Here is a 57671-nt window from a genome sequence, read left to right on the forward strand (position 1 = left end):
CAAGACGTAATACCACCAGTTGTTCAATACGCCGTCAGTCTCACCGGCCACTCTGGGCAGATGGTCGAGCCACCAGAGATGGTGTAGCCGCATATCGCCAGCGCCCCATTCGGTACAGTGCATCAGACGCGGTGGTGCACTCAGGTCGGGAAAGGCGTACCAGGCATCGGCCCGTGACCAGACACGGCGTGGGTTCCCCCAATCGTAGTCGCGAGCGCTTGACGGCGCAAAATGCACATTTCCGCACTCGTCAAGCCGCGTGAATCGTGCCCAAAGATTCCGTTCTGGTGGATGATGCCGGTAAACATGCGCCATAATTGATTCGACCCGATGACCAAAATTCTCTAGCATACAACCAACGTCACGTTCGACGTTAAAACCCATCACGATATAGCGACGGGCCGTCGGTAGGAACAATGGTGGTGCATTGCACCAGAACGCATCAATCCCAACCATCCGACTCTCGTAGTAACCGGCGTAGGGAAAGCCAAATAGCCAGATTTCGTCAATCTCGCCCTGTTCAATCGCTTCAGTAAGACCGATTTCGGCCAGCAATCGCTCGTAATCGGCTTCATCGGGCTGATGAAACGGTTGTCGTCGTTCCCATGCCGCCAGGTAAGTTGCACTATTGTAGCGAAAACCATCGATTTTGACCGGAAACTCATCAAACACCCGCCGCAATACAATCCGGTAATCGGCGATTCCTCCCGAACACGCCCGCAAATCAGTAATGTACTGCTGAGCCAGCATTTCGGCATCGTTCCAGCCCATCACCCGACTCAACGGTAAACCGCCCCGCTCAGGGATCGACGGGTCGTGCACGATCATAGCTACTCGGAGAGCGATTGGCGATCCGGGTCGATCACCACGCACAATCGGCGACCGATCAGGTGGTTCATTTCGCTCTCCCCTATTGAACAGCCAATCAAGCATCAGTAGTTCCTCTCTCGACAACGCTGTGGCTCTGTGTATGGTACCACGGTGCAGTGGACTATATCCACTCATCAAAGCAGCCAGGTTGTGATAAGATGCTAGTATGATCCGACTATTGCTGTTTCTCATTGTAACACTCAGTAGCCTCTCACTACTCGCGCCGGTTGGTATCTTTCACACTGATCCACCATCGGCTAGCACGACATTTGATCCCTTTATCGCGAAACAAACTGCCGCGATGCGGTCAGACTATGTTGATGCTGTGCTGTATGAAGCATGGGATCGTTATACGCTTCATCTCTCCCTTGATCCCGCAGGGCCACAGCTTCGTGGCGAACTGAGCGTGTACCTGACCAACCACAGCGACGTTGCGTTTGATACCATCTGGTTTCATCTCTACCCAAACCACCCTGACTTCGGTGGACGGCTTGATGTCACTTCGGCTCACATTGATGGTATTCCTGTACCGTCACGCACACTTCATGGCGATACGCTGATCGGGCTAATCCTGCCGCAAGCACTGCGGCCCGGTCACAGCGTAACAGCCTCAATGACCTTCATCGCCCGTACCCCGCGCAATGCCAGTCAGCGCAGCTTTGGCGCCTACAATATGGAAGTCGGAGTCTGGTCAATTGCCTCTAGTTACCCTTTGCTCGCCCGCTACATTCCAGGCATCGGCTGGGATACGCGCCCGATTGAAGCACGTGGCGACTTCACGGTGAGCGCAATTGCGCTCTACGATGTCGTTGTAGACGCACCGACTGACTGGCATCTGGTAAGTAGCGGCACGCGCATCGAACATCACCAAACATCCGAACAACGTCAGATTGCGCGCTTCGTCAGCGGCCCTCAGCGAGAGTTCTACTTGGCTGCGCTGCAAGGACTGGAGCAAATGTACACCGAAGTTGATGGTATTCGCGTGGTGAGCTATGTCCAACCAGGTGATAAAGCAGCCGGCGCTCAGAGCCTGGAAATCGCCGCCAGAGCATTACGCGCTTTCAACCAACGTTTCGGCGCATACCCCTACAACGAATTCGAGATCATTCAGGCCGCGTTAACGCAGTTCTACGGCATGGAATATCCGGGTGTGGTGCTGATCGAGCAGCGCCTCTACCGTCGTGATGATCAGTTGTTAGAGACAACCATCGTGCACGAAATCAGTCATCAATGGTGGTACGGATTGGTGGGGAACGATGCCCAAGGCGAGGCATGGCTTGATGAAGGCCTGGCGAGCTACAGTCAGATTCTCTACTACCAGATGACTGACAGACCAGCACAGGCTCAGGCCGAACTCGATGCCTTTCGCGCCACGTACCGTCGTCTGCGTGAACGTGGCGGTGATGCACCGCTAGCGACACCACCGGCAGCGCTACATAATGGTCGTTACGTACCGGTTGTGTATGCGAAAGGGGCACTCTTTTTCCATGCGTTACGCCAACGCATCGGCGAAACAGCGTTTGATCGCTTTTTACAGGAATATGTGACGACCAACAGCTTCCGCGAAATAGCAGGACCTGATTTGCTACGTGCCGCCGAGCAGGCGTGTGCATGTGAGCTAGACGATCTGTTTCACGACTGGGTGATAACGGCGGCGGAAGTGCCTATGCCGTAGAGGATGGTGAATTTTCTTTTCACAGTAGTTCTGAGATTTTCTCACGATTAAAAAACTGGATCATTAGATCAGGCGCTGAGAGCGCGTCTGAAGCAAGATTCTCTTGCTCTATGATTGCGAACCTCAGCCCGTCTCTTAACAGTGCAAGAGGTAGACCAATTTCTCTTTTCCTGTATAAGCGGAGAGGTCTTGATGGTTCTGATCCTCCTCGAACGTATCCATTCCTAGACCGGGAAAAGAATGAGGCTGATGGCTCATAACGACCACCAGCCGCTCTTTTTCTGATAAGCGAGAATTTTCACTCGTTTTTGACAATCGGTAGGAAGGAGCGCCACTGGAGCTGAGCCTGATAGATGCTCACTGTGCCACTAACCTCGTTTGCTACGAAGAGCAGTGGCAGACCGTTCGGGCTACTATTGGCCGGAACGAACAGCACAATTTCTGGCCCGCTATCAGGACCAACGCTTGTTTGGTTGAAATTCCGGTTGTTGATATACTGCACAAAAGTCGGTGCCGTCGGGACACTTATGTCAAAAATCATGACACCGCCTTGTCGCTCAAGACCAATGAAGGCGTAAGGTCGATTATTAATGAACCCAATTGCCACTCCCTCTGGCTCAGGCCCCTTATTGTCACTCCTTGTATCGCGGGTGTTTGCGTTATTATCACTATTGAAAAATTCAGGGTAGGTTTCTGCGACGATCCTTTCAATCCGATCACCGCTATCGAAAATCAACTGCCCCTCGCTGCTCCAAATTGAGAACGAGCGCGTACCAAAGACATGAATCTGATCAAAATCACCATCACCATCGAGATCACCACTCGCAGCACTGACGGTCAATCGACCAAGGGCAGTATTGTTCTTTAGCGCCGTAGCATTAGGAAAAATCGTTGGATCGAGTTGATACTGACTAGCACCTACTCGTCGCTCCTCACTATAACCGGTGTAATCACGTGCATCCCCCTCATTAGCAGTGACAAGATAGAGCTGGTCGTTCACCATGTAGGAAGCGATCGCATCTGGTTGGTACATGCCGAAGACCGGCCAGTTGGTAATATTAATGGTATCATCTCGATCACTGGCATCAAGGCCGTTACCCGGCAGAGAGTGATCCTTTAAGCCGAGCGATCGCACCCACTCAACTGTGTTCGATTGCAGATTGATCTTTGCGATTGCATTATTTTCCTGTTAAGGTGACAAACGCAAACTGATTGTCGCTCGTCACGGTGATATACTCCGGCTCCAAATTCTTCTGCACTGCATCAGAATCACTTGCCGTTGGCCCAAAGATGCGAGTGGCAGTATCAAATTGAGTGCGTCTGGCGCCACCAACTTCAAAGTCGCTGAATCCAACACTGATTACATCTGCATCACTCAAATCTGCGATATTACCGCTTACCGGAATGATGCTGATCGTTCCGTATGGATCGATAGTGTAATCGTCATTTGGCTCACCTTCATTCGCTACTAGTAGTCGCTGGCCGTCTGGTGTAAACGTCAGCATATCCGGTAATGCACCTACTCGGACTCGATTGAGATACTGACCTTGTGCGTTAAAAAAGACGACCGAACCAGGATCAGTCTTTGGATTTGCTTCAACAGCTACTGCAACGAGATCGTCACGCACTGCAACACTGTTGGGGCTAGCGCCATAGGGTGAAAGATCGATTCGTGTGATTCGTGTCGGATTCGTTATCGTACTCAGATCAACGATGTCGAGTGAATTGTTATTGCTATTTGTAACATACATTCGATTGCCGCTAACAGCAACGGTTTCACCAGAAAGATTGCCTAAACCGGTTGTGTAGGTAGCGAGAAGAGTGAATACAGGAGTGGATGACGGGCCAGTAGCATTTGCCAGATGGCTCGACGAACCAACCAATAATAAACCAGCGACGAATATGGTCAGTATCCGAAAGTACATCATAACACCTCACGGCATCAGCATAAGCGGCTAGCGAGTAGATAATAAAAGAGATTTGTTAAGAAAAAGGGGTGTTTAGATTAATTGATAGTTATCAAATAGTACATGTTGTTTTAATAGTACAGAATCATCGCGTACCAGTGATCCTTAATTACACACACGAGAGATTCAGCTAGATGTAGTTGGTGTCTTGCAAGGTCTCGGAATTATACTATCACCGTGAATGATGTTAACGATAAGATAAGTGAATATTGTGTAAAAAGCCTACAATATTCATCGGCCATAGATTAGATCAGTCGAAATGTTTCATTTGGTATGAGGAATTATCATAAAGGGTTAGGATAAGAAGCCGGTTTCATCGTCAAAAGTATGAAGTAGGCCGTTATGGACAACGACACACTTGACTTTATCGCATACAGTACCGTACAACCCTCCATTTGCACCAGTGGACTATTCCGCGCATTGGTCAACCGCTACACAAGTATCGGATATACCTTGACTCGTGGGATTCCGTATCCCATCTCGGCACCGACCAATATCCTGTACACCGAAACGGAGATCGATGCAGCAATCCGGCACGCCTGTGATTTTTCGCGCCGTCGTCGCATTCTCAATCTGTGGCGGGCATCGTTTTCCTTCGCGTTGCACCTCGCGCAACCCACACCGGACGTTATCACTTGGACGCTGTTTGTATGGAGGGATATCTTTTTTCATGCCGACCCTGACCGCACGGAACAGCACGCACGCGAATTGCTCAATGCCGTTACCATCGCTGTTGAGATGCTCCCGACGCACTACGGGTGTCTGGCGACGCTCCACTATCCACCGACGGTTGAGCAGGTCTTGAACGGCAATATCTCAAGGTTATATCCGATAAATTACTTCGGCGATCAGTTGCTCGCCCAGATCGGGCGCGCACGGTTGGAACAGGCACCAGCCTGGCTCAATGTAGACGTTGGGCTAGGGCGCCTCATCGTTCCTGACCTGAATGCTATTTACCAGGGTGATACTACAACCGTGCAGGCAGCCAATCGCTATCTCTTCGGGGATACTCTTCCATTGACCACAGATGGAAATGGTGAAATCAATTGACAGTGCCGCCGTATTGGTGAAGTAAGGGCAGTATGAATATGTTCACTCCTCCGGAATGCGAAGATTTCACGTATTTCAGGACAGTTCTGGAAAATGTGTTTTGGCTTGAAACACTGCTGGTTCTAGAAAAACAAAAATTTATAAAATCCACAACCGACAATAAAGAGAAACTCGCCCTTAGTGAAGGACGAGAAATCAAGGGCAACTTTTCACCAAATGAAAAGAGTGGTACGGGCTTGCCGGTCATGCGTGTAGGCATGACTGTAAAACCATACGATGGTACTCCAATACAGAACGTTCAGAGGTCGTGAAGTATAACACTCGTTACGTATCTAAACGTTATACGAGATGCCGTAGAGAACTTCCTACTAGGTCAGAAGGTGCGTCAACAGCAACATCAGTACATTTTGACAACCGGTAGGAGAATGATGGTAGGAACATTGAGCGACTACAGCTCGTTGCTCGAACGATTTCTAGCAAGAGCTATCTGTAGAGAAATTACAGCACCCCTATCGCACCCTGTTCAAAAGCAAAATTCTGCGGTAGAGATCGCTTGTCTCTCTCACGCTTTCGAGAGCGCGTGGGAGTCGAACCCACCGGCGCAGTTCGTCACTCCGCCCAACGGTTTTGAAGACCGTGACAGCCACCGGGCCATATGCGCTCTCAATCGAGATTGTAGAGAGAGCCGTACAGATTGTCAACTCTGGTACCTGAGACGGCGGATGGGTCATACCAACAAGTTCACAGCCGCAGGCAATACTTCAACGTCAACGCGCTGGGCAGCAGTCGCGATGACCTCACCATCGGTCGCAACTGGGATCGGGGTCGAGCAGGTGACTTCAATTCGGCGTGCACGTGTCATCATAACCTCCGGTTCATTGGTATGTACACCGCGCATCAGGAGGGGTATCTTACGTAACGCACGGGAGATTGGCATTGTATCGACCATACAGAGATCGAGTAAACCATCATCAAGTTGTGCATCGGGGGTTATCCAAAACCCTCCTCCCTGACAACGACCATTACCGACACTGGCAAAGAAGAGTTGGCGACTGATCTGCCGACCATCAAAACGCACCGTCATTGGACCAGGACGATACGTTGCCAGTGCACGAAGTGATGCGATCAGGTAGACGGCAAAGCCGCGTAAGAGGGGAATTTTAAGGCTCTCGACGGCAACTGCCGCGTCGAGACCCATACCGAGACCGTTTATAAAGTAGCGAGTCAGGGTCAAGCGTCCGGCTCTGACACGAATCCGCCCAACATCAATCGACCGCGTCTGGTTAGCAACAATGCGTTGCACAGCGCCCACGATGTCGTTCTGTTTAAAGCTGGGGAACGATTTGATAAAATCACTCCCTGTGCCAAGTGGGACGATGCCCAAGGTCACCGGCACCCGCTTACCCGCCTGGAGAATACCGTTGACAACCTCATTGATCGTGCCATCGCCCCCTACGGCTATGATTCGGGTGTTTCCCCGATTGATTGCCTGGATCGCCAGCTCGGTAGCACCACCACGGGCGTGAGTTGTAAACAGTTCGTACTCGAGATTGTGTTTACGCAGTTCGGCTTCAATGATACGCCGCCGCCGACCGGCCAAACCACGTCCCGCTGCCGGATTAAGAATGACTGTTGTCATACGCGCCGCCCCGCGCATATTCAAAAGAAACGATTGCGAAATATTGAGATGGATTCAGAGCGGAATGCTCTCTGATAAACTACTACCCATCCACCGTCGTTCAGGTGCATGTGCAACACGATGCTGGGCAAGGAGCGCTATATAGGAGTTCCTGACGATCATATGTCATCGCACCAGGCGGGGCAATTACTGACCCGCCCACGATAAGAGCCTGCTGATCGTATACAAAAACAACCACCGACTACCAGGCGAGGCAGAAATGCTTGCCCACCGTGTAACATGTTGCAGCAACTACAACTGGCGCTCCTTACCCACTTACCCGATCCGAACAGGGTCACCCAGCACCGACGTTAGATTGAAACCCCTAATAGATCGGCGACGGTGAAAATGTCTTTATCGCCTCGTCCAGAGAGATTGACCAGAATGATCTGGTCAGGTCGCATTGTTGGCGCCAGACGCACCGCTTCAGCAACCGCGTGAGCACTTTCCAGCGCCGGAATAATACCTTCAAGCCGGGCCAACAACTGAAACGCTGCTAGTGCTTCATCATCACTGGCCGCTGTGTACGTTGCACGTCCACTGTCGTGTAGCCAGGCATGTTCAGGACCAATACTGGCGTAGTCGAGACCTGCGCTGACCGAATGGGTCAGTGCAATTTGACCAGCTTCGTCTTGCAAGACATACGAGTAGGTACCCTGCAAAACACCGGGTGTTGCTGCGCGAAAGCGGGCGGCATGCTCACCGAGGCGATCACCTTTGCCACCGGCTTCCACACCACGCAGGGCTACGCTATGGTCTTCGAGGAATGGGTGAAAGATGCCAATCGCATTCGAGCCGCCACCAACACAGGCCACCACGACATCTGGTAAGCGCCCGGTAGCGGCCAGGATCTGCTCGCGTGCTTCCAGACCAATAATCCGCTGAAAGTCGCGCACCATCGTCGGGTAGGGGTGCGGGCCGAGCGCTGAACCGAGGAGATAGTAGCTATCGGGATTAGTAACCCAGTCGCGCATAGCTTCGTTAATCGCATCTTTGAGCGTGCGTGAACCGCTACTGACGCCTCGTACTTCTGCACCTAGCAGACGCATACGAAAGACATTTGGTCGTTGGCGGGCCATGTCGTCTACACCCATATAGACGACACACTCAAGCCCTAGCAGAGCACAGACGGTCGCAGTGGCAACGCCATGCTGACCGGCCCCGGTCTCGGCGATGACGCGCCGTTTTCCCATCCGTTTCGCCAATAACCCCTGACCGAGGGCATTATTGATCTTGTGGGCGCCGGTATGGGCCAGGTCTTCGCGTTTGAGATAAATCTGTGCACCACCGCAATGCGCAGTCAGGCGAGCGGCAAAGCTTAGTGGTGTTGGACGACCGGTGTACGTGCGGTGCAGATTCGTCAATTCGGCCCAAAAGTTTAGATCGGCCTTTGCCTCTTCATACGCCGCTTCAAGCGCACTAACTGCCGGCATCAGTGTTTCAGGAACGTACCGCCCACCGTAAGGGCCAAAACGCCCCGGTCGTGAAGCAACCTCGTGCATGGTTCAACTTTCTAGCCAGGGCGCGTTGAAAACGCACCCCCTTACACTCCCACCCAATGCGTATCTCAACCTGTCAGTATCTCGTCGAGCCGGGCTTACTTCTGGATCAGACTCTCGTCTTTGTTCTTCTCACCCTCTTCAAGCAGCATGATCGGGATGCCATCTTCAATCGGATAGCGATACCCATTCCGCCGGTTGACCAACCACTCCTTGCCGTTGGCATCAACCATCAACTCGACTGGCCCCTTATCACCAGGATCGGCCAGCATACTGAGTAGCTCTGGGCTAATGCTGCCACGTTGCCCACTGGTATTGGTATTGCTGTTAGTGGCCGGTGTGAGGTCGAAAACACTATCTTCCTGATACTGACGAACAGCTCGGAAGATGGCAATTGCTAACCCGATCACTGCTGCAATGCCGAGGATGCGCAGCACCTTTTTCATAGCTTGTTCCTCCTTTTGCTAACCTTTTTCGCGACGATGGTAGAACGCTTGCACACTTGCCCTTATTGTACACGACTTTGTTTACGTTGCCGCGAAGGTTCTTCTTCAACCCACACTCGTGGTGGTTGGTCAGGCCCATACCAGACCAGCAATTGACCATGCGGGATACCGTCGGCGTCGTTGATAATTTCCAGGAACGGATAGCGTTGGGTTGGACGACGCATTGTTTCGACATCGAAAACAATATCAGTCCAGGTACCGGTATTAATATATACACGGTTGTGATCGAGCTTAATAACGCGCGCCAGATGCGTATGCCCACAGACAAAAAGTCGATCGGCACGGTACGATGGTTGCTGGGCCAGCAGAGCCATCTCCCGTGCTATTTCATCGTTGAATGCTGACACTTCACGACTGGCCTGGCGACGTGCTTCATCGCGTACCTGGTCAACAACTTCTGGTAGATTATCGACGGCTTCAGCCACAGCACCAAATTGACGGGCAATTGCCTGATGTCGGGCAACACGCTGGCGACGAAACGTTGCAATCGGTTGCCAAAGTACCTTCAGTGGTGAGTTCCTGAGCCATTCATCTGGTTCACTGGAGAGATGATGAGGTGGCGCCCACGCAGTTACTTGCAAGAAGCCCACAATGCCACGGGTAACAAAACGACGTGCATCCGGATCACGCAATCGTTGTAAGCTCATCAAGTACCAAAAGAAAGCCGAAGACGGCTTAATGTTGTCGATCAGCGGCGCTAGTGGAAAGCGATCCTCTTCGAGTTCGTTGATCACCTCTTTGACAAGCTGCGTCCCACGCACCACTTCAAACGGCTCACTGATACTGGCAAAGTTGATGAAGCGATTCCACCGATCAAATTGGTTGCCATGGACGATATACACGCCGCCACCGTGATAGCTGATGCCAAAACGCAAGCGATGATCGTCAGTTGCAAGATTAAGTGCCTCACGTAAGACCGCTTTCGCCGTTGGATAGTGCAGTTCAAAATCGTGATTGCCGATCAGGATGGTTAATTGGTTACCTTCCTGCTGCACAAAGCGGCGTAATGCGTCGATTACGCCAGCATGAGCGGCGATGATAGCCTGTAAGCGACGCGCTGCTGCACGCGGTGTCCATTCATCATCGGCGACATCGGGCAAACTGACCTGCAAAAATTCAAAGGTGTCACCGGCTAGGATTAATTCGGTCGGTTCACGACTGACATAGTGATCGAGAAACGCGATCAACGCTTCATCGTCGCAAAAATCGTCTTTACGATCGCCAGCACCCAGATGCAAATCGCTGATAACAATGCGACGTCGACGGACATCGATTGACTCAGGACCTATCGGAGGGGTCGTATATGGCGTGGGTCGAATTTGTACGCGACGGATGCGCAAGACAATCCAGCGCAGTAGAAGTAACAAGGTGATCGCGACCGCCAATCGCAATAGCAAACGCAGGATCCAACTGACAACCTTCATAAGAATGTTGACACTAGCGTTAAATCGTTGCTTCGATTGGCGAACGTTGGAACGACGAAGCATGAATAGGTCCTGTTTCGTGTAGTCAAGGAGTTGTGTTCCGTCACATTTCCTGATTTTTCTGACCAACAACCAGTAGCATCGAGCGTGTTGGCGGAATAGCCATCGTCAAGGCAAAAAAGAGTGCTTTTGCTAACACCCGATGAGGTGTCCGCAACAGCCGACCTGCTTCAAGACCCACTCGTTCCCATGGCGCCTCGAATCGTTTGGTCAGGATCCGAAACCCTGCCCGTTCGATCAGCCAGGTCAATTCGGCCATTGTATAGGTACGACTGTGGGTTGTGTAGCGCGCCTCGCCTTCTAGCAACATCTGGTGACGAAACTCTTCAGGTGTACTCAGGCTCTGCCAGAGCAGCATTCGGAGAATGGCACGCGCTCGACTTTTCAAATAGAGTTCATTCGGTGTGGTCACGAGCAACCGACCGCCTGGACGCAACACACGATAAAACTCGCGCAAGATCGGCAATGGTGAATAGACCATGTGCTCGATCACCTCTGAGAAGACGACCCAATCAAAGCTAGCATCGGGGTAAGGCAGTGGCTCACGTTCGAGATGTACCTGGCGTACCTCTACCCCCAATCGATCCCAGAGGGCTTTGCGGGTGAATGGATCAAGATCAGCTCCGCTGACCTGAAAACCGGCGCCGACGAGGAGTTCGGTAAATTGACCCGGCGTGACGCCAACTTCAAGGACGCGAGCACCATTGGCTGGCCCCATCGCTTGCAGCATTGCCGCGAAACGGTAGCGGTGTAATCGAAAATAGGCTTCTTTCCCATCTGCCCGCGCACTCTGTTCAACGCGGGCAAATAATGCGCTCTGGTCAACTTTTGTCATTGTTTGTTCGTCAATCATAGTGACAGTCGCTCGCTCAAGCGATCCCGCGTCGTATAGTATCATACTCACCAAAGAAGAGCGAGTCGTCGGGGTATCCGCGGTCATGTTTAAGGAGTAGTCAATGTCTTCAACTCCTTCACCTTCAACTCGAGTACGGCACGAGCTTAGCCGTCTGTTCTTACGCTGGCTAATCTACTCACTCGCAATCTTTGCTGCGGTCTGGATTGTGCCGGGCATAGAGTTCAGCGGGCCGGGGTGGCAAATTGGGATCGTTGCTCTCCTCTTTGGCTTTCTCAATGCCTTGTTGCGCCCATTACTCTACCTGCTCACCTGTCCGCTGGTCATCTTGACACTCGGTCTGTTTGGGCTGATTATCAATGCCCTGCTACTGGGCTTGACTTCTGCGCTGGCCGATCAATTGGGGATTGCGTTCGTGGTGAATGGGTTCTGGCCGGCTTTCTTCGGTGGACTGGTCATCTCGCTAGTCAGCACAACGCTGCAATACCTTGCCGGTGATGTTCAGGTCCGGATTGTCGTTGAACGTCGGCCACGCGAATAAATGCTGGCCCGGATGGCAGCTCCGTCGTGGTGGGCAAAGGTGAAACCCGCTCCCAATGCGGTAGGTCAGAGCAGACCGAACGGCGAAGTGTGCATTGAAACGCGAAAGAACACATCCTTACTCAAACATTCCCTTTCGCCCCTCAACCCAAAGTAAGAGGGAAGAGGGGCAAATGGTACGGTACAAACGTAGCCGTCGCTATCAGATTCGCTCGCGGGCACGATGTAGACGGATCGTGCGCGTTAGCAAGGTTGCGCCAAGCAGCAGCACACCAAGGAATGGAATTCCGGCACTCGTGTTTGGTAACGGTGCTGTTCCACCGGTCTGACCACCTACCACCACCACAGTTGCTGATGGCGTAGCAGTAGCGGTCGCTGAAGAACCACTACCCAACACCACAGAGGACGTTGCCGTAGCAGTAGCAACAGGTGAAAGAGTCAGTGTAGCCGTGACAGGCACAGCCGTCGTCGTGAAGGTTGGACTGACGACCGGTGCAAGGGTTGCGGTCGCAGTCGCTGGCTGCTGATCTCCCACCACCAGCACCGTACTGATGTTCGAGAAAACCGGTCGATTCAGCTCACGATAGGTCGCCTGGGCCTGCACCACCAGCAAGGTACCGGTTGCCACATTCGGACGGATGCGGGTCGCAATATTGATTTCAATCCGCTCACCAGGCGCCAGATCGGGCGCGACGTAGGTAACCGTCTGGCCATTGATGGTCGGATCGGAACCACGACTCGCACTTGCACTCAGAATGCGCAGGTTAGAAGGCATCACACTACGTACATTCACGGCACTTACTGTCTGAGCCGGATGAGTATTTCCCAGCACGATGGTAAAGACAATGTCTTGATCGGCATAGGCGCTCCCCCAATCACTTGTCAGCCGCAAGAGCAGATCACTCTCCCCGAAGACAGCCGGTGCTGGTGGCTCGGTTGGAGTCGGCGAAGCCTCCGGCGTCGGAGTTCTAGTCGGTGACGCTGGAGGTCGAGGTCGTGGTGTCGCTGTTGGCCGAGGCGCAACTGTCACCACCAGCGTTGGCGGCGGTGGCTCCGTTGGTAAGATGACCGGTGATTCGGTTGGAGCTGGTGGCGGCTCAGTCGGAGGCGGTGGCGGTTCAGGTGGGCGCGGTTGAGGCGGCGATGTTGGTCGTGGTGTAGGTGGTACGGGTGAAGTCACCGGTGTATTAGTTACAACTGGCGTAACGGTCGTTATAGGTGTTACTGTCACTACTATTGGTGTGACCGGGGTTGGAGTATCAGTTTCAACCTGGGTCGGCGTATTCGTAATCGGTGCAGTAGGAGTAGAACCCCCCAAAACCCGCACTACAACCACATTGGAGACTCCAACTTGCTGGCTCCCCTGTTCCAGCACAGCCTGATTAGGAATATTGGATCCTTCGCTAGCAGACGGTCGTACCCGCACTTGCAGAGTTACCGAAGCGGGATTAAACCTGCTTACAGTTAGCGTACAGACAACTGTTTGACCGGTAGAACAGCTACCACCAAACGCCGAAGCACTCAAAAGCTCCAGATTAGAATCCAGTACATCGCGCAAGGTGAGGGTGATTGGAGTATCACTCTGGGTTGTAACCGACAGACTATAGCTGAATTCTTGACCAATACTCACCGTTGTGAGTGAGGCAACTTTCGTAACCCGAGTCGCGCCCGGTGTCGGTGAGGGAGTAAACGTTGGAATCGGCGTTGTTGTAACCGGTGTAGGGGTGACAGCCGTCGGTGTGACCGGTGTCGGTGTAACTGGCGTCGGCGTATCAGCCGTCGGTGTGACCGGCGTCGGCGTATCAGCCGTCGGTGTGACCGGTGTCGGCGTAACTGGGGTCGCTGTCCCAGATGTCGGCGTATTTGTCGGTGCCGGTGTAAATGTGGGCGGACGCTGTTCTAGCTCAATCGTTGGCCCAGTAGCTTCCATCAACCCCTGCGCAGGCGCAATTGGCGGTTGAATCCAGTTCAGTCCTTCTACAACGAGTGGAACAACAATCATCAAAATACTTACTGCAATCGCCATCAGCTCCCAGATCGTCCAGGGTGCTGGCCCACGGCCTCGACCGGAAGGAAACTGAGCTGAAGGTGAAGATTTTGGCGGCATACAGACCCCTCGCCTCAACTGCGCGGACGCGAATCGATCAGATCGGCGATGACGATCAGGCGCTGCGTATCCCAGTTGGTACAGGTAATCAGCGTAAGCACAGGCGTTGGTGTCGGATCCATCACTTCAACCTGTGTAGGCCAGACATTGCGCATGTCGCGCACACGATAGCGATATGACCAGCCACCCGTCTCTAGAAATATCTCATCACCGATCTTGAGTGCTGGAAGATCTCGAAACACTGCGCCACGTAATCCGGCATGACCGGACAATACGGTATTGCCTGTATTCCCCGGAAGAGCCGTGCCGTGATGATAGCCAGCAGCATATTCCGCAACCTGCCAAGCACCATCCACAACAAAAACCTCATACACCGGCGTATCGAGCTGAATAGCCGGAATACGTAACCGTTGCGGTCGCGGATCTGTTTTGGGGAGAGGTTGAATATGCGTTTGCGGCGCAAGATAATCGGCTGGCTCAACCACCAATTCGGGTGCGGTAAAGGGCAATGCCGGGAGATGCGGAGCTGCTGCTGGCGGTGAAACCGGTGTCGGTATAACGACCGGTGTGGTGACAACCATACCCGATGGTGAGGCAGACCCCCACCATGCCCGCCACCAATCACGTCCGTAGCCATCGATCAGCCAGTAGGCAAAAACGATGATCATTGCGCCGAAGAGGGTTAGCTCGGCGATGAACAAGACGCGATCAACCCAGGTACGCACTAGAAAACCTTGCAGCGCATCGCGGCGATACACAGCATGTGACCGCAATTGTATCGGACGGAGCGGATCACGCCGGGCAGGGAGATCGTGTAAGAGTAATTGTTGCAGCAATTCGTGATCGCCGGTAGGTGGTACCGGTGTCGGTGACGACCGTCGACTGGTAGAACGGTGCTGCGGAAAAGTGGTCATTGCTTTGCTGTTTCTGAAGCATGTACCGGCAAGCCGATTGCAAGAATTATACACGACGATACAACCCTCTGCAATAGTCTGACCAATAGAATGAGCTACAAACAATGTTCTACTACTGCCAGGTGTAAAATGAAGTGGGATAGTAAAAAAGACAACACTAATGCGCTTGTCGTGACATGAACAACTCTAAATCAGTGCCGCATAGAGACGTTCGACACCGACGGCAAAGGTTGTCGGTTCAGTCAGTGCCGATAGCATAATATGACAACCGGGAACCTCGCCATAGAAGTAGCCTGGATGCACAAACACGCCCCGTTCGAGGAGATAGAGCACCAGTCGCTCTTCATCAGCCCACCCATCAATAGCCGGAAAGAGATAATACCCACCGGCGGGTGGTCGAGCATGAATGCGTGGATGATCGGCAAATCGTTGCAGAGCCAGGGTCAGATTGGCCCGTACTCGATCAACCATCATACGCACAAAGGTTTCACCCTGCGCAAACAAGGTTGGTAAGAGATGCTGACTTAAGGCATTAGCGCCTAACAAAGTATCGTTCAACAATTCAAGACGTGGGGCAAAGACTCGTGCCGGTCGGTTGAGAACGATCCAGCCCAATTTGAGATCAGGTAAAGCAAAGAGTTTTGAGATACCGTTCAAGGTAAACAGCGGCAGATCAGGATGCAGAGCAGCCAACGGCGGTGTGTCCGATACCGCATACGTAAACGGGGCAAACACCTCATCACAGATGACCGGTATACCCAATAAATCAAGGGTTGCCAGTGGAGCATCTACAATTGCTCCGGTAGGATTATGCGGCGAGACAATGATAATCGCCCGTGTGCGTTCATCGACTGCACGGCGTAGCGACCGGGCATTAATCCGCCAGTTTCGTTCTTCATCAAGCTGGTAAAAACGTAGTTCAAGGTTACGCAGTGCTGCGAGGTATTCAAAGAGCGGGTAGGTAACGTTTGGCACGAGCAGATTATCACCGGGGTCGGCCAGCAGAGCGAAAAGCAAACTATAAGCTTCACTCGTACTGGCCGTCAGAAATACGTCGTCAGGCTGAAGCACGAGCGGCGGCGAACGACGTGCGTAGTATTCAACCACTGCCGTGCGTGCTGCTAGATCACCGTGCGGATCCGGATGATAGCGGCGCGCAGACCAATAGGACGTGGCGGCAGCAGCCAGAATTTCGGCAGGAAAGATCAAACCTTGCGTTGTCGGATTACTGCTGGTCAGATCGATCAAATCACCCTGTGCCGCCCGTGCATCTCGCGCTAACGTCAACCGGTTTGGCGTCAAGTCAAGCTGTGAGAAGACACCAGGCATCGCTTACCGACCATTAAGCGAAGTAGTGAGATGACGCCAGAACGCATCACGCTCACCCGGAATAAATGGCATATACAGGGCTACGCGATCCAACAATCCTTCATAGCGTTCACGCAACGCTGCCGGTAAATCGGCGGGATCGGCTTCCACGGCAAACGTTGCCACCATCGTATCATCGATCAGGTTGCTCATCTCGGCCCAACGCTGCTGAGCGGCTAACCGTGACAACTCTTCACCCAATTCGCCCCAACCATGGCATTCCAGCACAGCGCGATAGGTTGGCGTGGAAGCGTAGAACGCAATTTGTTGCCGGACGAATGCACGCATTCGTTCACGTTCTTTTGTGTCGTGACCGGTAATGACCAATGCACTACCGGCAATCACACAGGCTGATGGTTCTCTACCGGCTGCTGCGGCACCAGCAGCAATGTGCGGTCGCAGCACTTCCCGCAAGTAGCGGGCACTACTCAGCGGGTGAGCATGAAAACCATCGCAAACCTCACCGGCCAAATGGGCAAGACCGGTATTGACACCGGCAATATAGATCGGAATCTCAGGGTGCGCGATAGGACCAGGGCTGAAGAACGGTGTCATTAAGGTATGCTGGTAATATTGACCACGGTAATCGAGTTTCTCGCCGGTCTGCCAGCAGCGCCAGATGGCCCGTAAAGCGCCGATATAATCACGGAGTCGTCCGACCGGTGAGTCCCACACACTACTAAACCGACGCTCGATATGCGCCTTCACCTGAGTACCCAGCCCCAGGATAAAACGTCCACCACTGAAACCGGCCAAATCCCACGCAATCTGGGCAGTGACCATTGGGCTACGCGGAAATGCAATGGCTACCGCTGTGCCGATGGTCAGATGATGCGTATGCTCGGCAGCAATGGTTAAAGCCAGAAACGGGTTATGGGCTGTCTCTGGCGCCCATAACGCGGCAAAGCCGATGTCTTCAGCACTCCGCGCTACAACAGCAGCACTGGGTAGCGGATTAGCGTTAACCTGAAACGCAGCGTCAAGAAGGAGCATGCACGCTCTCCAATCTTCGGCACAGCAGGCAATCAATCTCAGCCTTTGTGCAACAAGATTATCATCGAACTTTACAGGAACTCTACACCTTATACCACACTACTTCATCGTCTCTGAGAAGAGATGAACAGCAAGCTACTGTCGGTGGATACATGCCCAGGCTCTCAACATCAGGGGCGGAGCCGGGAGAGCAGGGCCGTCAACCGGTCATAATCATCTTTCAACAGACGGGCCAGCTCGCGCCCCACACGTATCAGATAGGTTGGGCCATCACGTCGCGCCATCGCGATAGTTCGTACCGCTGCCGTAAGCAACTCATCGGTTGGCAACCCAGACGCCAGCAAGAGGGTGCGCAGAAAATCCAGGTGTTCACCAAATGCAACCAATTCTTCGTCGCTACAGGCATAGACCGAATAATGTACCGGCGGTGGTTGTGGAGGCAACCGCTGCATCAAGCGACCATTGTGCCGATAACCAACCGTCAACGCAGCAAATTCCGTCTGGAGCACCTCACCAAGATCGGGATGCGCACGATAAATCTCGTCATCGTAGAGCAGCCGCCCAGTGTACGTTCGACCACGCACCACTGCCCGTCCACCTGGTTCACGGCTGCCGGTGTGGATATTGTACACCAGACCGTAGACTACTAACGACTGATCGGTTGTTGTTGCCCGTACCAACGCGCCAAATGGTGGTGATTCGAGCACCTTATACGAAGCAGCGACGAAATGGGTAGTCGAAGATTCGAGCACCTCGCCTATCCGACCGTTCTGCGCTCCTGAGGTCATACGCTACCCTTGCACGAACTGTTTACTCTCACGTTTTGCCGAGAAACCAGGAGATAATTCGGCCTGACGCAATGCACCAGTAACCATTTGTTCAAAGACACGCCGTTCCGGACTCCGAATCACCGCCTGTTCGTGCGCCCGTTGCAATGCCACCGGATAGCCCTGCCCACGTGCCGCCTGATCATACACTAGTGCGTGAACGTGGTCAACCAACTGCGGGTTCGTCGCTACCCACGCCGGCATCTCGACCCGTGCCAGTTCACGGCCAATACGGAGAAAGAAAAAGTGAATCTGGTGATGTTCATACCCTTCAATGCTGATCCGACTGAACGAGCGAAATAGAGGGCCACGCTGACCTTCTTGTAAACGTGGTGCGAAGAGATCGGCATCAATCAGATTTTGACAGATCATACACGATGGGATTTTACCACGCTTGGCATCGCTACATTGCATACAATTCGCACCACGCTGGCCATCAACATTCACATCAGGACAGAGCATGAGCCGCACTAATCCCATCACTTCCGGCGAACGAGTCCGACTAATGTATGAAGCAACCGGGATTCCGTACTGCTGCATCTGCTCCAGATAGGCCAGGTATTGGCGCAAATAGTGATCACGGATCGGCGGTTCGGCATTTGCCAGTGCCCAACGGATCAGGGTACCATCTTGCAATGCCAGCCGGGGAATAGTAAGCCGAGCAAGGTATTGTCCGGCTAAACGACCCAGGGCAACCCCTTCCTCGATGTCACGCCGTACACTTAGCAAAGCCCCCTCAATCGGGATGCGCTGTGTCTCATTGGCAATGTACAGATCCGCTTCCGTGAAATAGAGCTGGGGTGACGATTCGAGGTACGCTTCCGGCTGATCACCATACCGGATGTAGACTTGACCGATGTTGATCAGATAGCAATTGACCTCACCGTGTCGATCAACATCAATATGCGAGCCATCGGTCGCGACAACTGCATAGTCGGTAGGTATATCACCAAGATCGCGAACAGTATTTAGCGGTTCAATCGGCTCGGCCAACAGCCAGTGCGCAGAATCTTTACTTAACTCAACAGCTTTTGCCCAATATTGCTCACGACCGGTTTCATCCAGATAACGTTGGCGAAGCTGCGCAAGCTGCTCATCGCGTTGACGAACGGTAAGCGCCACTTGCTGGCTCATGGTGCGAATCTGTTCACTCAATGCAGCGAGATTCAGGCTCATATTCACCCCTTCGCTCATCCGTTCGTGTCGTTGAGTATAGACGATCTCATACGGTTCGTCAATCTGCTCGTACATACGGTGCCTGTGCTGCACTGTGCGCCTGGTCCTCTTCACCTTCTCCCCAGCCTCTTTCCACTCCCACGGCGGGCGAGAAAGGAGTATCTCGCCCAACCGAAAACCGGAAACTTTGAAAGCCCTATCAATGGTATGATAAGCCAATACACGCAAGAGGCGGATTAGTCCGCTTTAGAACAGCACACGGCGGAAGTTTCAGCTATGCAGATTCAGTCATATCAGGCAGCACTCGATTACATCTACAGCTTTATCGATCCTACCCGCCAGGGATCACCCGATCCGGCTATTGCAGCTCGTGCCCTGGCGCGGATCACGGCATTGCTGGCCGATGCCGGTAATCCCCACCAACATCTGGCCGCCGTCGTCGTAGCCGGTACAAAGGGGAAAGGTAGCACCTGCGCCTTGATCGAAGCAATGGCTCGCGCTGCTGGCTTGCGGGTTGGTCTATGGACTTCACCCCATCTCAGTTCATACCGCGAACGAATCCAGATTGACCGCGAGCCAATCTCTCAGGCAACGCTGATCGATCTGGTCAATGAAGTTCGACCGGTTGTAGAGGCGTTTGATGCCACTACGTATGGACGGCCCAGCACCTTCGACGTTGGCTTTGTGATCGCGATGCGCCATTTTGCGGCAGCACGGGTTGATCTGGCAGTGGTTGAAGTGGGGTTAGGTGGTCGTTACGACGCTGCTGCCACCATTACCCCACTTGTATCGGTCATCTCGTCAATTAGCTTCGACCATGTGGCTATTCTGGGACCAACTCTGCACGATATTGCGTTCAACAAGGCCGGTATTATGCGCAGAGGAGTACCGGCAATCACCGTACCACAACACCCTGATGCAGCCGCAGTGTTTGCTGCTGAAGCACAGACGGTGAATGCGCCGCTCTGGTTGGCTGCCGAGCATGCTGTTGAACCCTGGATCGCGACTGGTCAACCACTGGCTTACCCCGCAGCACCCCAACCTGGTCGTTTACGAGGCTCGTTCCAACGCGAGAATGCGCGGCTGGCGATGGGCACTGCGCTGCTGCTACGGCAGCAGGGGCTGGCGATTGATGATCAGGCAATACGGCGCGGCCTGGCTGAAGCCTGGTGGCCTGGGCGCTTCGAGTTGATCGCAGGGCCACCACGGATTCTCATCGATGGCGCGCACAACGGCGATTCGGCGCAGAAGTTGTGGCAGGCTATCACCGAAGAGCTACCACATCGCCACCTGATCCTGGTGCTCGGTACTTCCCGCGACAAAGACATTACCGCCATCGCGGCTGCATTGGTCCCCCATGCATCACACGTGATCATTACGCGATCAAGTCATCCTAAAGCAATGGACCTTGACCGCATTGCTGCTGAGGTGGCGCCGTTTTCCTCGGCACCGATCCAGATTGTTCCAGTTGTGGCTGAGGCATTGGCCAAAGCCCAGGAGCTGGCAACAGCAGATGATCTGATTTGCGTTACCGGTTCACTGTTCGTCGCAGGCGCGGCCCGCGAGACGTTGGGTTTAGCGGTAGCTGATTAACCGGCAAAACAACGTCGTATTCGGAGATAGGCTCATCGTTGTCAGCCTATGATGAAGCGCTGGTATACGAACGCAAACCAACGCGCCAAAAGGCGCGAGCAGCTAGCAAGAGCAGACCGGCCATCATCGGCGCTAATAGCAGATACAATGGATCGAGCAACCCAATGAGTACAGCAGCCGGAAACGTGGTCAGAAAGGCGATGGGAATGATAAAGGTCAACACTAGACGAATCCACCAGTTGTAAGCCGTCACCGGGAAACGACCGGTTTCATAGATGATGGTAAGGAGTTCGGCGATATTTTCAACCTGTACTAACCAGAATGCACTTGTCACCAGCAGCATCCAGATCGCATATGCCATGACGACACCGCAGATGAGCAAAAAGAGAAAGGAGATCATCTGGAGTGGTGTTGGCCAGAACTGGCCCATCCAAATACCGTAGCCGATCAGGCCAAACCCGACCAGAATATCAGGAAATACAAACAGATTGATCTGGCGTAACGAAGCCATGAACTGGCTGTCAACCGGCTTGACCAGTACAAAATCGAGCGTTCCTTTCTGGATGTGCTCAACAATTCTGGTAATGTTTGGCCGCATGATACCGTCAAGCAACCCTTCAAAGATGCGGAACAAACCCACAACTAACAGTGCCTGCGGGAAGGTCCAACCACCGAGGGTACCGGTAAATTGAAAGAAGACCAGGATTCCAAGCACACCCCAGAGGAGCCAGACAATGCTCTGAACGAGCGCAGTCACGAAGTTGACCCGATACTCAAGGGCAATCTGCAAACTATTGTGAACAAAAAGAGCAAGCAGACGAAGATAACGGAGCATAAGGGAACTCCTGCCATCCTGATAGAAAGAGAGTGATGAAGCAGGTACCATTGAAGAGGGATGTTCAGACACGCAGCTAGCGCTCACAAATTTCGCTCACGAAACTAGGCGGGGCAGGTGTTGCGAACCCGCCCCTGCCACCGATGCCCCCATTCTATTACTGCTGACAACCGAGTTACACTCGCTCAAAGCGAGCAAATTGCGGTGCCAGTGCCGGAGGTAATCGCCCAACAATATGAGCGCCCTCACTCCCAAACTCCTCAACCTCAATCACCCCGCGCTGCCGCCAGAGTGCAACCAGATCGTTCCGCTGATATGGAATATATGCATCGACCCGCACCATATGCCGGGCCAGCGTTTCCACGATTCGTTCACCTAACGTCTGCAATCCCCATCCTCGTGCCGCCGAAACTGCGACAATATCTTTAGGCAACCCCATTTCGGCCGCGATCTGACCGACATCCTCAGCGGTTGCCCCTTCGAGCAGGTCAATCTTATTGAGGACGGTCAGAGTCGGCTTATCGGCAACACCTAACTCGCGCAGCGTTTGCTCGACCGTTTGCGCGTGCTCTTGTGCATTACGATGGGTAACATCGACGACATGCAGCAGTACATCAGCTTCCTCAATCTCTTCCAGGGTTGCCCGAAACGCAGCGATAAGCTGTGGTGGCAATTTCTGAATAAAACCGACTGTATCGGTCATAAGTGCGATGATGTTACCGGGCAACAGTACCTGCCGTGTCGTCGGATCAAGGGTTGCAAACAGCTTATCTTCGGCAAGCACGTCAGCGCCGGTCATCGCATTGAGCAACGTGCTCTTACCGGCATTGGTATAACCGACAAGCGCGATCACCGGCATACCAGCCTGCCGTCGGCGCTGACGGTACAGCTCGCGGTGTCGGTGAACGTCGGCCAGTTGTTCTTTCAGCCATGCAATGCGGCGCTCGATCAACCGACGGTCAATTTCAAGCTGCGTCTCACCAGGTCCACGCAAGCCTACCACGCCACCGGCAGCCGTCCCACCCGTACCGGCCTGTCGTTCGAGGTGTGTCCATTGACGGCGCAAACGAGGCAGCAGGTACTGGTACTGCGCCAGTTCAACCTGGAGCCTTCCCTCGTGAGTACGTGCGTGGCGCGCAAAAATGTCGAGGATCAGACCTGTCCGATCAATGACCTGAGTCTGTAGCTCCTCTTCGAGATTGCGCGTCTGCGCTGGACTCAGTTCCTCATCGAACACAATAAGGTCGGCTTGCGTTTGCTCACACAATGCCGCGACCTCTTTCACCTTACCGGGGCCAATAAAGAACTTTGGTTGTGGCTCTGACAGGCGCTGAAAGATGCGACCTACCACCTCAAGATCTGCCGTTTTGGCGAGCAATGCTAGCTCGTCAAGCGAGTCTTCGACCGGCCATGGGCTGCGTAGGCTGGCAATCTCTGCGCCTACCAGCAGCGCACGTCGGCGTGGTACTGCCGTAGGATACAGACGTTTTCCGTCGTGAGTTCGCAAGTTGTTAATAGATGTCTCCTTCGACTGAATATGCAATCGTTTCATCATTAATTGGATTATAGCACTGTTCGTTTGCCACCTTCAAGACCTGAGATGATACCTGAAAGACAACCAGATCGATGGCTTCATGTCTATTATACTGCACCGTGCAACAGGTGTCCTGGCCTACAAATGGATAATTCACGGTTTTTCAACGTTCTTCTTTGTCAATCTGGAAGTAAAAATCCCGTGATGAGAAGCAGAAAAAGATCGATTGGGGCACGGCGGCGCAGTACCCGTATATCCCGGTTGTACCGTGAGACGGTGATGCGGATAGGTGCTCAACGATCACAATGTGTCTAGTCGCTGCAAAAGCTCCTGCGCCTGGCGGACAATTTCCTGACGTTCTGTGGGTGTTATGCGTTGCAAACCCAGCACTGCTGGCCCCAGTCGTGGATTAGCCCGCAGTGTCGTTTCGTGTACGATAAGAAAATGCCAGTAGAGTGTGTTGAATGGGCAGGCACGTGGCCCAACCCGTGCTTTTCGGTCGTAAAAACATCCACGACAGTAATCGCTCATTTTGTCGATATAAGCTGCACTGGCAAGGTACGGCTTCGTTGCAGTCCGTCCACCGTCGGCATGTAAGCCCATCCCGATCACATTGGGGGTTACCACCCATTCGTAAGCATCGACATAGCTCTCGAGAAACCAGTCGTTCACCGCACGCGGTTGGATGCCTGCCAGAAGCGCAAAATTGCACAAGATCATTAACCGCTCAATATGGTGACAGTAGCCATTTCGTAAGACCCGACGAATAACGCAGCTCATGCAACGCATGCGCGTCTCACCAGTCCAGTACCACGTTGGTAACGGACGCTCGGCCTGCCAGGCATTGGCCGCCAACAATGCCGGCATCAATTCCCAATAGCGGTAGTAGATATATTCACGCCAGCCAATAATCTGGCGCACAAAACCCTCGACCGAAGATAGCGGGGCCAGACCCCTGTGATAAGCGTTCACCGCCGCAGATGCTGTTTCCAAGGGATCGAGCAACCCAATGTTCAGCACAGGCGAGAGCTGCGAGTGAAACAAGATGTCGTGGTCGGCACTCATGGCATCCTCGAAGGGGCCAAAGTCTGCCAGTCGATGCGCGATAAAATCTCCGAGCGCAGCCAATGCCTGTGCCCGTGTCACCGGTAGATCAAAGGTGTCTGCTGAACCGATTGCATCAGGGCAACGATGAGCCAGATCAGCGATAACCTGTCGAGTGATTTCATCGGCGGGAAAACGCAATGGAGAGGGGACCGGGCGACCATCGTAACGACGCCGATTCTCACGATCAAGATTCCAGACGCCACCGGTTGGCTCACCGTCTGGCTCAATCAGTAAACCAGTTTGCCGACGCATTGCCCGATAAAATGGCTCCATAAATGCCGGTGAGCGTGATGGTGGATAGCGTTCAACCAGGAAGAGCGTATTGGGGAGGATCGTCACGGCAATACCCAATTCGGCAGCCAGATTCTGCTGAAATTGACGGGTGTTGTATTCGGCTGCCGCCATACAAACCAAATGGCGTACACCGAATTGGGCAACGTGATCGCGCAGACCTTGCAAAAAATCTGCTGCTGAACGTATATCAACCTCATAACCAGCCGCACGCAGCTCGGCGGCGAAATGACGCATCGCGCTGACGATTAACACCAGCTTTCGCCGATGGTAGCGACGCTGATTGAGACGGGCCAATGATTCGATCAAAACAACCCGTCGCCCTGGGATGAGACCGGGATGGCGGGTACTAAGCTGATCACCAAGAATCCAGACCGACTCTTGGGGATAACTTGTATCAGTAACAGGCATACAGCTATTCTCGAAGACTATGCTACAGACAGGAATGAGCAAAAGAAACTTATCGTGCGTTGTGAGCCTATCTGAGCCACTTCCATCGTATGGGCACGGCAGTGCCGTGCTCTTTTACACGCTCCTGATTGATAGAATTGAAAGACGACGAAACTTTCGCGTCACAGCCACCAGCGCAAAGCAGTTCTTGCTTTCCTGTTGAAGCAATTTTGCTACCGAAGAGCAACGGGCCGGAAAACACATCGTCTCCTAACGCGCACGTTACTGACGGAAGAGGCGATCAAGGGCTGCATTCCAGGCTTTCATCCGTTCTGGATCACCGCCAACATCAGGATGGTGGAGGCGGGCCATTGCCTTGCGGATCGCATTTACTTCGTCTTCACTGATCTGACCAGCCAGTGAACTGATATCAATCACCGCCTTGGAACGCTGTTCTTCGTGGAGTGAGGCTTCGAGGCGTTGGGCGCGAGCACGCCACATATCCCGTTCGTGACAAAGAATCGTATTTTCGCGCATTGTCTCGGTAAGAGTTTCAACCATTTTGGCATGGGCACGCTGAGCTTCCTGCGCAGCCGCCAGAGCTTTTTCCAACTGGCGACGCAACGACCGGATCAGAGCGTGGGCGTCATTCAGTTCACGACGCAACAACTCTAGCTCACGTTGGGCACAGGTATTACTGGTTGGCGTTAACTCATCCGAGGTTAACACACAAAACTCCTCACACCGTTAATCACTGTACTCAGTATAATGCAAATCCAACTAACAGTCGATAGTAGTTCTATTATAGCGCATAAAAAGCGGTATGGGTCACCGGGCATTACCCGATGACCCGTACTGATGTGGCAACGGCCACTTTCTGGTGGCCGTAGGGGGATTATGGGGAGCAACAGTGAGGATTGGGAGGATACACGTCGGGCGATGTCTGTTGCTCCATCGCTCGACCTGTGAAAAGTATAGCAAGCTTAGTCACAATCGTCTATCCGCCTTAAGACCGATTCTGAGTCAGTATAGCATCAATGGCAGCCACCACCGAAAGCCATGCCGTACTAGAGGGAGTCGTTAGCTCAAAGTGTCCACAAGCAGGGAGAATAGCAAGGTGCGCCGGATCACCGACCTGGCAGGCTGTGGCGACAAAATCAGCTACGTATGCTGCCGGTACGATAGGGTCTTCGTGACCGACCAGATGGCGATGCGGTACACCGAGTGGCAAGAGCGCACGGGGTGAGGCCTCTTGATAACGTGCTTCGTCGTTGCCAACAAGTTCGGCACAGGCAGAACCACAGGCCGTTTTGGTTACACCCTGAACCAGATCGGCTACGGCAGCCAGGGCCACCACACCGTGAATTGGCAACGGGTTCGGTGTATAGATCTGACTGGTGGTAGGGAGCCTGGAGCGAGCGGCCAGCCAGAGGGCTAACTGCCCACCTGCCGAATGCCCGACTACAATGACACGGTTCAGATCGAGCATATAGGGCTGCGCCAGATCGCGCAACCGATCTACACCGGCAGCAACGTCCAGAAACGTATGCGGCCAACCGCCACCGTTACCGAGCCGACGATACTCAAGACTCCACACGGTGTACCCACGTGCCCGTAGATCAACACAACACGCGCTCAGCGGGGTGAGATCATAAGCAGCCTGCCAGCAACCGCCATGGATCATCACTACCACTGGCGTCGGTTGTGTGGCCTGAGCAAGGTAGAGATCACCAAACTGCCAGACTTGATCACCGTAGGGAATACGCTCGTCAGGATCTATCACTGGTTGAGCCAGATAATCATTTACCGTCAGCATGACGTTTCAGCTTCGGCCCAGGCCAGATAATCGGCCAGTGGGCCATTGAAATAGACATGCACCACCTGGTTAAAGGTAATCCGACTTACGGCGTCCCATACTTCTTCTGGATCGGTACTATACGCGACCAGCATCGCCCGCTCTGGACGCTCTTCATCTTCACCGGGAGGGATGACCAGCGCCAGCCACTGCCCTGGGTACCGTTGTTCAATCAGCGCGACCGGTTCTACCCGACCACGTTCAACCATACCGGTATAGGGGCACCCACAACCACAATCTGGCCCGCAACTGCTATGGTCACCCGTCCCACAACTCGGTGTGGTGCCACCATGCGTAGCACTGGTAAGCTGAATCACCACCGGCATAAGCGTCATTTCCTCTCTGAACACCTAGCCCAACCCCGCTGATCACGGGCCAATCCGTTCCATTCCGCCCATATACGGGCGCAACACTTCAGGAATGAGAATACTCCCGTCTTCCTGCTGATAATTCTCCATAATCGCAATAATGGTGCGGGGTAAGCCTAAACCTGAGCCGTTCAAGGTATGGAGAAACTCTGGCTTCGCTCCGGGTTCTGGGCGATAGCGAAGATTCGCGCGGCGGGCCTGAAATGCTTCAACGTTCGAGCACGAACTGACCTCCAGCCATTCGCCAACCCCCGGCGCCCACACTTCAATATCGTAGGTTTTTGCCGAACCAAAACCGAGATCACCCGTACAGAGCAGCTTGGTGCGGAACGGCAAGCCTAAGCGTCGGGCACACTCTTCGGCATCGCGACGCAGCTTCTCGAGCGCCTGATAGCTCTGATCAGGTGTCACAAACATATACATTTCAACTTTATCAAACTGATGTCCACGTTTAATGCCACGCACATCACGTCCGGCACTGAGCTGTTCTTTGCGAAAACAGGGTGTATACGCGACGTGATAGATCGGCAACTGACTCGCTTCGAGAATCTCATCGGCGTACAGGCTGGTAAGTGGCACTTCAGCCGTTGGAACCAACCACAGGCCCGACTCTTCATCGCGATAGAGATTATCACGAAACTTTGGCAACTGACCAGAGGCCCACAACACCGACTCCTTGACCACAAAGGGCGTATAGACCTCTTGATAGCCCTGCTCCAGGTGGAGATCGATCAACCACTGAATGACGGCACGCTGGAGACGGGCACCAGCCCCTCGCATGACGTAGAATCGTGAACCGGCCAGCTTCACGCCTCGCTCAAAGTCGAGAATACCTAACGCTTCCCCTAGCTCCCAATGTGGACGAGCGGGAAATGGTAATTGACGCGCTTCACCCTCTTGATACACCACCACATTATCGCGTTCATCCACGCCATCGGGCACGTCAGGATGAGGCAAATTACGAATTTCAAGCATGATCGTGCGTTGCCGCTCTTCCAATTCGGCCAATTGGTGATCGAGCGCCGCAATCTCATCACCCAACCGCCGCATTGCCTCGATCTTTGCTTGCCGCTCGACCGGATCTTTCATCGCGCCAATCTGCTTCGAGACCGTATTCCGTTCAGCTTTACGAGTTTCAACCTCGTAAATGAAACGTCGGCGCTGCTCATCAAGTGCCAATACCTGATCGATGATGGCTCCATCGACCCCACAACGAGCCAATCGGCGCTTCACTTCATCGGGTTGCTCACGAATTAGTTTGATGTCAAGCATAGGCTTAGCTAGGGTTCAATATGCCGTGCGACGATGGCACGGACGATCGTATAAGCTGCATTATACCACGGTGCATCAGACAGCACCGATCCGGCTGTACCGCCAATCTACCGGTTGACCATTGGCGTAAGGCATCACACCGTGAAACGGACGAGGGTCATTATCAAAGACGAGCGGCAAAAACAGCCGATCACCAGGCCAGAGGGGTAAATCCATTACGCGCTGGAGCGGCACCCATTCGAGTGTACCTTCCTCATTTCGGGGCGGAGGTTCTCCGGCAAAACTGGTGATCAAAAAGATAAAAGCGAACCAATCTTCACCATTTTTGCCAAAACCCGGCCAACTGATCGTCCCACGCAATGTCATTTCGAGCGCCGTAATACCCGCCTCTTCATACAACTCACGTTGAATACCGGCTACGACCTCTTCATTCCGTTCGAGTTTACCACCTAATCCATTATATTTCCCTAGGTGTTGATCGCCAGCGCGCGCATTACGATGTACCATCAACACTGATTGTCGATCAGAAGACAAAACGTAACCAAGTGTAGCCAGAATTGGTGTGTAAGGCATAGAAACCTCATTATTTACCATGACGTAAATAAACCATGCTCACCACGACGTACCTCAGCAATACGGCGTACACTCCCGGCCTCAACCCCCACTGGCAACTGATCGGGATGAAAGAAACGTGCATCACAAATCTCAAGATCACCAACTGGTGGTAGTGCTGAGCCATCGGCCACCGCCGTAAACACAATAATATAATCGCTCAGGCCATGCGCCAGGTAGTGAAACACCCCATGCAAACCTGTAATTGTCACCGGGCAACCACTCTCCTCCAACACTTCACGACGGGCCGCATCAGCCGGCGCCTCTCCTCTATCAATTGCGCCGCCAGGTAACCCCCATGGAGCTGCCCCACCCCGATGATGCACCAATAGAAACTCATCGCCACGGCGCACTACAACCCGAACACCAATAGCGCGGGGCCGAAGCACACGCCAGGCGACAAAGCGCAACATGATAAAACAGCGATAGATCAGGGTCAGCCCCAATTCTCGCATGAGTGTGTTCCCTCTTATCACATCAGTGCCCTCGTTCCATACCGGAAGAGGGCACTAACCATTGGACATTATCGTTGCATTCTCGCGACTCAGACGATTTCACCAGAAGAGAAAATCTGAAGAGCGTTCTACCGGTAATCATCTCGGCTGGTGGTCTCTGTAGGGCGTTTTTACCGTAGACGCACCCTGATACAACGTATGATAGCACGCTTGAAACAACTGGGCAAACCAGCACGTCAATATCAAACAGTAACCAGAGTTTTTCAGCGACCGCATAATAACGGTTGTTAAACCAGCCGCACTAGAGTCACCGATGAACGCAGCGTAACGCCAGGCCCCGTACCGGACAGAGAATATCGAAACAGGAAGCTCTCGATTCTGCGCTCGTTTCGCTTTCCCTCCCCGTGCTCCGCTCTTCTGTTTTCTCCAGCATGTGTTACGATACGTTGTGATCTCGTAGTATTGCTTGTGGAGAAACAGGTGGTCATGACTGATATTACTGCACAAAAAGCCGCTTTGCGTGCTGCGATGATCGTGCAGAGGGACAACGTATCTGACCGTGAGTGGCGTAGTGCCCGCATTTGTGAACTGGTACAAGCGTTACCCTTGTTTATCACCGCCAGAGCAATTCACTGTTATATCCCAATACGTTCAGAAGTTGACACCCGACCGCTCATTGCAGCTGCGCTGGCAGCCGGGAAGGCAGTGGCGGTACCAGTAGTTGGATCGCAGCAGCAGCTTTCACATAGCTGGATCAAGAGCCTGGCGTGCGACGAATGGGAGCCGGGGCGATTCGGCACACTCCAACCGCGATCAATGATACCAGCCCAGCCTGGCGAGTGGTCATTAACCATCGTTCCCTTAGTAGCGTTTGATCGCGAACTGTATCGGCTTGGCTATGGTGGTGGATACTACGACAGGTTATTAGCAACCGCACCGACCATCGCTATCGGTGTCGCCTTCACCGTGCAGGAAGTTGCGAGGCTGCCGCGTGAATCACACGACCGCCAGCTTGATCTGGTTGTGTGCGAAGATGGTCTACGCCAGCGGCGCTGATGTTGCCGGTAGCGAATTCTTATCTGGCGGCAACCTCTACTCTGCGGTATGATGAAAGAAGTACAGAGCAAGGTTTCGGTTTCTGAGATAGCCGGTTCTTTAACCTGTTTTCTACTGCCAGGACGTGGGTTCTACCTCTGCACAGGTGTCTGAAAATACGACCCCCTGAACTTTTTTCTCTACCGGAATAGCGATGTGGAGAGAATGGAGGGATGCTTCAGACACATCTGGCAGGGTTTGTCTGACTGTTGAATAGGTAAGGAGTTTTGATCGATGCGTGCCTGCGATTTGCCGATGATTATTCAAGGTGGCATGGGCGCCGCCGTTTCCGATTGGCGCCTGGCACGGGCGGTTGCAGCCTGTGGGCAGCTTGGCGTTATTTCTGGTACCGGTATCGACACGATTCTGATCCGTCGCTTGCAAGATGGCGATCCAGATGGCGCTATGCGGCGAGCGATGGCACATTTTCCGCTACCTGGCGTAGCCGAGCGTGTGCTGACCACTTATTTCCGTCCGGCAGGTCGGGCACCTGACGAACCCTACGAACTCTTGCCGATGTATAACCTAAAGGTGAGCAAAGAGCGGCAACAAATTGCCATGTTGGCCGCGTTTGTCGAGGTCTGGTTGGCAAAGGAGGGGCACAACCGTCCTATCGGTATGAATTTATTGACAAAGATACAACTTCCTAATCTGGCATTGCTGTACGGAGCGATGCTGGCTGGAGTTGATGTGATTATTATGGGAGCCGGGATCCCACGGGAAATTCCAGCCGCTCTTGATGCTCTGGCTGCCCATCGACCTGCGCAACTGACTGCTGAGATAGAGGGCGATGAAGGCTCACCACCAACCTACATCACCTTCGATCCGCTTGCCCACTGGGAGAGTGCGCCGCCGTCTTTGCATCGACCACTCTTTTTGCCGATTGTCGCAAGCGTGACTCTGGCCACGATGTTTGCCCGTAAGATTGCCGGGGTTGATGGGCTAGTTATTGAGGGGCCGACTGCCGGTGGCCACAATGCCCCGCCACGTGGTGAATTACGGCTTAACGAACGGGGCGAACCGGTGTACGGGCCGCGAGATATGGTCGATCCGACGAAGATTGCCGCACTCGGTTTACCCTTCTGGCTGGCCGGTGGTACTGCTTCTCCCGAAGGACTGGCAACTGCACGTGCAGCAGGTGCGATGGGGATTCAGGTTGGTACGCTCTTCGCCTTCTGCAACGAGTCGGGGTTGGCCGATCCGCTACGTCGTTCAGTGCTTGAAGCTCTGGCACGCGGTGCTGTTGATGTCTTTACCGACCCGCGCGCATCGCCAACCGGCTATCCGTTTAAGGTGGTGCGCTGGGATACCGATCCGGCTCAGGGAGTCCCACGGCAGCGCATTTGCGATCTGGGCTATTTGCGTACAATGTATCGAACTCCCAAAGGAACGATTGGCTATCGGTGTGCCAGCGAACCGATTGCAACATTTGTGAAAAAGGGCGGTGATATTGCTGAAACCGAAGGGCGGCGTTGCTTGTGCAATGCGCTGATGTCAAACATTGGCGTTGGTCAGGCCCGTACCGACATTGGGGTCGAACCGCCACTACTCACGAGTGGTGACGATTTGCTGCGCCTCCCCACAATTTTCGATGTGAAGCAAGGCTATACGGCAGCCGATGTGATTGCCTATCTTCTTGGTCAACGACCAGCCCTGTCTTCAACACCATTGCTGACACAACCGGTCGAGTCGCTCGCCGGATAGAAACTTACTTTGTCCAGGACAAGCCGCCATCTGCTTTGATGGCAAAGTCAGTTGAGAGTTGCCGAGGTGTTCCTAGTGCGAGCGCCTCGGCAGTTATTTTAACCTCGGCAATGAAGAGGTCAAAACCCTTTCCACCAGAAGGCACCGCAAGGAACGCCAGCGTATTTCCATCAGGGGCAAAGACCGGTGCACGAGCAGTACCAATATCGGTCAATCGTACTGCTGCACCCCCACCAACCGGTAGCGCATACAGATCGCTCCCACCGTTTACACCAACGGCAAAAATCAACCAGTTCCCGTCAGGACTGATCGTCGGATCATAAGCTGGGGTTGGTGCTCCGGCTAACGGTGTGGCCTGGCCGTTTACGATCCGAACCAGTTGTTGCTGGCCATCCCTACCGAGCGGTGTGCGTACTGCGATCAGGTCGCCGGTGGGGAGAACGATGCTCCGCCCTAGATGCGCATTAGAATCGCTGAAAACTATTTGACGTTGACCGGTCATGTCGTAGCGGAACAAGGCAAGGGGCGCATCAACCGGTGGATCACCAACCGGGGCTACCGCCTGTACCGCTGCCAGAATGCCGTTCCCATCAGGTAGCCACGTCGGATAAAATGCCCAGACTGCACGGTACACCCGATCAAGACTTCCCACCGGCACGGCTGGATCGTGATGGGTCAGTTGCGTCAAGACAGTTCCCGTTTGATCGGCGATCAGCAGATCGCTGGCGCCATCACGAACGATCACGTAGGCAATCTGTTCACCGGAAGGGCTAAATGCTGGTTGTGTCGCCGGTGGACTGAGCAAGCGGCGCGCAGTGCGTTCCTCCCATAGCCAGATGCCATCATCGCGGCAGAAGAGAATCCGACCGGAAACGGTATCACCCTGGAGGGATGCAGGTGGAGTCGGAGTGCGTGAAACCGATGTTGTGGCACAGGCTGAGATCAGCCCGATCAGGAAGTAGAGAAAGATGATAGATAGCCGTCGTTTCATAGCGCTATGCGTTGGTTCATCAATGATCGAGCCGTCGGCGCAACCAGAGCAGCAACCGCTGCGGCCAGCGGCGCGCAACCGGTGGCGGTTGCTGGATCAGGTCATCTGGTAAATCAGGTGGAAGCAGTGCCCGTAATGCGGAAGGGACCACCGTGAAACGTAGCGGCGTGGTACCGATCGGGTCACCGTCGACCTGTACCGGTAGCGGTGGGCGAGTAACAACTTCAATCGTATGCGCACGGTAGTAAGCAATATCGGGGTTGAGACTAAAACGGCGACGCAAGATTGCGATCAGATGCCCGATAGCGTTGATACCGTTATCACCTTTGATCACGCACACATCGAGGAGACCATCATCAATACTTGCCCGATGAGTAATTTTCACCAGACCACCGTACAACTGGGAATTGCCGATCACAATCATCAACACGCGGGCCTTGATCTGGCGTCCATCGAGCCAGATTCGAGCACGGGTACCACGAATCCGCATCACCTCTTCAATACCGCGTACGACGTATGCTAACGCTCCTAGTCGTCTTTTCTCATCGGGACGAATATTAGCGGTGATGGCAGCATCAAAACCGATTCCGGCCATCAAAAGAAAGTAGCGATCACCGGCACGCCCCAAATCAATCGGTCGTGGCGACCAGGTACACAGTGTCTGGGCAGCGGCTCGCGGTTGGAGTGGTAGCCCCAGTTCACGTGCCCAGACATTCATTGTACCGAGTGGGAGAGTCGCTAGCGCCGTCTGGCTACCTGCCAGGCCATTGACCACCTCGTTGATCGTACCATCACCGCCAGCAGCAACAACCAGGTCATATCCTTCAGTGGCTGCCTGGCGTGCCAGGCGGCACCCATCACCCGGGCCGCTAGTCGGTTGTAATTCAACTGTCCAACCCTTTTGACGCCAGACCTGGGCGGCAGCCTCAAGTTCAGCTTCTAACTGTTCAGCGTGACCGGCTGTCGGGTTGAAAACGATTAACGTGCGCATGCAACATTAACTCTCTCTTTTAGAAAACTACGGTCAGTATAACAGAATCTTGTTGAGACGCTATTGTTCAGCGTCACGCATGGTACAATAGGCGAGTGGAACACCAGAGCAGGAGGTTGCCAATGACGCAGTCGCAGTCAACACTCCCCCCGTTGATAGCGGTTGAATGGGTGCAGACAACCATTTGTCGTCTGCAAGATACCGACCGTGATCGGGAAGAACGCGAATGTCCTGTGTGTCAGACGGAGATGCAGCGTTGGGCCGGATTCTATCGCTGTCAGCACTGTGGTTTCAAAGAGAGCTGTTGCTTTTAGATTGACGTGTTGCCGTCTTTCTATTACCATAACAGCTATGCACGAAGCCTTCAACGAGTGGGCAAACGCATGAACCAGGATGTAGCGCAATTTCTTGCTTATATAGCCGATGAACGAAAGATGTCGGCTAACACAGTTGCCGCCTATCGTACCGATCTCGATCAACTCTGCGCATTTCTGCACGAACGTGGGGTCGCAGGCTGGTCTGAGGTTGACGAAGAGGTCATGATGGCCTTCGTGATCAACCTCAAAGAGAAACGGTACGCCAGTTCAACGATGGCGCGTCGTTTGGCGGCGATCAAGTCGTTCTTTGCATTTTTACAAGAACGCAGTGTTATCAGTCGCGATCCCACTGCCCAACTTGATGCACCACGGGTTGACCGGTTTCCTCCGCGGGCGATCTCACAGCATCAGGTTGACGAGCTGCTGGAATTACCACTGCAAAACAGTACACCCGAAGGCATCCGCGATAAGGCGATGCTGGAAGTGCTGTATGCCACCGGTATGCGGGTGAGCGAACTGGTTGCTCTAAATATTGATGACGTGGTGTTTGAAGCCAAAACGGTACGCTGTTTAGGGCGCCAGGGTCGAGAACGGACTGTGCCACTGAGTGATGCAGCTATCACTGCCCTGGAAGAATATCTCGATATAGCGCGGCCGCAACTTGCACGTCAAGATAATCATGACGAGGTGGCACTGTTTCTAAACCACCGTGGAAAACGGCTCACGCGGCAGGGGTTCTGGCTGATTTTAAAGACGTATGCTGAACAGGTGGGGTTGCATGAGCTGACGCCGCATATGTTGCGTCACTCTTTTGCGGCCCACCAGCTACGAAATGGCGTTGATCTGCGTGAACTGCAAGAGCGGCTAGGTCATGCCTCACTTGCCACGACCCAGATGTATACCCATCTGACCGAACATACGGCACAATCGGGCATTACCAGTAATGGGAGGTCACGTTCGTCTTAGTTTGTCTCACGGTTGCGAGTGATCATTAGATTGTGCTATACTCGCAACATATCGGCGATGATCCGGAGGAGTACGCCGCGAGGGGCGTCCAGCGAACCAGGGGTGGTGCGAGCCTGGTGGCTCTGAATGGCGGAACGGCGCCGGGGAGCCGTACTAACCTTGAGGTGAGCGACTACGGTCGCTAACCGGGGTGGAACCGCGCGTCAGGTTTTGATGCGTCCCCGGGCGCTTTGTCGCCCGGTTTTTTTATTGGGTGAAAGGAGGGTATTTGTGCCAGCTACATCACTTGATCAGATTGTGGCGCTGGCGAAGCGTCGCGGTTTTATCTTTCCCAGTAGCGAAATCTATGGCGGTCTTCAGGGGGTGTATGATTACGGCCCACTAGGCGTAGAACTGAAGAATAATATCATCGCCGACTGGTGGCGCACAAACGTGTATGAGCGAGATGATATGGAGGGTCTTGATGCAGCGATCCTGATGAATCGACTGGTCTGGAAGTACTCCGGTCACGAAGAGACCTTCAACGATCCGCTGGTTGATTGCCGCACCTGCAAGATGCGCTGGCGTGCCGACCACATTCATGGCGTGTGTCCGAATTGTGGTTCGCGTGATCTCACCGAGCCGCGCCCGTTTAATATGATGTTCCGTACCCAGATCGGGCCGGTAGCCGATAGCGGTTCATTTGCCTACTTACGACCGGAAACAGCGCAGGGCATCTTTGTGAATTTTGCTAATGTCTTGACGACAACGGCCCGAAAATTACCGTTCGGGATCGCTCAGGTCGGAAAGGCATTTCGTAACGAGATCAATCCGCGCAATTTTCTCTTCCGTGTCCGCGAATTTGAGCAGATGGAGATCGAATATTTCGTGATGCCCGGTACTGATGAAGAGTGGCATCAGCGCTGGCTCGCCGATCGGTTGGCCTGGTGGGAGCAGATTGGTATTCCGCGCAGTCGGATCACCATCTACGATGTGCCGGCGACTGAACTGGCCCATTACTCAAAACGTACCTTCGATTTGATGTACGAGTATCCCAATATCGGGGTGCAAGAGATTGAAGGCATCGCCAACCGAACGGATTACGATCTCGGCTCGCATAGCAAAGATCAAGAACAACTGAACCTGACGGCTCGGGTGAATCACAATGAAGATAGTATTGCGCGTCTGACCTACTATGATCAGGCCAGTGGCCGCCATATTGTACCCTACGTGATTGAGCCATCGGCTGGCGTTGGTCGGTGCATGCTCGCAGTGATGTGTGAAGGGTATGCCGAAGAGCTGACCAAAACGCCATCGCTAGAACGATTGACCGCAGTTAGTGAAGCACTTCAGGCGTTTCTCAAGTCGGTCGGACGCAGCGAGAAGTTGAGCGGTGAAGCCCGTGATGCTATTTTGGCCCGCGGTGAAGCGCTTAGTCAGGCGCTGGCCGAACGGTTGCCAGAAGTCGAACAATTACTGGCGATGCCTGGCGCCGATCAAATAGAGCTGGGCAAGAAGTTGCGCGGGCAGGCTCAGCCCCTGATTGATGAACATTATCGTACCGTATTGCGGCTCAAACCACGACTGGCCCCGATTAAGGTCGCAGTCTTTCCGTTGAAACGTAATCACGAACAGATCGTTGCTACTGCTAAAGCCGTGCGTCGGCAGTTGCAGGCAGGTGGTCAGATGCGAACTGTTTACGACGATACAGGAGCGATCGGGAAGCTCTACCGCCGCCAGGACGAGATCGGTACGCCGTTCTGCATCACGGTCGATTTCGATACCATTGGTCAGGGGAAAGACCCGGCATTGGCCGGTACGGTGACGGTGCGTGATCGCGATACGATGGCTCAAGAACGGGTACCAATTGCTGAGTTAGAGGCATACCTGCGCGAGAAGGTAATGGCGTAAGGTACAAGGAGTCCTTATCTCAACACTGGCTGTCGATCTGTCACGAACGTGATCCTGACGAGCGGGCGGGTTCCGGCCCGCCCGCTCAATGTACTTCGACCTGCCAATGTCGAACAGTGCTTTGACCACGATGATCGCTAACACGCACGGCCAGCAGATGATTGCCAGTTGTGGGCGTCCAGGTGTAGCTGAAACGACGCCAGGCTCGTGGCCCTAAGTCGTTGTCAAGGGTAGCCGATTGCCACGGCCCTGCATCGACCGCTAGCGCGACCTGCGCGATCCCGTTGGCTGCCGACCAGGCTACACCACAGAGAGTAGTCGGTGTATTGGCACGCAACGTTGACAGGTTGAAAAAGCGACAATCAATGGTCAATTCGCCATCGAGGGAAGTTTCCGTTGGGAGACGCTCACCTGAGAGTAGCGTAATTTGGGATACCCATTTCAGCCAGTAAGTCGCCTTCCAACCCGGTACTACCAATCGTACCGGCCCACCATGGACGGCAGGCAAGGGATGGTCATTGACAGCGTAGGCCAGCATGACATCCCACCAGAGTTTACTGAGTGGTAGATACCGAACTACCGGTTTGGGACCGTAACTCCAGCATGCGGCAATTCTGGCCTGCGGCTTTACTCCCGCCGTTTCGAGCAAGAGCGCCAGTGGTGTCCCCATCCACTCGACGTTAGCAATCATTGCGTATTCGTTAGAATGGTTTTGTTGCCCGATAAGGGCTGCAAAGAAGCTGCTGGTTGGCTCGTGAAGCAAATCGCGCATGTTGATCGTCAGTGGATACCGCACCAGTCCATCAATACTCAATTCCCAATCTTCATCGGTGATAGACGGGACTGGCTGATTGTTACGTACAAACCATCGCTCGACAGGCGTCACTGCTTCGTCGAGAATTGATAGCGGTGGTTCGAGATGCTGTGGATTGTCGCTCACTACTCGCAGACGATGATCTTTGGTTAGTGTCGGCAGGTTACGCAGCGAAAGTGTTTCAAGTGACATACCATATTCCATGACAATCAAGATTGCTCTGACGGTAAGTAGTATAGGATGTCTGGCTTGATAAATAATGACAGTTGCCGACAGGCAGACTACAAAACGTTCAGATAGACACTGATCTACGGTGAAGCAACGAGATGGTTTTTGTCGTTAGCCAGGTGTAACTATTGTCATTTCGGCATGGGGATTTGATACGCCGATGAACGTTATTCACGTATACATAGCAGTCTGCCACTGTGTGCTGGGATCGCGGGCCGCTAGTCGGCGCCGTGTGGTATGGCCGGGCACCGTCATTTGGCGTATCAGCACGCCACCATCTCCAAGCCCCCGCTTGTAGGGGGTTGGGGATAAACCCGCACCTACCGCTTTCAAGCCACTAATAGTATCACTTGGAGATCAACCCCAACACTTGCGTTTCCAGTGAAGCCACCGGCTACCACTTCAGCCAGTGCGCGCTCGATTGGCATCGTCCAGCGTGGGCTAAAATGCACCAGTACGAGCTGTTGCACACCAGCCGCCGCCGCCACTGCGCCGGCCTGCCGTGGCGTACTGTGACCAGGAGAAGGTTCTGGGGTCGTTGCTTCATGGATCAAAACACGTGCACCTGTCGCCAAGCGGATGACCTCCTGGCACGGTTCGGTATCCGCTGAGTAGCACACCGCAGGAACCGCCGGTGCAGATAAACGAACGGCAATGCAAGGCCGACTATGGCTAGTTTGCGCAGTCGCTATCTCTAGTCCCTCACCGAGCTGCAAACGCTCACCAGCGGCTAACGGCTGCCAAACGACCGGTGTTGCCCACTCTTCCAAACCGGCGGCTGCCAGAAAGCTATTCGCCAGCTCAAGCGTTTCCGGTAATCCGTAGATTGGCAGTGGCTCGGTACGACCACCCAGCCGCAAGCTGAAGAGTAATGCTGGCAGACCATTGATGTGGTCACAGTGACTATGAGTAAGGATAATCCCGCGCAACAGCTGCGGATCGATCCCGCCAGCCAGCAAACGGCGGTAGCTATCACCACCAACGTCGATCAGCAACGGCCCACCCGGCCCATCCCACGCTAGATGGGTATAGGTTCGGTCAGGGTCGGGCAAGCCGGTACCTGTTCCGAGCAGTAGAACTCGTGCGGTCATAATGCTACTCTTCCTGATCAATTGGCACTAGGCGCTTACGTAAGGCATAAATGGCGACTTGGGTGCGGTCGGCCAGATGTAACTTCGATAGAATATTACTGATGTGGGTCTTGACGGTCTTTTCAGAGACGATCAACGTTTCGGCAATCTCTTTGTTTGACATACCCTTTGCTACCAGGCGTAAGACATCCATCTCGCGGGGTGTGAGCTGTTCGACCGGCGCTTCGTTTGGACGCGGTGTATTAAACTCTTGCATTAATTTGGCGGCAACGTCAGGATGCAAGACTGCTTCGCCGCGACACGCAGCGCGAATCGCGTGAGCTAACTCTTCGGGTGAGATGTCTTTCAGCAGGTAGGAAATGGCGCCAGCCTTGATCGCCGGAAACACCTTGTCATCGTCGGCAAAGCTGGTCAATACGATCACCTGCGAAGATGGGCTAACCGCTTTCAAGCGCCGGGTTGTCTCAACCCCATCAATACCGGGCATCACCAGGTCCATCAGGACTACATCAGGCAACAGCTCTCGTGCCAGTTCAATCCCCTCTGCACCACTACCGGCTTCACCCACGATCTCGATGTCGGCCTGTAATTCAAGAAAGTCACGTAATCCCTGGCGGACCACACGGTGGTCATCAATCAGGAGGACGGTTATCTTCTCCATGCGCTCACCTCCTTTAGTTTGAGAAATTACCGTAACGATGGCGCTCACATGCTTAGTGCGGGTAAGACATTCAGCTTTTCCTGGTCAGATGGGTACAGGAGCTCTGACGCACATTACAAAGATGAGCGGGGTGTCGGTGACTCTGATCGTTCATCACCAACATTACGCTTGTGTAGAGGCACCACCACCTCTACTTCAGTACCGGCGCCGGGTTGGGAATTGACCGTAAATGAACCGCCGAGTTCAAGAGCGCGCTCGCGCATACCGAGTAATCCGAAATGACGCCCCTCGCCAGAAAGGGGGGCCTGTGGATCGAAACCCTTCCCATCATCGGTAATCCGAATACGCACGTGTTCAGCATTCAGTTCAAGCAAAATCTGCACATTGCGGGCCGCTGCGTGTTTCACAATATTATTCAACGCCTCTTGAACAATACGGAAAAGCGGTTGTTCTATCCCCCGCACATGGCGCTCATCACCGATGACGTTCAATTCTATCCGCAAACCTTCACGATGTGCAAGATGCTGGGCATGGTGTTGCACTGCCGCAACCAACCCCTGATCGCGTAAGGCTGGTGGTCGCAACTGAAAGATGAGGGCCCGCATCTCGGCTAGTGCAGCGGTAGCTGTCTCGTGCAATCGTTCGAGCAGCACCGGCACTCGCGCCGGATTACGCTCAAACTGTGCCCGTGCCGCCTGTGCTGTCAGCGTCATACTAAAGAGCTGCTGGCTTACGCTGTCGTGAAGTTCGCGCGCCAGGCGATGACGCTCTTCGATCACGGCTGCCTGTTGTGCACGCTGGTACAGTCGGCCATTCTCGACTGCACCAGCCAGCATGTCGGCTACGGTCTCTAAAACCGCAGCATCTTCTTCGGTCAGGCCAGCTAATTGCGGTGATTCGATATTGAGGACGCCCAGAGTTTTACCATTGGTGACTAGCGGCACACACAACTCCGAGCGAATATCGAGCCGCTCACTTAAGCCTAGATAGTCTGTTTCGGCTGCAACATTCTCGGCACGCACAATTTGACCGCTACGTGCCGCACGCCCAACCAACCCCAGATTAATGTGCTGCCGATAGCCAACCCGTTCCGGTGCATAACGTCCGGCTGAAGCGACCAGGATCAGTTCGCTGGCATCTTCATCGAGCAAAAAGAGGTCAACTTGTGGGTAGCCAAAACCCTGTTGGATGCGTTGAGTAGCCAGCGGCAACGATTCACGCAGATCGAGCGTAGCAGTGATGATGCGAGCAATCGAATTGAGAACGGCTAACTGATCGGCGCGACGTTGTACTTGCGCTGCCAGTCGCTGCGCTTCGGCATAAAGGCGGGCACTAACCAGTGGGCCACTCACCTGAGCAGCAATCGCTTCGAGTAATTCTACATCTTCGTCGCTGAATGCACCGGCCTGCTGATGCACCACGCTTAACACTCCAATCACGCGCCCACCGCTGCGTAGGGGCGCAAGAATGTACGATGCAACATCAGGGCCAAACAAAACCGTTTCCGGAGCACTTGCCCAACAATCATCCATTACAAACGATTGACAACGTTGCACTACCCATGCCAACGGGTTATCGTGAAGCGGTAACTGCTTACCGATAAAGTCGGTCAACGGAGGCACCGCCACGGCAACCGTTAACCCCTGCTGATCATCAAGCAGAGCTACCAGACCACTCCCAAACGCTGTTGCCAAACGCTGAACAGTTTGGTGCAAGATGACGTTCAGATCGAGGGTCGCTCCAACGGCGCGGCCCAACTCAGCCAGCAACTGCTCTTTTGCCAGCAACCGGGCGCTCCGCTCGGCCAGGCGCACATTTTCTACCGCCAAGGCAGCCTGACGGGCAATCGCCTCCACCATTCGTACCATGGTCAGATCAAGCTGATCGGGCCATGCCAGGACAATCACGCCGATCAATCGACCACCCCGACCGCGCAAGGGGGTTAACAATGCTGCGTATGGGGCAATGACCGCCGTATCGGGTACATCAGGTGGCAGTTCAGCCGCTGGTATCAGGTACGAACTACTCTGTCGATACTCAGGACGCAGCAACGGATGGTAGATCGTCGGCCCGATTGGTGTTGTGCGCAACTGATCAATCAAAGATGGCTGAATACCGGCAAAGGCAACTGCATAGAGTGTCTCATTATCGGCGTCGTGTAAACGTGCATACACCGACGGACTGCCAACAATTCGGCGTAACGTTTCGACCACTTCACCGAGCAGGCTTTCAGGAGTATCATCGGCTCGTAACGCATCACCAAATGCCAGTAGATCTCCCAATGGGAGCGAGCGATCAGTAGCAGCGGTTGCCATGTGCGAAGAACCGGTCATAGTGTACTCTTTCCGAATGATCTGGCATTGTCACCCGAAGTGGTGGCAAGGTCCTATATTATCATCACAACACCATCCCGCTTACATTATGATACACCACCGATAGGGCGTTTCAAAGCTCTTTCCTTGCCCAACAGTGGCGAATTGGAGTCATTTGGAATCGGTGATAGAGGCAGCTTACCCTCTTGCGGGGCCTAACGATTGCGCTTGTTCCGCTTACGCATCACAAGACGTAGACGGGGAGGTTCAGGCGCGCAGGTAAAAGAAATCCAAAAAATGAAAAGCCCTGACTAACGACAGTGATAATTAACGAACAGGTTCGCCCATGGTACAATGACACCAATTCATCTGGACAACATCAATAACAAAACCTCATTGAACGTAGAACGACTATGGGCATTAACACCGATCAGCTCCAAAGATCACTTTGCGCACTTGAAACCGCTCTCGCCCTGTACGAACGTGCAACAGCCACGCAATCTGCCAATGAACAAGAGGTTTTCCGTATGGCGATCATCAAGGGGTTCGAGTTGGCGCAGGAGATCTCGTTCAAGCTGATCAAGCGGCGGTTACGAGACTTCGGGTATACCAGTCGCCGCTTGGAAGCGACACCGGTCAAAGAACTTCTTCGTCTTGCTGCTCAGCACAGCTTGCTTTCGCTTGCCGAAGTCGAGCGCTGGTTTTCCTACCGCGACAATCGTAATAGCACGGCTCACGATTACGGTGAAGCCTTCGTTCAGCAGACGCTGTGTCTCCTGCCCAATTTCATTCGTGATGCACACGCCCTAGCAGAGCGACTACACACTGGCTCACTCCTCACCGGGGAGGAAGAATGACCGATGTACCCAACCTCGATTTGCCACCAAACTATCTGAAAAAAGTACGTTCAATTCTGCAGCAGTACGTCCCCGACTACGACATCTGGGCTTATGGGAGCCGTGTGAAAGGCGGGGCGTTCGAGGCCAGTGATCTCGATCTGGTGGTGCGGAACCCGCGTCAGTTATGGCAACCATGCGATCGACTGGTCGAACTACGGTCTGCTTTTCTTGAGAGCGACCTACCCATTCGGGTTGATGTGATCGATTGGGCGCTTCTGCCACCTGCCTTTCAGTACGAGATCGAACGCGGGTATGTGGTAGTGCAAGAGGGGAAATTGCCAGAGGCGGATGCTTCTTCACGGCAATAGTAGGGGCGGAAGATTGGTCACCTATACCGATCCGCCCATCACGCCAGCCTTATCGTCATCACCGTCTGAGGCGTCGGTGCCGTCGTGCACTTACTCATCACGATCTTCAACCATTATCGGTGCTACACCTCGCCCGATCATAATCGGACCGAAAAGGATTGTCTGTTCGATAACAATTGCCCGTCGCTTCAACAATTCGAGCATTGCCCAGAAAGCGACAATCACCTCTTCCGTTGTCGGTTGCGCCGTTAGCAGATCACCGAAATCGAACCAGGCTGTGTGTTCGAGCCGTTCGCGGATCCGTGCCGCGACTTCGGCTACTGTCAAGCGGGGAGGCAAAACGACCGCTTCAGGTTGATCGAGCGGTAACTGAAGCTGTCTTCGCCGCTTAAGCGCCCGGAGCAGATCGTTCAGGTGGTAGTTCATAACCACCTTCGTTGATAGCATAAGTTGCTCGGATGGTGGCGCCAGGCGCCCAAATGTACACCGACCCTGCTCTTGCCAGTGGCGTAACTGATCGGCCACTTGCTTGAAGCGGCGATACAACTCTAACTGTGCGGCCAACTGCCCGGCATCTTCATCAATCGGATCAGGTGCTGCATTCGGCGAACGTGGCAACAGTGCCCGTGATTTAATCAGAATCAACCGGGCTGCCAGACTCACAAACTCCGCCAGCTCGCGTGGCTCAACCTCTTCTAAGGTGCGCACATAGGCCAGATACTGATCGGCAACACTCGCCAGGGCAATGGTCGTAATATCAAGTTCCGCCCGTTCGATCAAGCGCAGCAGCAAATCGAGAGGGCCGGTAAACTCTGGTAAAGAAATCGTGTAGGGCATAGATCAATGTTGTTCATCGGCCCATTGCAGGCGAGCGGCGCGTCCTTGCGGATGGGGATCGTGATAGTGCCGGAGTGTCTCGACGATTTCTGGTGGACAACCCGCTGCAGCCGCCATTCGCGCCCCGCGTACAGCGTGTTCGGCATAAATAGCAATTGCCGGAATAAAACGAGCCGCGATCAGATAGAGCGCTGGCCACCGCTTGAGAATCGTTGCCAACACATACCATCGCAGCGCCATCGGTCGACCCTCATCATCAACTTTGCCGCAATCGTGATACAGAGCAGCCCGCAACAAAAACTCATCATGCTCCCCTTCTGCTACCAGGGTCTGATACACATCGAGACAGTGGCGCTGATCGTACAGCGGCATCTGCAAAAACAACCGCTGTTCAGCTGGGGTCAGCAACTGGGCAACCAGCTCATATTCTGCTGGCGTAACCTGTGAATCTAGCGCATTGCGAAACTGACGAAGACGGTACGAGAGCGACATACGGGTACTGTAGCTAATGAACAGCCGAGCAAATGACCGACTATGTATTATATCAAATCAGGATCGATGCGACGATTCTATGCCGGATAAGGCCAGAGCTTTTCGACGTTTTCACCCTTCTCGGAAATGATGTGAGAAGAGGAAGAGCGGGTTTCAAGCAAGCGCAATCCTCTCCCACGCGGCAAGAAGAAGCGGATGAGGTGAGGAATGGTGATCAGCAGCCCAAACTCCCGGCGAGACCGTGTGGATCGGGGATTATCGTGAACGAGTGTGTGATCTTTGTCAGTGTCGCTTTGTTTTTAACGGTCGTGAAGCTAAGAACCCTGAAAAGTCGTAAAAGATTGCAGCATCCTAAGTAATATGCTGGTACAATATTCTGGTAGTTATGCTGTAGCACAAATTCGATCAACATAAGAGTGTTTGAAACACGCTCATAATTAATTGGAACTCGATCTAAGCTATCGTCTAACGAGGTCCTGTAGCACACCATGGTATAAGGTTATTTCGTGAGCCTTGCCTTTCCTTCCTTGCCCCTTATCGGAGAATGAGGGTAATTTGGAGAAAATTATTGACTCTGAGAAAACACTGGGTCGATGAGGCATAACACATGGGTAATCGCTACAAAGACTGGTGGCGGCAGGCGGAAGCGGACTTACGCCATGCCCGCAATGCGCTCGCCGATGGAGATTACGAATGGAGTTGCTTTGCCGCACAACAGGCCGCAGAAAAAGCGATTAAGGCACTTTTCCAAAAGCTGGGAATGGATGCCTGGGGCCATACATTAACGGTGCTAATTGGAAATTTGCCCTCAACCATCCAACCGCCAACTGAGCTGATAGATTATGCCCGTATTCTGGACAAACACTACATTCCTACACGATATCCAAACGGCTTCGATTCGGGGGCACCGACCGATTTCTACACTTCTATGGAGGCCCAATATGCCATTCAATGCGCCGAGTCCATCCTCGAGTTCTGTCGTCATCAAATCGATTGACCGTGCCTCCATTGAGCAGGCTGTTGCCCACTACGCTGCCAGGTTGCGTGCCGAGCACGCGGAAATCGAACGTATTATCTGGTTTGGCTCCTGGGTGAACGGGATACCTACCCCTAAAAGTGATGTTGATCTATGCGTGATCGTCGCTTCGACAGATAAGGCTTTCCATGAACGAGCCGTCGATTTTTTGCCGGTTGGCTTTCCAGTGGGAATCGATCTGTTTGTTTATACATCAGAAGAGTTCGAGCGGTTGCGTAAAGAGCATCCCAGTTGGTATGAGAGTATTCAATCTGGGCGCGAGGTTGGGAACCCCGCAAAGGAGGATGGCGAGAGCTGAAAACCAATCATATGCAAGCGTAAGAAAGGAGGTTCAGCACCGTATAAACGAGCAGACTACACGTGCAAATGGAAGAAAGTAGGGGAGTAGTATCATTGAACCAATGCCGACGTCTGAGTTATTGATATGCCAAAATGTTCCCTCCCTTATCGTGTAGTACACGACTGAGACTCTTACCTCTCTGACTGTCCTCTTTCGGAATCATTTCTATCGAGCGAAGAGATTGGTCTCGCCTGAACATCGCTCTCTTTCGACTACAAAATCAAAAGAGAGTAGTGATGTGACCGCCTTCTCACACCGCCATGGGCTGTACTGAGTCGGGTGAGCATGTTTGTCGGATAGGCCATTCTCAAACCGGAGTAACAGCAATGGAAGATTGGATGATCTACGGCGCCAACGGTTACACCGGTCAACTGATTGCACGAGCAGCGGTACAGGCTGGTCTGCGCCCAAGATTAGCTGGCCGCAATGCGGTACAGATTACAGCTTTGGCGAATGAGTTGAACGTACCATTTACGATTTGTCGATTAGACAACGAAGCTGAATTGCATCGGGCGTTGCAGGGTATGCGTCTGGTTCTCCATTGTGCCGGACCATTTCAGGAAACCAGTGCACCAATGGTACGGGCGTGTTTGCAGTCTGGCGTGCACTATCTCGATATTACCGGTGAGATCAGTGTTTTCGAGGCAATCGCGCAGCAAGATCGTGCCGCTCGACAGGCTGGCGTAATGCTCATGCCCGGTGTCGGTTTTGATGTGGTTCCTTCAGACTGTCTATCTGCCCACTTAGCACGTCGGCTTCCAGGTGCAACCGAACTGACGCTAGCCTTTCGTGCACTTGGCAGTATCTCTCGTGGTACTGCGATCACGATGTTGACCATGGCAGGGCAAGGGTGCGAACGGCGTCAGGGCCGACTAGTAGCGACTCTACCGCTTCGTGATGTGCGAACGTTCGACTTTGGTCATGGCCCTCAGCCCTGTGTAAGCATCCCGTGGGGTGATGTCGCTACCGCGTACTATACGACCGGTATTCCCAACATAACGGTTTTCGTGGCCATCCCGCGTCGAATGTTGCCCTGGCTGGGAATAGTACGGACACTGTTGCCAATCCTACGACTCAGGCCTGTACGACACATACTGCGAGCCTGGTTTAGACGGACGCTTGAGGGACCAGACGAGACAACCCGTCGCACCGGGAAGAGCATCATCGCCGGTGAGGCAAGAGACGAGCGTGGGCAACGGGTAATGAGCCGTTTGGTTGGTCCCGAAGGCTACGCGCTCACGGTTATGACTGCCGTGCTTATCGTTCAGCGTGTGTTGAATGGGCAGATTGCAGCAGGATTTCATACACCGGGCGGGCTATATGGTCCAGACCTCATTTGTGAAGTACCAGGTGTAGCACGCTACGATGTAGAGAATAGTTCAGAGCGTGATCAGAAACAATGATCTTGGAGAGCCGACTCAGAACACTACGATGGAAGTATCTTGCAAAGGTAACACATGGTCGGCCCAGATCGCGTCGGATATGGATTTGTCGTATTGTCGTGTTGTAGATAGTCATTGCTAGTGACAATCAGTTCGACGAGAGTGAAAAAATCCTTTCACCCCCTATTGGCATCTCAGCCATACAGGTAATGAGGGTTGGACAACCAGGATCGACCATGATGATACGATCAAATTGACATCGCTACACCCTCGGCGATAGCATAATCCTGCTCCAAACCATCCCTTCCACGATACAGTAGAACACACCCGCACCGCTTCTTCGGAGAGACGCGGTGCGGCAAATAAGGCACTACGAGCGCATCAACAGCTCAGGTTTCTGATCGCGCTCTTGTAAACTATTCCTTCTCTACCGATTCGGCGATAGAGATGAACATAATTAGCGAGAAGCGCATTTCTCTCGGCAGCAGTACAATCGACCAGAGGCAGGAAGAAAAAGCTAGATACCTTTGCCAACTCTACATCACTGTCTGAAGAGTAGGCCGCAGCCCGGTGAAGTATCGTCTACGTGTACGTGCGTAAAGCTTGCGCGCTAGATACCCGCTCTACCTGCCACAACGCCGAACAATCTAACGACTCTTCAACTGACGCAGAAGCTGCTGCCGCTCTTCCGCCGTCACCAATCCAAAACTATCACCGCGATTGAGGTACACGATTTCCTCATTCTTGATCCCAACCACCAGATCGAGCATTCCATCACCATTCATATCGGTTAGACGCATCGTGACTGGCGTCAGGTTCTCATGCGCCCCAACAAGGTACGGACCTACAATGGTTCGTGTCTTAGTCACGTCACCTCCTGGAATCTCTAGAATGAGTACCTGACGATCAAGATTCATCGCGATTAAGCGTGTTGGACCAATAGTCTCTTCAGGACGACCAACTTCGGCGATCAGATGAAATGTGCGTGGCCGACCATACTGCCAGTCGTCGAGCAGTGTCTGACCCCAACTAATAAAAGCACTCACCAAAACGTATATAGCGAGAATTGCCAGCAGGCTGGTTACAATATAGGCAGAATTGCTGAGGGCCAGCTTGGGCATGGCAATTGAAGACATCCGACGTGGTGAGCGGATTTCACGACTGGTCACTGCCATTGCGGGCCTCCTCTCCAGAGAGTGTGTCTATAAAAATAGAACAAAGGTTCGATAGCTCACTTGTTCGGAATTATAGCAGAGGTATTGTTGACTGTCAAGAACTTTTGTGCTGCATAGGATTTTGCAAAGTTTTCAGTTTTCGGCAATACGTGATGCGCTAAAGCATGTCATGCTCCTGCTCACGACGAGCCCCGACCTGTACCGTTTCGCTGGCCTCTGGCCCGCGTCATACAGTATGCGGGGGTAACAATTGCACGCCTCATAAACACTTCATTGACCGATAGCCTTACTCATTCCATCACCTGAACAGACCAATTTGCAATAGTCGCCAACATATGTGACGGTGACAACTAACTGTTATTATCACCGTCTCAATGTCGAGAACTAGCGCCTGCGCATTGCCGCGATACTCTATCCGTTCATCGGTGCGTTAATCACGACAGAATTGAGAGTCATCTATGCAACGTCTAAGCGCCTGATCAAAAACGTTTCATCGGGCATGTACGGCGCCCGTGCGACTACAGCGTGAGAGGTTTTCAGCGTTCTTTCTCTCAGACCTACGTTCCTCCCCTCTTCCCTACAGGGAGAGGAGGAGGCCAGGGGGAAGGTGAGGGCCGCCAGGTGTGCTCCGCAGCACCGATGCCGACACTGTTGCAATATATTAGCGATGCGGCTATCGTCCTCTCCCAGCATCACTGCGTTCTTCGCAGCACGAAACGGAGACAACCGTCGCTGACCTGCATCTCCCTCTGTCTGCGACAGCCGGGTATCCTTCTCCCAAACTTATACGTTGGCGAACGGAATGCGGTGAACGGATGGGATCAGTGCGGCGTAGGAGTGGCACGATAAGACCCGGTTCCTCGTGCCAGAATTGGTATAAGCTCCACCAACCGCGGGCATGTGGTTATGGTAAAATGCAAGACGGTGATCATTATCAACAAAGCGTTTCCTGGTAAGTGCGGCTGGCGCCGTGCACGAATTTCCTCTCCTTGCCTCCTCTAACACGGCAGCAGGGGTTGAAGCCAGGAAATAAGTTCGCAACGTATAGACGCTCGCTCAGATATAGTGTAGTACCTGCCATATGTTGATTGAGTTGCAGATTCAGGATTTTGCAATTATTGACCGACTGCATCTGCGCTTTGAGCAGGGTTTTAACGTGCTGACCGGCGAGACCGGTGCCGGCAAATCGATTATTATCGATGCGCTCGGTACGTTGCGCGGTGAGCGCGTTGATGCGACATTCGTTCGGGCAGGGTCTACCCGTGCTCGTATTGAAGGCGTTTTTAGTCTCGATGATTGCCCGCAACTCATCCCATTGCTGAGCCAATACGATCTGCTCGATGAGGGCGATGATCAGCTCATTTTGACACGCGAGATTTCGGCTGAGTCGGGGCGTAGTGTCGCCCGTGTGAACGGACAGGCGGTAAACAGCGCAACGCTGCGCGAGATTGGTAGTCGATTGATTGATATCCATGGTCAACACGAGGGTCAATCGCTGTTTAATCCACGTACCCATCTTGATCTGCTTGATCGCTTCGGTGAACTGCTGCCCTTACGTCAGCAGGTGGCCGATCAACTTGCTGCATTGCGCAGAGTTCAGGCACAGTTAGCCGATTTACGCGCCGGTGAAGCGCGTCGGCAAGCTCGCATTGAAGAGTTGCAACTGTTACGTGAGGATGTTATTGCTGCAAAAATCAAGCCCGGTGAAGAGGAAGAACTCCTCCGCGAACGCAGTATTGTCCAGAACGCAGCGCGCATTGCAACCCTGGCAGAAGACGCCTATCGAGCGCTTTATAGTGGTGAGGGTGGACGTGGAGGGCGTCCGGCAACCGAGGCGATGGCGCTGGCTGTGAGTGCGCTCAATGAGCTGAGCCGTTTTGATGACCGGGCTGAGCCTATCGCTCGGCAAGCTGCCGAACTGCACTATCAGCTTGAAGACCTAGTTGTTGCCTTGCGCCGGTATCGCTCGAACCTTGAAGTTGATCCACATCGGCTTGATGCGATTGAAGATCGGCTGACTGTTTTGCGCAATTTGCAGCGTAAGTATGGGGTTGATCTGGCGACGTTGATCGAGCGGGCAGCGAACGCTGAACACGAGATTGAGCAATTGAGCAATAGTGCATCTCAGATCGCAGCGTTGGAACAACAAGAACGAGTATTGTTAGACGAGCTGGCCCGTTGTGCCGGTGAACTCTCACAACAACGAAAACGAGTCGGTGAAGAACTGAGCCGGCAAATCAGTATTGCCATGAACGATCTGGCAATGCCAAATATCCGTTTTGCAGTGCAATTTACCTGGGAAGATGATCCTGACGGGCCGCTGATTCATGATCGACGCCTGGCATGCGACCGTACCGGCGTTGATCGGGTTGAATTTCTAATTTCGCCGAACCCCGGTGAACCGCTGAAACCACTGGCGCGGATCGCGTCGGGTGGTGAAAGTGCCCGTCTGTTGTTGGCGCTCAAATCGATTTTGTCACAAGTTGATGATGTGCCGACGCTGGTCTTCGATGAGATCGATGTTGGTGTCGGTGGCCGTGCTGGTCACGTGGTTGGTCAAAAATTGTGGTTCATCAGTCAACGTCATCAGGTGTTGTGCATTACGCATTTGCCCCAGGTAGCAGCTTTTGCTCATGCCCATTATCACATTCGCAAAGAAGTTGTTGATGGCCGCACACGTACCAGTGTTGAGCGCTTGTCGCCTGAGCAGCGGGTTGAAGAGATTGCCGCCATGCTCGACGGTACTCCTGGCGATCACAGTCGGGCTAATGCTCGTCAGATCCTCGAACGAGCGCAAGCCTGGAAGTTGCATCGTCAGGCAGAACTTACCCGGTCGTGATGTTGCACCATACAGAAGTTCCCTCGTTCATGACTCCCCGGTACGGCCACGTTATAGTGTTGGAACAGAGAGGTTGTTGGAATCGATATGTCCTCACAACATACAATCAGCCGCTGGAGTGCTCGTATCGTCGAGGCGAGCTGGTTGCTTGCCCTCACGCTCATACCAATCTATTTCAATCTTTATTCAGCTCGTCATTTTGAACCTGATAAGGCTGCTGTTTTACGTTCACTGGCCCTTGTCGGTGCTGCGGCGGCGCTGATCTGGTTGCTCAGTCGGGTCGATCAACGTTCTACCGCGACGCAGCGGATTGGTTGGGATTGGGCAACCCTCCGCAAACATCCTCTATTCTGGCCGATCACCGGTTATACGACGATCTTTATTGTTACGACTATCACCTCGGTAACACCGGCTACCAGTCTGTGGGGGTCTTATCAGCGAATGCAGGGACTGTACACGTTTCTGTCGTATCTCGTATTTGCTCTGCTGATTGCAACAACCCTGCGTTCTCCTGCTCAACGTGAGCGCTTTATTTCGCTCAATCTGTCTACTGCAACGGTGGTTGCTCTTTACGGCATTATGCAGCACTACCAGCTCGATCCGTTGCCATGGCGAGGTGACGTTATCTCGCGTGTTGCCTCAACGTTGGGGAATTCAATTTTTGTTGCTGCATACTTGATTATGATCGTCCCACTGGCGCTTTACCGGTTATTCGCTGCCCTGGCAGCGATACGGACAGCGCCAGTTCCGACTCAGCCATCTGCCGAGTGGCGTTGGGCGATCATCCGCGTGCTCTTGTGGCTAGCCGGCGCTTTGCTCATTCTGGCAACGGTCAAGTTCAGTGTAGCAGTCCGAACAGTGGATTTCCGGTACTGGTGGTGTTTTCCAGGCGCTATTTTCTGTGCATCGGCACTTTGGTGGCTGCTGACTGTATCGGGTAGCTCTGCTCTTCCACGCTGGCCCCTTGTGCTGACCCTAATCTACCTGCTCGGCTTTGGTATTGCGTTTGCGGTCAATGCAGCTAGCGGTATTCAGCAGGTTGCTGCGGCTGAGGTTGCGGCCAATGCCCTCGATTGGTGGCTCTGGTTAATACTGGCTGTTGTGGCATTGGTCGGTGCCTACGGCCTGAGTATGCTTGGGAGAGCACCGCAAGAGCCATCACGTCTTACCTGGCAACTCCGAGCGACAGGCAGTACAATCGTGCTCGGACTGATACTGACCACGATCTTTTTCAGTCAGAGCCGTGGCCCGTGGATCGGGTTGGGCGCCGGTCTCTTTCTATTCATTTCGCTGGCCCTCTGGTTTGGAAAACAACGCTTCGCCGCCGATGGTGATCAGCGCAACAGTCGTCGGTTGGGGCAACTGTTAGCAGGTTGGGTCGCAATAACGCTGACGGTTGGTGGGTTCTTGATCGTGTTTAATGTGTCAGACGCCCCCTTCTTCCATCGGCTACGTGATGTTCCCTACATCGGTCGGATGGGTCGGTTGCTTGAGATTGAGAGCGGTACCGGCCTGGTGCGACGGCTGATCTGGTTTGGTGATGAACACGCTGGCGGTACGCTTGCGCTGATCACGAGTGACCCTCTACGGCTCTTCATCGGTTGGGGGCCGGAAAGTATGTTCGTAGCGTTCAATCGCTTTTATCCACCATCGCTGGCGAATGTCGAGGCGCGCGGTGCTTCCCCTGATCGCTCGCATCAGGCTCTCCTCGATGAAGTTGTAACCAAAGGTTTACTTGGCCTAGCAATGTATCTCTGGGTGATTGGCAGTCTGACCATGTATTGCCTGCATCAATTACGGACCGCAACAAGCTGGCGTCATCAACTGCTCGTTATTGCAATTCTTAGCGCAGTGACGGCACACCTGGTTGAAGGGTTGACCGGTATCCCGATTGTTGCCACCCTGATGATGTTCTGGATGTTGCTGGGCCTGAGTGTCGCCGTAGCCCATATGGAGAGCGTGCAGCCATCGGTAACGATTACCGAACCGCAAACGATACCGGCAAAGCCGACCGGACGCCAACCCGCTCGTCGCAATCCGCCACGCCCTGCATCGCGACAGGCTGATAAAAGTATGCTTGGGGTTGCTTGCTTGATTGGATTGTGTACCACTGCTCTCATCTGGTGGCTGAACCTGCAACCGATTTATGCCGATATGCGTTTTCAGCAGGCCCAAAGTTATGCCGATCAGGGTCAAGGGTCAGCGCAAACATTGCTGGCAGCTCTAAACGAATACATTGGAACGATCCGGGCTAATCCGAGTGAGGATTTTTACTATCTTCATCTCACCCGTACTCTTATGACGCTAGCAAATACGCTGCGTGCGCAAGGGAGTGCGCTTGGTGATGCCGGTCAGGTTCACCTCGATACACTCCTCCAGCTTGACGGGATTCCGGCAGTTACGGCCTTCGTCCAACGTTCATCACCGATACGTCTGCTGGCCTATGCTGAAGCTGCTTTGTTACGCGCTCACCAGATCAGTCCGTTGAATAAAGATCACTACGCAAACCTGGGTCGCGTTAATACCTTTTGGTACGGCTGGACGGGTGACGTGCAACGGCTGTATACAGCACTCCAATGGTATGAACGGGTCGCCACGATTGCACCTCGTGATGTAACCTTGATAAACGAGCGGGCTGGCGTTCTGATGCAATTGGCCGAATACGCTACTACCAGCGGTGATGCTCATCAGGCAGGTACCTTTTTTCAGCAAGCCGATGAGCTGTTGCAGACCTCAGCCCAACTTGATCCACGCTACGGTGATACAGCACTACGACGTGGTGACCTAATACGCTTCCGTACCGGCGATCTTGATGCAGCAACGACCTTCTACGTACAGGCAATCGAACGTTCACCGCAGCAGGTGGTAGACAACCTCGATCGCATTGCCAGAGCTTTGAGCAGTCGCCCTGATTTGCTGAGTCAACTGCGTCGCGCATTTGCGGTGCAGGCTGAACGTGCTGAACAAACTCTAGCCGATGTCAAAGGGAAACCAGAACGGGCCATTGAGATACCGACGCTGGTAGATCAGGCTGGCAGATTATACGCGGCTGTGGCCCACCTGGCAGTTCAGGCTGGCGATATTGCCGGCGCGGTAGAGCCATACGCCCGAGCGGTGGCGATTCAGCCCGAAAACGTTGCGCTCAGTCAACAATACACGCTGGTATTGAGCGAGACACTTCAGTATGACGCCGCTATCGCTGAAACCCAACGCATGTTAGCAGTACTTAGAAACAGAGGCCGTACCAGTGAAGTAGCACAGGTGGAGCAGTTGAAAGCAGTGTTGGAACAAGTCCGCCGCTAGTCGGTACCACACTGGTTATTAGCCGGGTTGGCAGGGTTATTGGAACATCATCAATGCACTGGGAATGTATGCTATGGCAAACATTGCCTTGATCTTGATAGCGGCGCTTACCTTCTCGATCCTGGTTACGCCAATTGCGCGGCGAACCGCCCTACGTAGTGGACTTATTGCAATCCCACGCAGTCGCGACAGTCACACGACACCAATCCCTCTTCTTGGTGGGGCGGCAATCTACACTGCATTTGTTGCTGCACTGCTGTTATTCGGTGATCTGGCTCATATTCGTGAACTGATTGGGATTTTGCTCGGCGCTACGATTGTCTCACTCTTTGGTTTAGCTGATGATCGGTGGGGCATGCCGGCAATAATCAAACTCGGCGGTCAGATGTTGGCTGCAACGGTCTTACTCCTCGCCGGCACTCAGGTACAACTCTTGCCGTGGCCTGCTCTTAACTGGGCCTTGACCTTGCTATGGGTCGTTGTCATTACCAATGCCATCAACTTTCTCGACAACATGGATGGGCTTTCAGGTGGAGTGGCTACTATTGCGGCTGCTTTTTTTCTGCTCCTGGCGGCTATGAATCAACCGCGGCAGGTATTAGTCGGCGCAATGGCTGCTGCTCTGATTGGTGCCTGTATCGGATTTTTACGCTACAATTTCAACCCCGCCAGTATCTTTATGGGTGATACCGGCAGTCTCTTTATCGGATTCATCCTGGCAGCCCTAGCGATCAAACTGCGCTTTCTCAACAACATTCCGCTGGTAACCTGGCTGGTACCGGTCTGCGTCCTGGGTTTACCACTCTTCGATCTGGCCCTGGTCTTCGTTGCTCGTGTTCGCCGTGGGGTAAATCCCTTTACTACGGCCGGTAAAGACCATCTTTCACACCGCCTCCACGCATTAGGAATGACAAAGCGCGAAGCGGTTCTTACCTGCTATCTACTGGCAGGTGCCAGCGGCTTAATTGGCGTATACATTACCCAGGCCCGCCCTTCAGAAGCGTACCTCGTTTTCGCTGGTCTCCTGATCGTGGCCCTTGCCGGGATTGTCTGGCTCGAACGAGTGTGTCCTTCAGGCCAGCCACGTCAGCACCAAACGGACTAAGAGCCTATACGGAATACCCTGTGTCGCAGAAGAAGATCGGTTGGGGCGCAGCGGCGCTGCGCCCGTACATCTATCAGGTTTCATCCGCTGTACTGTGAGGTTCAGATAGGCTCTAAATAAGTCGGGGGCGGGTTCTGAAACCCGCCCCCTTCACCGTTATCGCTCACCAGCCGTCCAGGCCTCGTACAACTCGTCTTTGCTCTTCAGGCCGAGTCGTGGCAAGGCGTGATTGACTACATACGTAGCTGCGGTGTGGCGATTTTCCCACATTGCCTGATGTGCTTCGGGCAACTTATCCCACGGCACCACCGCCGGTTCGGTGATTGTCAACAGACCAGCGCTAATCTCATCGTTGAGGCGCAAGACCTCGTAAGCGTTCGAGAGATGGGTGCCGAAGATTTGCGCAGTTGGCATATAGATGCGGCGTTGTCGCACCCAGATTTGGGGCGCGAAGAAGGAGTAGCGTCGCCCACCAATATCCTCGAAGTAGACGATCCGACCGGTGAAGGGCTTAATCAGCATTGCGCTCACGGCCAGCGCATCGTGATCTGCCCGTTCGATGATCAGATCGGGATAGCCGCGAGGATTATCGGCACTGCGCAAGAACGTGCCAACCGCACTACCGAGCGGCTTGAAGACCAGATCGTTAAAGCGACGCACCGCCTCTTTCAAACCTTGCGGGTCCTGACGAGCATTGGGTAGTGGCGGCATCGTGCGTGGCCACTCGAATTCATCGCCAAAGCGGCGTTTGAGTTCGGCTAAACTCACCACTCCGCGCAACGCAGCACCGAACCCAAGCGACAGGATGAACTCGCGTTGCGCATCGTTTACCGTAACCACGACAATCCGTGCGCCCAGGAGACGTGCCGCCTCGATGGCTTCCAGACCACCGGCATCGACCAAATCGTCGCCGCCGACACCGTAATAGATGAGCACGGCCTCACCGGCACGCAGATTGGCTCGCCGCAACATCTCGGTTGGCGAAGCGGCGCCCGGTTTACCGAGGAAGGTAAAGTGATAGCCGCTCGTGGCACCGTAGAAGGTCAGCGTCGGAATATGTCCATCGTGCGGCTCAC

51 protein-coding genes and 1 tRNA gene (2 of these 52 only partly in view) are annotated in these 57671 nt (G+C 53.6%); 18 read left to right on the forward strand and 34 right to left on the reverse strand.

All coding sequences use genetic code 11. The annotated features are described in order from the left end of the window. Positions 1 to 933: the 5' portion of a hypothetical protein gene (locus QTO31_RS14380; protein WP_301429760.1), read on the reverse strand. It extends 21 nt beyond the left edge of the window; the window shows 933 of its 954 coding nt (coding positions 1-933); it begins with the start codon at positions 931 to 933; its stop codon lies off the left edge, out of view. 103 nt (positions 934 to 1036) lie between these two features. On the opposite strand from QTO31_RS14380, the gene QTO31_RS14385 reads away from it, so the two are divergent. After that, a complete protein-coding gene (locus tag QTO31_RS14385; RefSeq protein WP_031458854.1) occupies positions 1037 to 2545 on the forward strand; it encodes a M1 family metallopeptidase in 1509 nt (502 codons plus the stop codon). A gap of 298 nt (positions 2546 to 2843) precedes the next feature. On the opposite strand, the gene QTO31_RS14390 is transcribed toward QTO31_RS14385, so the two are convergent. Continuing rightward, a complete protein-coding gene (locus QTO31_RS14390; protein ID WP_301429762.1) occupies positions 2844 to 3680 on the reverse strand; it encodes a choice-of-anchor I family protein in 837 nt (278 codons plus the stop codon). A 43-nt stretch (positions 3681 to 3723) separates the two neighbouring features. Continuing rightward, positions 3724 to 4473 (reverse strand): choice-of-anchor I domain-containing protein, encoded by a 750-nt coding sequence (locus QTO31_RS14395; RefSeq protein ID WP_301429763.1) that lies wholly within the window; start codon positions 4471 to 4473, stop codon positions 3724 to 3726. 381 nt (positions 4474 to 4854) lie between these two features. Here QTO31_RS14395 and QTO31_RS14400 point away from each other — a divergent pair, with 381 nt between their 5' ends. Further along, on the forward strand, positions 4855 to 5562 hold the full coding sequence (locus QTO31_RS14400) for a hypothetical protein (RefSeq protein WP_301429765.1): 708 nt from the start codon (positions 4855 to 4857) through the stop codon (positions 5560 to 5562). A gap of 32 nt (positions 5563 to 5594) precedes the next feature. Further along, the gene (locus QTO31_RS14405) at positions 5595 to 5873 is read left to right on the forward strand and encodes a hypothetical protein (protein WP_031458852.1); all 279 of its coding nucleotides are present in this window, start codon (positions 5595 to 5597) and stop codon (positions 5871 to 5873) included. 259 nt (positions 5874 to 6132) lie between these two features. Here QTO31_RS14405 and QTO31_RS14410 read toward each other — a convergent pair. The 6 genes from QTO31_RS14410 to QTO31_RS14435 form a co-directional block, all read right to left on the reverse strand. Further along, a tRNA-Sec gene (locus QTO31_RS14410) sits at positions 6133 to 6227 on the reverse strand. 62 nt (positions 6228 to 6289) lie between these two features. Further along, a complete protein-coding gene (locus QTO31_RS14415) occupies positions 6290 to 7201 on the reverse strand; it encodes a diacylglycerol/lipid kinase family protein (RefSeq protein ID WP_031458851.1) in 912 nt (303 codons plus the stop codon). 350 nt (positions 7202 to 7551) lie between these two features. Then, the gene (gene trpB / locus QTO31_RS14420) at positions 7552 to 8742 is read right to left on the reverse strand and encodes a tryptophan synthase subunit beta (RefSeq protein ID WP_301429766.1); all 1191 of its coding nucleotides are present in this window, start codon (positions 8740 to 8742) and stop codon (positions 7552 to 7554) included. A 95-nt stretch (positions 8743 to 8837) separates the two neighbouring features. Next, a complete protein-coding gene (locus QTO31_RS14425; protein ID WP_031458849.1) occupies positions 8838 to 9185 on the reverse strand; it encodes a Trm112 family protein in 348 nt (115 codons plus the stop codon). Positions 9186 to 9247: 62 nt separating this feature from the next. Then, positions 9248 to 10732: a UDP-2,3-diacylglucosamine diphosphatase gene (locus QTO31_RS14430; RefSeq protein WP_031458848.1), complete on the reverse strand. Its 1485-nt coding sequence runs from the start codon at positions 10730 to 10732 to the stop codon at positions 9248 to 9250. 40 nt (positions 10733 to 10772) lie between these two features. Further along, positions 10773 to 11582, reverse strand: coding sequence for a class I SAM-dependent methyltransferase (locus tag QTO31_RS14435; protein ID WP_081909995.1), 810 nt, complete (start codon positions 11580 to 11582; stop codon positions 10773 to 10775). Positions 11583 to 11685: 103 nt separating this feature from the next. Here QTO31_RS14435 and QTO31_RS14440 point away from each other — a divergent pair, with 103 nt between their 5' ends. Continuing rightward, entirely contained in the window at positions 11686 to 12123 is a 438-nt protein-coding gene (locus QTO31_RS14440; RefSeq protein ID WP_031458846.1) for a phage holin family protein, read from the forward strand. Between the two features lie 201 nt (positions 12124 to 12324). Here the strand turns inward: QTO31_RS14440 and QTO31_RS14445 are convergent, their stop codons facing one another. The 6 genes from QTO31_RS14445 to QTO31_RS14470 form a co-directional block, all read right to left on the reverse strand. Beyond that, positions 12325 to 14229 (reverse strand): hypothetical protein, encoded by a 1905-nt coding sequence (locus QTO31_RS14445; protein ID WP_301429767.1) that lies wholly within the window; start codon positions 14227 to 14229, stop codon positions 12325 to 12327. A gap of 14 nt (positions 14230 to 14243) precedes the next feature. Continuing rightward, entirely contained in the window at positions 14244 to 15143 is a 900-nt protein-coding gene (locus QTO31_RS14450; protein ID WP_301429768.1) for a sortase, read from the reverse strand. 186 nt (positions 15144 to 15329) lie between these two features. After that, the gene (locus tag QTO31_RS14455) at positions 15330 to 16472 is read right to left on the reverse strand and encodes a pyridoxal phosphate-dependent aminotransferase (RefSeq protein ID WP_301429770.1); all 1143 of its coding nucleotides are present in this window, start codon (positions 16470 to 16472) and stop codon (positions 15330 to 15332) included. 3 nt (positions 16473 to 16475) lie between these two features. Further along, positions 16476 to 17504 carry an LLM class F420-dependent oxidoreductase gene (locus QTO31_RS14460; protein WP_031458842.1) on the reverse strand — a complete coding sequence of 343 codons (1029 nt, stop codon included), beginning with the start codon at positions 17502 to 17504 and terminating at the stop codon, positions 16476 to 16478. Between the two features lie 170 nt (positions 17505 to 17674). Continuing rightward, entirely contained in the window at positions 17675 to 18292 is a 618-nt protein-coding gene (locus QTO31_RS14465; protein WP_301429773.1) for an HAS-barrel domain-containing protein, read from the reverse strand. A 3-nt stretch (positions 18293 to 18295) separates the two neighbouring features. Next, a complete protein-coding gene (locus tag QTO31_RS14470; RefSeq protein ID WP_301429775.1) occupies positions 18296 to 19582 on the reverse strand; it encodes a DNA double-strand break repair nuclease NurA in 1287 nt (428 codons plus the stop codon). 201 nt (positions 19583 to 19783) lie between these two features. On the opposite strand from QTO31_RS14470, the gene QTO31_RS14475 reads away from it, so the two are divergent. Continuing rightward, on the forward strand, positions 19784 to 21100 hold the full coding sequence (locus QTO31_RS14475) for a bifunctional folylpolyglutamate synthase/dihydrofolate synthase (RefSeq protein ID WP_301429777.1): 1317 nt from the start codon (positions 19784 to 19786) through the stop codon (positions 21098 to 21100). 46 nt (positions 21101 to 21146) lie between these two features. Here QTO31_RS14475 and QTO31_RS14480 read toward each other — a convergent pair whose 3' ends face one another. The 9 genes from QTO31_RS14480 to QTO31_RS14520 all read right to left on the reverse strand — a co-directional run bounded on the left by QTO31_RS14480 (position 21147) and on the right by QTO31_RS14520 (position 29819). Next, entirely contained in the window at positions 21147 to 21935 is a 789-nt protein-coding gene (locus tag QTO31_RS14480) for an ABC transporter permease (protein ID WP_301429779.1), read from the reverse strand. Between the two features lie 175 nt (positions 21936 to 22110). After that, the gene (hflX, locus tag QTO31_RS14485; RefSeq protein ID WP_301429781.1) at positions 22111 to 23490 is read right to left on the reverse strand and encodes a GTPase HflX; all 1380 of its coding nucleotides are present in this window, start codon (positions 23488 to 23490) and stop codon (positions 22111 to 22113) included. A 279-nt stretch (positions 23491 to 23769) separates the two neighbouring features. Continuing rightward, positions 23770 to 25278: a cryptochrome/photolyase family protein gene (locus QTO31_RS14490; RefSeq protein WP_301429782.1), complete on the reverse strand. Its 1509-nt coding sequence runs from the start codon at positions 25276 to 25278 to the stop codon at positions 23770 to 23772. Between the two features lie 261 nt (positions 25279 to 25539). Further along, entirely contained in the window at positions 25540 to 25986 is a 447-nt protein-coding gene (locus tag QTO31_RS14495; protein WP_031458835.1) for a hypothetical protein, read from the reverse strand. A gap of 277 nt (positions 25987 to 26263) precedes the next feature. Next, positions 26264 to 27073: an alpha/beta hydrolase family protein gene (locus QTO31_RS14500; RefSeq protein ID WP_301429784.1), complete on the reverse strand. Its 810-nt coding sequence runs from the start codon at positions 27071 to 27073 to the stop codon at positions 26264 to 26266. Then, a complete protein-coding gene (locus QTO31_RS14505; RefSeq protein ID WP_031458833.1) occupies positions 27067 to 27438 on the reverse strand; it encodes a hypothetical protein in 372 nt (123 codons plus the stop codon). The genes QTO31_RS14500 and QTO31_RS14505 overlap by 7 nt, the downstream gene beginning before the upstream one ends. Positions 27439 to 27480: 42 nt before the next feature. Then, positions 27481 to 28752: a serine--tRNA ligase gene (serS, locus tag QTO31_RS14510; RefSeq protein ID WP_031458832.1), complete on the reverse strand. Its 1272-nt coding sequence runs from the start codon at positions 28750 to 28752 to the stop codon at positions 27481 to 27483. A 75-nt stretch (positions 28753 to 28827) separates the two neighbouring features. Continuing rightward, positions 28828 to 29325 (reverse strand): NUDIX hydrolase, encoded by a 498-nt coding sequence (locus QTO31_RS14515; RefSeq protein ID WP_031458831.1) that lies wholly within the window; start codon positions 29323 to 29325, stop codon positions 28828 to 28830. 14 nt (positions 29326 to 29339) lie between these two features. Next, a complete protein-coding gene (locus tag QTO31_RS14520; RefSeq protein WP_301429785.1) occupies positions 29340 to 29819 on the reverse strand; it encodes an NUDIX hydrolase in 480 nt (159 codons plus the stop codon). Between the two features lie 486 nt (positions 29820 to 30305). Between QTO31_RS14520 and QTO31_RS14525 the strand changes: the two genes are divergently transcribed. Together QTO31_RS14525 and QTO31_RS14530 are read left to right on the forward strand one after the other, a co-directional pair. Next, the gene (locus QTO31_RS14525) at positions 30306 to 30875 is read left to right on the forward strand and encodes a 5-formyltetrahydrofolate cyclo-ligase (RefSeq protein WP_301429786.1); all 570 of its coding nucleotides are present in this window, start codon (positions 30306 to 30308) and stop codon (positions 30873 to 30875) included. A 273-nt stretch (positions 30876 to 31148) separates the two neighbouring features. Then, positions 31149 to 32618: a nitronate monooxygenase gene (locus QTO31_RS14530; protein ID WP_301429788.1), complete on the forward strand. Its 1470-nt coding sequence runs from the start codon at positions 31149 to 31151 to the stop codon at positions 32616 to 32618. Positions 32619 to 32622: 4 nt separating this feature from the next. Here QTO31_RS14530 and QTO31_RS14535 read toward each other — a convergent pair whose 3' ends face one another. Then, positions 32623 to 33609, reverse strand: coding sequence for a TolB family protein (locus QTO31_RS14535; RefSeq protein WP_301429789.1), 987 nt, complete (start codon positions 33607 to 33609; stop codon positions 32623 to 32625). A 19-nt stretch (positions 33610 to 33628) separates the two neighbouring features. Beyond that, the gene (locus QTO31_RS14540; protein WP_301429790.1) at positions 33629 to 34600 is read right to left on the reverse strand and encodes a diacylglycerol/lipid kinase family protein; all 972 of its coding nucleotides are present in this window, start codon (positions 34598 to 34600) and stop codon (positions 33629 to 33631) included. Between the two features lie 122 nt (positions 34601 to 34722). Between QTO31_RS14540 and QTO31_RS14545 the strand changes: the two genes are divergently transcribed. The 3 genes from QTO31_RS14545 to QTO31_RS14555 all read left to right on the forward strand — a co-directional run bounded on the left by QTO31_RS14545 (position 34723) and on the right by QTO31_RS14555 (position 37773). Further along, positions 34723 to 34914 carry a hypothetical protein gene (locus tag QTO31_RS14545; RefSeq protein ID WP_035419065.1) on the forward strand — a complete coding sequence of 64 codons (192 nt, stop codon included), beginning with the start codon at positions 34723 to 34725 and terminating at the stop codon, positions 34912 to 34914. 69 nt (positions 34915 to 34983) lie between these two features. Further along, positions 34984 to 35883, forward strand: coding sequence for a tyrosine recombinase (locus QTO31_RS14550; protein WP_301429792.1), 900 nt, complete (start codon positions 34984 to 34986; stop codon positions 35881 to 35883). Positions 35884 to 36153: 270 nt separating this feature from the next. After that, on the forward strand, positions 36154 to 37773 hold the full coding sequence (locus QTO31_RS14555; RefSeq protein ID WP_301429794.1) for a glycine--tRNA ligase: 1620 nt from the start codon (positions 36154 to 36156) through the stop codon (positions 37771 to 37773). An 85-nt stretch (positions 37774 to 37858) separates the two neighbouring features. On the opposite strand, the gene QTO31_RS14560 is transcribed toward QTO31_RS14555, so the two are convergent. From QTO31_RS14560 to QTO31_RS14575, 4 genes are all read right to left on the reverse strand, one after another. Beyond that, on the reverse strand, positions 37859 to 38779 hold the full coding sequence (locus tag QTO31_RS14560) for a molybdopterin-dependent oxidoreductase (protein ID WP_301429796.1): 921 nt from the start codon (positions 38777 to 38779) through the stop codon (positions 37859 to 37861). 365 nt (positions 38780 to 39144) lie between these two features. After that, positions 39145 to 39906, reverse strand: a complete 762-nt coding sequence (locus tag QTO31_RS14565) for an MBL fold metallo-hydrolase (RefSeq protein WP_301429798.1) — start codon at positions 39904 to 39906, stop codon at positions 39145 to 39147. Between the two features lie 4 nt (positions 39907 to 39910). Continuing rightward, positions 39911 to 40567 carry a response regulator gene (locus QTO31_RS14570; RefSeq protein ID WP_031458821.1) on the reverse strand — a complete coding sequence of 219 codons (657 nt, stop codon included), beginning with the start codon at positions 40565 to 40567 and terminating at the stop codon, positions 39911 to 39913. 113 nt (positions 40568 to 40680) lie between these two features. Further along, a complete protein-coding gene (locus QTO31_RS14575; protein ID WP_301429800.1) occupies positions 40681 to 42900 on the reverse strand; it encodes a GAF domain-containing protein in 2220 nt (739 codons plus the stop codon). A 392-nt stretch (positions 42901 to 43292) separates the two neighbouring features. Between QTO31_RS14575 and QTO31_RS14580 the strand changes: the two genes are divergently transcribed. Both QTO31_RS14580 and QTO31_RS14585 read left to right on the forward strand, forming a co-directional pair. Continuing rightward, the gene (locus tag QTO31_RS14580) at positions 43293 to 43736 is read left to right on the forward strand and encodes a nucleotidyltransferase substrate binding protein (RefSeq protein WP_301429802.1); all 444 of its coding nucleotides are present in this window, start codon (positions 43293 to 43295) and stop codon (positions 43734 to 43736) included. Then, positions 43733 to 44086 carry a nucleotidyltransferase family protein gene (locus QTO31_RS14585; protein WP_031458818.1) on the forward strand — a complete coding sequence of 118 codons (354 nt, stop codon included), beginning with the start codon at positions 43733 to 43735 and terminating at the stop codon, positions 44084 to 44086. Before QTO31_RS14580 ends, QTO31_RS14585 begins: the two co-directional genes overlap by 4 nt. Positions 44087 to 44176: 90 nt before the next feature. On the opposite strand, the gene QTO31_RS14590 is transcribed toward QTO31_RS14585, so the two are convergent. Together QTO31_RS14590 and QTO31_RS14595 are read right to left on the reverse strand one after the other, a co-directional pair. Next, positions 44177 to 44923 (reverse strand): segregation and condensation protein A, encoded by a 747-nt coding sequence (locus QTO31_RS14590; protein WP_031458817.1) that lies wholly within the window; start codon positions 44921 to 44923, stop codon positions 44177 to 44179. A 3-nt stretch (positions 44924 to 44926) separates the two neighbouring features. Further along, positions 44927 to 45415, reverse strand: coding sequence for an HDIG domain-containing metalloprotein (locus QTO31_RS14595; RefSeq protein WP_031458816.1), 489 nt, complete (start codon positions 45413 to 45415; stop codon positions 44927 to 44929). A gap of 607 nt (positions 45416 to 46022) precedes the next feature. On the opposite strand from QTO31_RS14595, the gene QTO31_RS14600 reads away from it, so the two are divergent. From QTO31_RS14600 to QTO31_RS14610, 3 genes are all read left to right on the forward strand, one after another. Then, positions 46023 to 46412: a HEPN domain-containing protein gene (locus tag QTO31_RS14600; RefSeq protein ID WP_301429804.1), complete on the forward strand. Its 390-nt coding sequence runs from the start codon at positions 46023 to 46025 to the stop codon at positions 46410 to 46412. Beyond that, the gene (locus tag QTO31_RS14605) at positions 46357 to 46749 is read left to right on the forward strand and encodes a nucleotidyltransferase domain-containing protein (RefSeq protein WP_031458376.1); all 393 of its coding nucleotides are present in this window, start codon (positions 46357 to 46359) and stop codon (positions 46747 to 46749) included. Before QTO31_RS14600 ends, QTO31_RS14605 begins: the two co-directional genes overlap by 56 nt. Positions 46750 to 47117: 368 nt before the next feature. Next, positions 47118 to 48194, forward strand: coding sequence for a saccharopine dehydrogenase family protein (locus tag QTO31_RS14610; protein WP_031458375.1), 1077 nt, complete (start codon positions 47118 to 47120; stop codon positions 48192 to 48194). A 626-nt stretch (positions 48195 to 48820) separates the two neighbouring features. Here QTO31_RS14610 and QTO31_RS14615 read toward each other — a convergent pair. Then, complete coding sequence (locus QTO31_RS14615; protein ID WP_031458374.1) at positions 48821 to 49348, reverse strand: FG-GAP repeat domain-containing protein; 528 nt, start codon at positions 49346 to 49348, stop codon at positions 48821 to 48823. 1081 nt (positions 49349 to 50429) lie between these two features. On the opposite strand from QTO31_RS14615, the gene recN reads away from it, so the two are divergent. The 3 genes from recN to QTO31_RS14630 all read left to right on the forward strand — a co-directional run bounded on the left by recN (position 50430) and on the right by QTO31_RS14630 (position 56595). Further along, entirely contained in the window at positions 50430 to 52187 is a 1758-nt protein-coding gene (gene recN / locus QTO31_RS14620) for a DNA repair protein RecN (protein ID WP_031458373.1), read from the forward strand. Between the two features lie 87 nt (positions 52188 to 52274). After that, entirely contained in the window at positions 52275 to 55490 is a 3216-nt protein-coding gene (locus tag QTO31_RS14625; protein WP_301429805.1) for a hypothetical protein, read from the forward strand. A 73-nt stretch (positions 55491 to 55563) separates the two neighbouring features. Then, positions 55564 to 56595: an MraY family glycosyltransferase gene (locus tag QTO31_RS14630; protein ID WP_301429806.1), complete on the forward strand. Its 1032-nt coding sequence runs from the start codon at positions 55564 to 55566 to the stop codon at positions 56593 to 56595. 156 nt (positions 56596 to 56751) lie between these two features. Here the strand turns inward: QTO31_RS14630 and pcs are convergent, their stop codons facing one another. Further along, positions 56752 to 57671 carry the 3' portion of a propionyl-CoA synthase subunit Pcs gene (gene pcs / locus QTO31_RS14635; protein WP_301429807.1) on the reverse strand. The gene runs 4549 nt beyond the window's last position, so the window shows 920 of its 5469 coding nt (coding positions 4550-5469); its start codon lies beyond the right edge, outside the window; it ends in the stop codon at positions 56752 to 56754.

It is taken from the genome of Chloroflexus sp. MS-CIW-1, from assembly GCF_030444705.1.
GTDB lineage: Bacteria > Chloroflexota > Chloroflexia > Chloroflexales > Chloroflexaceae > Chloroflexus.

Excerpts from the sequence above, each read along its gene's own strand:
- QTO31_RS14385 (WP_031458854.1), top strand. The coding sequence starts at position 1,037 with ATGATCCGACTATTGCTGTTTCTCATTGTAACACTCAGTAGCCTCTCA.
- QTO31_RS14395 (WP_301429763.1), bottom strand. The coding sequence starts at position 4,473 with ATGATGTACTTTCGGATACTGACCATATTCGTCGCTGGTTTATTATTG.
- QTO31_RS14400 (WP_301429765.1), top strand. The coding sequence starts at position 4,855 with ATGGACAACGACACACTTGACTTTATCGCATACAGTACCGTACAACCC.
- QTO31_RS14405 (WP_031458852.1), top strand. The coding sequence starts at position 5,595 with ATGAATATGTTCACTCCTCCGGAATGCGAAGATTTCACGTATTTCAGG.
- QTO31_RS14415 (WP_031458851.1), bottom strand. The coding sequence starts at position 7,201 with ATGACAACAGTCATTCTTAATCCGGCAGCGGGACGTGGTTTGGCCGGT.
- trpB (WP_301429766.1), bottom strand. The coding sequence starts at position 8,742 with ATGCACGAGGTTGCTTCACGACCGGGGCGTTTTGGCCCTTACGGTGGG.
- QTO31_RS14425 (WP_031458849.1), bottom strand. The coding sequence starts at position 9,185 with ATGAAAAAGGTGCTGCGCATCCTCGGCATTGCAGCAGTGATCGGGTTA.
- QTO31_RS14430 (WP_031458848.1), bottom strand. The coding sequence starts at position 10,732 with ATGCTTCGTCGTTCCAACGTTCGCCAATCGAAGCAACGATTTAACGCT.
- QTO31_RS14435 (WP_081909995.1), bottom strand. The coding sequence starts at position 11,582 with ATGATTGACGAACAAACAATGACAAAAGTTGACCAGAGCGCATTATTT.
- QTO31_RS14440 (WP_031458846.1), top strand. The coding sequence starts at position 11,686 with ATGTCTTCAACTCCTTCACCTTCAACTCGAGTACGGCACGAGCTTAGC.
- QTO31_RS14445 (WP_301429767.1), bottom strand. The coding sequence starts at position 14,229 with ATGCCGCCAAAATCTTCACCTTCAGCTCAGTTTCCTTCCGGTCGAGGC.
- QTO31_RS14450 (WP_301429768.1), bottom strand. The coding sequence starts at position 15,143 with ATGACCACTTTTCCGCAGCACCGTTCTACCAGTCGACGGTCGTCACCG.
- QTO31_RS14455 (WP_301429770.1), bottom strand. The coding sequence starts at position 16,472 with ATGCCTGGTGTCTTCTCACAGCTTGACTTGACGCCAAACCGGTTGACG.
- QTO31_RS14460 (WP_031458842.1), bottom strand. The coding sequence starts at position 17,504 with ATGCTCCTTCTTGACGCTGCGTTTCAGGTTAACGCTAATCCGCTACCC.
- QTO31_RS14465 (WP_301429773.1), bottom strand. The coding sequence starts at position 18,292 with ATGACCTCAGGAGCGCAGAACGGTCGGATAGGCGAGGTGCTCGAATCT.
- QTO31_RS14470 (WP_301429775.1), bottom strand. The coding sequence starts at position 19,582 with ATGTACGAGCAGATTGACGAACCGTATGAGATCGTCTATACTCAACGA.
- QTO31_RS14475 (WP_301429777.1), top strand. The coding sequence starts at position 19,784 with ATGCAGATTCAGTCATATCAGGCAGCACTCGATTACATCTACAGCTTT.
- QTO31_RS14480 (WP_301429779.1), bottom strand. The coding sequence starts at position 21,935 with ATGCTCCGTTATCTTCGTCTGCTTGCTCTTTTTGTTCACAATAGTTTG.
- hflX (WP_301429781.1), bottom strand. The coding sequence starts at position 23,490 with ATGATGAAACGATTGCATATTCAGTCGAAGGAGACATCTATTAACAAC.
- QTO31_RS14490 (WP_301429782.1), bottom strand. The coding sequence starts at position 25,278 with ATGCCTGTTACTGATACAAGTTATCCCCAAGAGTCGGTCTGGATTCTT.
- QTO31_RS14500 (WP_301429784.1), bottom strand. The coding sequence starts at position 27,073 with ATGCTGACGGTAAATGATTATCTGGCTCAACCAGTGATAGATCCTGAC.
- QTO31_RS14505 (WP_031458833.1), bottom strand. The coding sequence starts at position 27,438 with ATGCCGGTGGTGATTCAGCTTACCAGTGCTACGCATGGTGGCACCACA.
- serS (WP_031458832.1), bottom strand. The coding sequence starts at position 28,752 with ATGCTTGACATCAAACTAATTCGTGAGCAACCCGATGAAGTGAAGCGC.
- QTO31_RS14515 (WP_031458831.1), bottom strand. The coding sequence starts at position 29,325 with ATGCCTTACACACCAATTCTGGCTACACTTGGTTACGTTTTGTCTTCT.
- QTO31_RS14520 (WP_301429785.1), bottom strand. The coding sequence starts at position 29,819 with ATGCGAGAATTGGGGCTGACCCTGATCTATCGCTGTTTTATCATGTTG.
- QTO31_RS14525 (WP_301429786.1), top strand. The coding sequence starts at position 30,306 with ATGACTGATATTACTGCACAAAAAGCCGCTTTGCGTGCTGCGATGATC.
- QTO31_RS14530 (WP_301429788.1), top strand. The coding sequence starts at position 31,149 with ATGCGTGCCTGCGATTTGCCGATGATTATTCAAGGTGGCATGGGCGCC.
- QTO31_RS14535 (WP_301429789.1), bottom strand. The coding sequence starts at position 33,609 with ATGAAACGACGGCTATCTATCATCTTTCTCTACTTCCTGATCGGGCTG.
- QTO31_RS14540 (WP_301429790.1), bottom strand. The coding sequence starts at position 34,600 with ATGCGCACGTTAATCGTTTTCAACCCGACAGCCGGTCACGCTGAACAG.
- QTO31_RS14545 (WP_035419065.1), top strand. The coding sequence starts at position 34,723 with ATGACGCAGTCGCAGTCAACACTCCCCCCGTTGATAGCGGTTGAATGG.
- QTO31_RS14550 (WP_301429792.1), top strand. The coding sequence starts at position 34,984 with ATGAACCAGGATGTAGCGCAATTTCTTGCTTATATAGCCGATGAACGA.
- QTO31_RS14560 (WP_301429796.1), bottom strand. The coding sequence starts at position 38,779 with ATGTCACTTGAAACACTTTCGCTGCGTAACCTGCCGACACTAACCAAA.
- QTO31_RS14565 (WP_301429798.1), bottom strand. The coding sequence starts at position 39,906 with ATGACCGCACGAGTTCTACTGCTCGGAACAGGTACCGGCTTGCCCGAC.
- QTO31_RS14570 (WP_031458821.1), bottom strand. The coding sequence starts at position 40,567 with ATGGAGAAGATAACCGTCCTCCTGATTGATGACCACCGTGTGGTCCGC.
- QTO31_RS14575 (WP_301429800.1), bottom strand. The coding sequence starts at position 42,900 with ATGACCGGTTCTTCGCACATGGCAACCGCTGCTACTGATCGCTCGCTC.
- QTO31_RS14580 (WP_301429802.1), top strand. The coding sequence starts at position 43,293 with ATGGGCATTAACACCGATCAGCTCCAAAGATCACTTTGCGCACTTGAA.
- QTO31_RS14585 (WP_031458818.1), top strand. The coding sequence starts at position 43,733 with ATGACCGATGTACCCAACCTCGATTTGCCACCAAACTATCTGAAAAAA.
- QTO31_RS14590 (WP_031458817.1), bottom strand. The coding sequence starts at position 44,923 with ATGCCCTACACGATTTCTTTACCAGAGTTTACCGGCCCTCTCGATTTG.
- QTO31_RS14595 (WP_031458816.1), bottom strand. The coding sequence starts at position 45,415 with ATGTCGCTCTCGTACCGTCTTCGTCAGTTTCGCAATGCGCTAGATTCA.
- QTO31_RS14600 (WP_301429804.1), top strand. The coding sequence starts at position 46,023 with ATGGGTAATCGCTACAAAGACTGGTGGCGGCAGGCGGAAGCGGACTTA.
- QTO31_RS14605 (WP_031458376.1), top strand. The coding sequence starts at position 46,357 with ATGCCATTCAATGCGCCGAGTCCATCCTCGAGTTCTGTCGTCATCAAA.
- QTO31_RS14610 (WP_031458375.1), top strand. The coding sequence starts at position 47,118 with ATGGAAGATTGGATGATCTACGGCGCCAACGGTTACACCGGTCAACTG.
- QTO31_RS14615 (WP_031458374.1), bottom strand. The coding sequence starts at position 49,348 with ATGGCAGTGACCAGTCGTGAAATCCGCTCACCACGTCGGATGTCTTCA.
- recN (WP_031458373.1), top strand. The coding sequence starts at position 50,430 with ATGTTGATTGAGTTGCAGATTCAGGATTTTGCAATTATTGACCGACTG.
- QTO31_RS14625 (WP_301429805.1), top strand. The coding sequence starts at position 52,275 with ATGTCCTCACAACATACAATCAGCCGCTGGAGTGCTCGTATCGTCGAG.
- QTO31_RS14630 (WP_301429806.1), top strand. The coding sequence starts at position 55,564 with ATGGCAAACATTGCCTTGATCTTGATAGCGGCGCTTACCTTCTCGATC.